This is a genomic window from Oculatella sp. LEGE 06141 (assembly GCF_015207605.1).
In the GTDB taxonomy this organism is placed as follows: Bacteria; Cyanobacteriota; Cyanobacteriia; order Elainellales; family Elainellaceae; genus Oculatella.
This window is the reverse complement of the sequence record NZ_JADEWO010000034.1, coordinates 1-57671: the sequence shown is the minus strand read 5'-3', so window position 1 is coordinate 57671 and position 57671 is coordinate 1. Positions and strand designations below refer to the sequence as shown.

At 50.2% G+C, this 57671-nt stretch carries 48 protein-coding genes and 2 tRNA genes (1 of these 50 running past the window's edge); 23 read left to right on the top strand and 27 right to left on the bottom strand.

Going from position 1 to position 57671, the window contains the following annotated elements; translation table 11 throughout:
• Positions 1-775, top strand: partial view of a NarK family nitrate/nitrite MFS transporter gene (locus tag IQ268_RS20695; RefSeq protein WP_193883260.1) — the 3' portion only. 737 nt of this gene lie to the left of the window's left edge; only the last 775 of its 1512 coding nucleotides appear in the window; the start codon falls outside the window, past its left edge; the stop codon is at positions 773-775.
• A 928-nt stretch (positions 776-1703) separates the two neighbouring features.
• Here IQ268_RS20695 and IQ268_RS20690 read toward each other — a convergent pair.
• From IQ268_RS20690 to IQ268_RS20680, 3 genes are all read right to left on the bottom strand, one after another.
• Complete coding sequence (locus IQ268_RS20690; protein WP_228035577.1) at positions 1704-2453, bottom strand: hypothetical protein; 750 nt, start codon at positions 2451-2453, stop codon at positions 1704-1706.
• On the bottom strand, positions 2348-2914 hold the full coding sequence (coaD, locus tag IQ268_RS20685) for a pantetheine-phosphate adenylyltransferase (RefSeq protein ID WP_193883257.1): 567 nt from the start codon (positions 2912-2914) through the stop codon (positions 2348-2350). Before coaD ends, IQ268_RS20690 begins: the two co-directional genes overlap by 106 nt.
• 177 nt (positions 2915-3091) lie before the next feature.
• Positions 3092-5200 carry a recombinase family protein gene (locus IQ268_RS20680; RefSeq protein WP_193883255.1) on the bottom strand — a complete coding sequence of 703 codons (2109 nt, stop codon included), beginning with the start codon at positions 5198-5200 and terminating at the stop codon, positions 3092-3094.
• A 264-nt stretch (positions 5201-5464) separates the two neighbouring features.
• Between IQ268_RS20680 and IQ268_RS20675 the strand changes: the two genes are divergently transcribed.
• Complete coding sequence (locus IQ268_RS20675; protein ID WP_193883254.1) at positions 5465-6838, top strand: proton extrusion protein PcxA; 1374 nt, start codon at positions 5465-5467, stop codon at positions 6836-6838.
• 68 nt (positions 6839-6906) lie between these two features.
• On the opposite strand, the gene IQ268_RS20670 is transcribed toward IQ268_RS20675, so the two are convergent.
• Positions 6907-8271 (bottom strand): sensor histidine kinase, encoded by a 1365-nt coding sequence (locus IQ268_RS20670; protein WP_228035576.1) that lies wholly within the window; start codon positions 8269-8271, stop codon positions 6907-6909.
• Between the two features lie 103 nt (positions 8272-8374).
• On the opposite strand from IQ268_RS20670, the gene IQ268_RS20665 reads away from it, so the two are divergent.
• Positions 8375-9700, top strand: coding sequence for an APC family permease (locus tag IQ268_RS20665; RefSeq protein ID WP_193883251.1), 1326 nt, complete (start codon positions 8375-8377; stop codon positions 9698-9700).
• Positions 9701-9868: 168 nt separating this feature from the next.
• Positions 9869-9940 (top strand) — tRNA-Gly (locus IQ268_RS20660).
• 357 nt (positions 9941-10297) lie between these two features.
• Here the strand turns inward: IQ268_RS20660 and IQ268_RS20655 are convergent.
• A complete protein-coding gene (locus IQ268_RS20655; RefSeq protein ID WP_193883249.1) occupies positions 10298-10954 on the bottom strand; it encodes a hypothetical protein in 657 nt (218 codons plus the stop codon).
• A gap of 514 nt (positions 10955-11468) precedes the next feature.
• On the opposite strand from IQ268_RS20655, the gene IQ268_RS20650 reads away from it, so the two are divergent.
• The 4 genes from IQ268_RS20650 to IQ268_RS20635 all read left to right on the top strand — a co-directional run bounded on the left by IQ268_RS20650 (position 11469) and on the right by IQ268_RS20635 (position 13753).
• Positions 11469-11540 (top strand) — tRNA-Gly (locus tag IQ268_RS20650).
• Positions 11541-11810: 270 nt separating this feature from the next.
• A complete protein-coding gene (locus IQ268_RS20645; protein WP_193883247.1) occupies positions 11811-12218 on the top strand; it encodes a hypothetical protein in 408 nt (135 codons plus the stop codon).
• 3 nt (positions 12219-12221) lie between these two features.
• A complete protein-coding gene (locus tag IQ268_RS20640) occupies positions 12222-13481 on the top strand; it encodes a glutamate-5-semialdehyde dehydrogenase (protein ID WP_193883245.1) in 1260 nt (419 codons plus the stop codon).
• 83 nt (positions 13482-13564) lie between these two features.
• Positions 13565-13753 carry a DUF2188 domain-containing protein gene (locus IQ268_RS20635; protein WP_193883300.1) on the top strand — a complete coding sequence of 63 codons (189 nt, stop codon included), beginning with the start codon at positions 13565-13567 and terminating at the stop codon, positions 13751-13753.
• Between the two features lie 146 nt (positions 13754-13899).
• On the opposite strand, the gene IQ268_RS20630 is transcribed toward IQ268_RS20635, so the two are convergent.
• The gene (locus IQ268_RS20630; RefSeq protein WP_193883243.1) at positions 13900-14715 is read right to left on the bottom strand and encodes a fatty acid desaturase; all 816 of its coding nucleotides are present in this window, start codon (positions 14713-14715) and stop codon (positions 13900-13902) included.
• Between the two features lie 152 nt (positions 14716-14867).
• Here IQ268_RS20630 and IQ268_RS20625 point away from each other — a divergent pair, with 152 nt between their 5' ends.
• On the top strand, positions 14868-16097 hold the full coding sequence (locus tag IQ268_RS20625; protein ID WP_193883241.1) for a methionine gamma-lyase family protein: 1230 nt from the start codon (positions 14868-14870) through the stop codon (positions 16095-16097).
• A gap of 69 nt (positions 16098-16166) precedes the next feature.
• Here IQ268_RS20625 and IQ268_RS20620 read toward each other — a convergent pair whose 3' ends face one another.
• Both IQ268_RS20620 and IQ268_RS20615 read right to left on the bottom strand, forming a co-directional pair.
• Positions 16167-17168, bottom strand: coding sequence for an alpha/beta hydrolase (locus IQ268_RS20620; RefSeq protein ID WP_193883239.1), 1002 nt, complete (start codon positions 17166-17168; stop codon positions 16167-16169).
• 464 nt (positions 17169-17632) lie between these two features.
• Complete coding sequence (locus tag IQ268_RS20615) at positions 17633-18610, bottom strand: YegS/Rv2252/BmrU family lipid kinase (RefSeq protein ID WP_193883237.1); 978 nt, start codon at positions 18608-18610, stop codon at positions 17633-17635.
• Between the two features lie 294 nt (positions 18611-18904).
• Between IQ268_RS20615 and IQ268_RS20610 the strand changes: the two genes are divergently transcribed.
• Positions 18905-20137 (top strand): acetate/propionate family kinase, encoded by a 1233-nt coding sequence (locus IQ268_RS20610; RefSeq protein WP_193883235.1) that lies wholly within the window; start codon positions 18905-18907, stop codon positions 20135-20137.
• Positions 20138-20158: 21 nt separating this feature from the next.
• Here the strand turns inward: IQ268_RS20610 and IQ268_RS20605 are convergent, their stop codons facing one another.
• The 4 genes from IQ268_RS20605 to IQ268_RS20590 all read right to left on the bottom strand — a co-directional run bounded on the left by IQ268_RS20605 (position 20159) and on the right by IQ268_RS20590 (position 23610).
• The gene (locus tag IQ268_RS20605; RefSeq protein WP_193883233.1) at positions 20159-20464 is read right to left on the bottom strand and encodes a (2Fe-2S) ferredoxin domain-containing protein; all 306 of its coding nucleotides are present in this window, start codon (positions 20462-20464) and stop codon (positions 20159-20161) included.
• 30 nt (positions 20465-20494) lie between these two features.
• Positions 20495-21478 (bottom strand): cysteine synthase A, encoded by a 984-nt coding sequence (locus tag IQ268_RS20600; RefSeq protein ID WP_193883230.1) that lies wholly within the window; start codon positions 21476-21478, stop codon positions 20495-20497.
• Between the two features lie 374 nt (positions 21479-21852).
• Positions 21853-22488 (bottom strand): peroxiredoxin, encoded by a 636-nt coding sequence (locus IQ268_RS20595; RefSeq protein ID WP_193883228.1) that lies wholly within the window; start codon positions 22486-22488, stop codon positions 21853-21855.
• A gap of 171 nt (positions 22489-22659) precedes the next feature.
• Positions 22660-23610 (bottom strand): DMT family transporter, encoded by a 951-nt coding sequence (locus IQ268_RS20590; RefSeq protein ID WP_193883226.1) that lies wholly within the window; start codon positions 23608-23610, stop codon positions 22660-22662.
• Positions 23611-24276: 666 nt separating this feature from the next.
• Here IQ268_RS20590 and IQ268_RS20585 point away from each other — a divergent pair.
• The 9 genes from IQ268_RS20585 to IQ268_RS20545 all read left to right on the top strand — a co-directional run bounded on the left by IQ268_RS20585 (position 24277) and on the right by IQ268_RS20545 (position 35199).
• Positions 24277-24597 carry a hypothetical protein gene (locus IQ268_RS20585; protein WP_370584689.1) on the top strand — a complete coding sequence of 107 codons (321 nt, stop codon included), beginning with the start codon at positions 24277-24279 and terminating at the stop codon, positions 24595-24597.
• 376 nt (positions 24598-24973) lie between these two features.
• Positions 24974-25339: a cupin domain-containing protein gene (locus tag IQ268_RS20580; RefSeq protein ID WP_193883224.1), complete on the top strand. Its 366-nt coding sequence runs from the start codon at positions 24974-24976 to the stop codon at positions 25337-25339.
• 866 nt (positions 25340-26205) lie between these two features.
• Positions 26206-27735, top strand: a complete 1530-nt coding sequence (locus IQ268_RS20575) for an ammonium transporter (RefSeq protein WP_193883222.1) — start codon at positions 26206-26208, stop codon at positions 27733-27735.
• Positions 27736-28102: 367 nt separating this feature from the next.
• Positions 28103-28861, top strand: a complete 759-nt coding sequence (locus IQ268_RS20570) for an SGNH/GDSL hydrolase family protein (RefSeq protein WP_193883296.1) — start codon at positions 28103-28105, stop codon at positions 28859-28861.
• Between the two features lie 91 nt (positions 28862-28952).
• Positions 28953-30176 (top strand): 4-hydroxy-3-methylbut-2-enyl diphosphate reductase, encoded by a 1224-nt coding sequence (locus tag IQ268_RS20565; protein ID WP_193883220.1) that lies wholly within the window; start codon positions 28953-28955, stop codon positions 30174-30176.
• Positions 30177-30269: 93 nt separating this feature from the next.
• Positions 30270-31013 (top strand): TVP38/TMEM64 family protein, encoded by a 744-nt coding sequence (locus IQ268_RS20560; protein ID WP_228035574.1) that lies wholly within the window; start codon positions 30270-30272, stop codon positions 31011-31013.
• Between the two features lie 83 nt (positions 31014-31096).
• Positions 31097-32641 (top strand): mercuric reductase, encoded by a 1545-nt coding sequence (locus IQ268_RS20555; protein WP_228035573.1) that lies wholly within the window; start codon positions 31097-31099, stop codon positions 32639-32641.
• A gap of 304 nt (positions 32642-32945) precedes the next feature.
• The gene (locus IQ268_RS20550) at positions 32946-34211 is read left to right on the top strand and encodes an FtsX-like permease family protein (protein ID WP_193883294.1); all 1266 of its coding nucleotides are present in this window, start codon (positions 32946-32948) and stop codon (positions 34209-34211) included.
• A gap of 211 nt (positions 34212-34422) precedes the next feature.
• On the top strand, positions 34423-35199 hold the full coding sequence (locus IQ268_RS20545; protein ID WP_228035571.1) for an ABC transporter ATP-binding protein: 777 nt from the start codon (positions 34423-34425) through the stop codon (positions 35197-35199).
• 52 nt (positions 35200-35251) lie between these two features.
• On the opposite strand, the gene IQ268_RS20540 is transcribed toward IQ268_RS20545, so the two are convergent.
• The 5 genes from IQ268_RS20540 to IQ268_RS20520 form a co-directional block, all read right to left on the bottom strand.
• Positions 35252-36205 carry an NAD-dependent epimerase/dehydratase family protein gene (locus IQ268_RS20540; RefSeq protein WP_193883216.1) on the bottom strand — a complete coding sequence of 318 codons (954 nt, stop codon included), beginning with the start codon at positions 36203-36205 and terminating at the stop codon, positions 35252-35254.
• Between the two features lie 57 nt (positions 36206-36262).
• Entirely contained in the window at positions 36263-37369 is a 1107-nt protein-coding gene (locus IQ268_RS20535) for an RRXRR domain-containing protein (RefSeq protein WP_193883214.1), read from the bottom strand.
• Positions 37370-37562: 193 nt separating this feature from the next.
• On the bottom strand, positions 37563-38735 hold the full coding sequence (locus tag IQ268_RS20530; RefSeq protein WP_193883211.1) for a GNAT family protein: 1173 nt from the start codon (positions 38733-38735) through the stop codon (positions 37563-37565).
• Positions 38736-38948: 213 nt separating this feature from the next.
• A complete protein-coding gene (locus IQ268_RS20525) occupies positions 38949-40502 on the bottom strand; it encodes a serine/threonine-protein kinase (RefSeq protein ID WP_193883209.1) in 1554 nt (517 codons plus the stop codon).
• Between the two features lie 14 nt (positions 40503-40516).
• Positions 40517-41842: a serine/threonine-protein kinase gene (locus IQ268_RS20520; protein WP_193883206.1), complete on the bottom strand. Its 1326-nt coding sequence runs from the start codon at positions 41840-41842 to the stop codon at positions 40517-40519.
• A 312-nt stretch (positions 41843-42154) separates the two neighbouring features.
• Here IQ268_RS20520 and IQ268_RS20515 point away from each other — a divergent pair, with 312 nt between their 5' ends.
• Complete coding sequence (locus IQ268_RS20515; RefSeq protein ID WP_193883204.1) at positions 42155-42889, top strand: phycocyanobilin:ferredoxin oxidoreductase; 735 nt, start codon at positions 42155-42157, stop codon at positions 42887-42889.
• A gap of 83 nt (positions 42890-42972) precedes the next feature.
• Here IQ268_RS20515 and IQ268_RS20510 read toward each other — a convergent pair whose 3' ends face one another.
• Together IQ268_RS20510 and IQ268_RS20505 are read right to left on the bottom strand one after the other, a co-directional pair.
• Positions 42973-43506, bottom strand: a complete 534-nt coding sequence (locus tag IQ268_RS20510; protein ID WP_193883202.1) for a tetratricopeptide repeat protein — start codon at positions 43504-43506, stop codon at positions 42973-42975.
• A 334-nt stretch (positions 43507-43840) separates the two neighbouring features.
• Positions 43841-44566 carry a Bax inhibitor-1 family protein gene (locus IQ268_RS20505; protein WP_193883200.1) on the bottom strand — a complete coding sequence of 242 codons (726 nt, stop codon included), beginning with the start codon at positions 44564-44566 and terminating at the stop codon, positions 43841-43843.
• 32 nt (positions 44567-44598) lie between these two features.
• Here IQ268_RS20505 and IQ268_RS20500 point away from each other — a divergent pair, with 32 nt between their 5' ends.
• Together IQ268_RS20500 and IQ268_RS20495 are read left to right on the top strand one after the other, a co-directional pair.
• Positions 44599-44778 (top strand): hypothetical protein, encoded by a 180-nt coding sequence (locus tag IQ268_RS20500; protein WP_193883198.1) that lies wholly within the window; start codon positions 44599-44601, stop codon positions 44776-44778.
• 53 nt (positions 44779-44831) lie between these two features.
• Positions 44832-45617, top strand: a complete 786-nt coding sequence (locus tag IQ268_RS20495; protein ID WP_193883197.1) for an RNA polymerase sigma factor SigF — start codon at positions 44832-44834, stop codon at positions 45615-45617.
• Between the two features lie 30 nt (positions 45618-45647).
• Here IQ268_RS20495 and IQ268_RS20490 read toward each other — a convergent pair whose 3' ends face one another.
• Together IQ268_RS20490 and IQ268_RS20485 are read right to left on the bottom strand one after the other, a co-directional pair.
• On the bottom strand, positions 45648-45878 hold the full coding sequence (locus tag IQ268_RS20490; protein ID WP_193883195.1) for a hypothetical protein: 231 nt from the start codon (positions 45876-45878) through the stop codon (positions 45648-45650).
• A 95-nt stretch (positions 45879-45973) separates the two neighbouring features.
• Complete coding sequence (locus tag IQ268_RS20485) at positions 45974-46210, bottom strand: NfeD family protein (RefSeq protein WP_193883193.1); 237 nt, start codon at positions 46208-46210, stop codon at positions 45974-45976.
• 633 nt (positions 46211-46843) lie between these two features.
• On the opposite strand from IQ268_RS20485, the gene IQ268_RS20480 reads away from it, so the two are divergent.
• The gene (locus IQ268_RS20480; RefSeq protein WP_228035570.1) at positions 46844-50434 is read left to right on the top strand and encodes an NB-ARC domain-containing protein; all 3591 of its coding nucleotides are present in this window, start codon (positions 46844-46846) and stop codon (positions 50432-50434) included.
• Here the strand turns inward: IQ268_RS20480 and bchD are convergent.
• The 6 genes from bchD to IQ268_RS20450 form a co-directional block, all read right to left on the bottom strand.
• The gene (gene bchD / locus IQ268_RS20475; protein WP_193883191.1) at positions 50431-52464 is read right to left on the bottom strand and encodes a magnesium chelatase ATPase subunit D; all 2034 of its coding nucleotides are present in this window, start codon (positions 52462-52464) and stop codon (positions 50431-50433) included. The genes IQ268_RS20480 and bchD overlap by 4 nt on opposite strands.
• A gap of 156 nt (positions 52465-52620) precedes the next feature.
• The gene (locus tag IQ268_RS20470; RefSeq protein ID WP_193883189.1) at positions 52621-53574 is read right to left on the bottom strand and encodes an asparaginase; all 954 of its coding nucleotides are present in this window, start codon (positions 53572-53574) and stop codon (positions 52621-52623) included.
• Positions 53575-53787: 213 nt separating this feature from the next.
• Complete coding sequence (locus IQ268_RS20465; RefSeq protein ID WP_193883187.1) at positions 53788-54291, bottom strand: CGLD27 family protein; 504 nt, start codon at positions 54289-54291, stop codon at positions 53788-53790.
• A gap of 162 nt (positions 54292-54453) precedes the next feature.
• On the bottom strand, positions 54454-54882 hold the full coding sequence (rsfS, locus tag IQ268_RS20460; RefSeq protein WP_193883185.1) for a ribosome silencing factor: 429 nt from the start codon (positions 54880-54882) through the stop codon (positions 54454-54456).
• Positions 54883-55423: 541 nt separating this feature from the next.
• Positions 55424-56755, bottom strand: a complete 1332-nt coding sequence (locus tag IQ268_RS20455; RefSeq protein WP_193883183.1) for a glycosyltransferase family 4 protein — start codon at positions 56753-56755, stop codon at positions 55424-55426.
• 455 nt (positions 56756-57210) lie between these two features.
• Entirely contained in the window at positions 57211-57507 is a 297-nt protein-coding gene (locus tag IQ268_RS20450) for an acylphosphatase (RefSeq protein WP_193883181.1), read from the bottom strand.
• Positions 57508-57671 lie beyond the last annotated feature (164 nt).

Genomic DNA, 57671 nt, shown 5'->3' with positions numbered 1-57671 from the left:
TCTCAGCCCGACCAGATTCACCCTGACGCTGCTGTTCCTGGTGGGACTGTATTTGTTTCAGTCCTACAACATTTGGCGGGCAAACCGTGAGCTGATGGCAGGCCGCAAGCGGTATCCGCCTGGCGATCGCTACAACTTTTCGCAAGTGGCAACGCTGGAATTGGGCTATCTCGCCTGTTTTGGTTCAGAGTTAGCGGTTGTGTCAATGCTGCCTGCTTTCTTTGAAAACACGTTTGCGCTATCCGCCGCCATGGCGGGTGGTATTGCGGCCAGCTATGCCTTCATGAATCTGATTGCCCGACCGGGAGGAGGCTGGATTTCAGACAAAATTGGCAGCCGTAAGTGGACAATGACGGTGGTAACGGCCTTGATGGGAATGGGCTATCTGGTGCTGAGCGGTGTCGGTTCGAGCTGGGCTTTACCGATCGCCATTCTCATTTCAATGGCAGTTGGCTTTTTCGTCATGGCGGCAGAAGGGGCAACCTATGCGATCGTGCCTCTGGTAAAGCGGCGGGTCACGGGGCAAATTGCGGGTAATGTGGGTGCCTATGGCAATGTGGGCGCGGTTGGTTTTTTGACCATTTATAGCTTGCTGCCTGAAGGTGCCGTGGGTAACCGCATCTTTTTTCAAATGTTGGGGGTGGTGGGCTTGATCGTAGCGAGCATTTGTCTGTTCTTTTTAAAGGAACCAACTGGGTCGCATGAAGAAGAACTGCGATCGCCAATGGTCGAAGAAGAGATACCCGTTTCGTCCTATGAGGAGCGAGTCAATTAATCTTGGTTTAGAGGATGTTTTAAAAGTCTGATTTGTAGCCCGATACCCGTAGGGGCGTAGCATTCGGGCAATACTTCTGGGTCTATTTCAAGGGCTATCTGCCGAATGCTACGCCCTTACAGGAGACATTTGATACTTTTCAAACAACCTCTTAACTTGCCTATCTTTGGCACCTCGATCAATTGCCTTATTGCGAAAATTGATCCAGCTATAGCAAGCTTTTCTCAATAAGCGACCCTGTTTTTCGAGGTACCCCTTTCTTTGTCAATTTACTAATACATTGCTAACGTCTATTACAACTGTCTAATCTGACCAAAGGGCTTAGCTAGTCCTTCTCATGATCGATAGCAGTAACCAAACGAAAAGGAGCGCTTCAACACCAGTAGGAACAAACCTAATTAAGAACAGAAAGTTAGAAATCCGTTCACCGGACGTTGCGCCGAGCCATAGCATATCTCCATTGTTTTGAATGCTATTCACCACTCTTGGTATACACCATGTATAAAGAAAGCCATTGATGATGAGGTAGGTCGAGTATGCAATTGCAGCTGTTTTTCTAGTCTGGTAGAAGACCCAAAATAACGTAGTTAGTTTAACAAGACCTAGAACGAGTGAAATAATCACGCCGAGTACAGATACCATTGAGGCACTCCGTGGTGGTTGTCTGGCGAGTTGTACTAAATCATTACGCTCTAACTCGCAGATCCTTAGATTGCCCTGCCTGTATCCTCGCAATCACACTCGAAGTCTTGCCGGCTAATGGTAACGCTCAGTAGCGGCAAATACCTTCAAAGCTACCCTGCTGTTTGTTGGCTGCTCGCCTAACTTTGCATTGCAAGCAATGTGGAGCAGTTCGCCGCAACAGCGTTGTTGTGCTTCATGCTGTGTCCCTATTTTGTTCTCTCTCCTGAAACCGCTGCCCTGGCTGCTAGTTCTTCGATCGCTCCGACGATTTTGGTGCCGGAGCCGCTCGATTAGCCGCCGAGCCTGCATTTGTTTCGCGAGGCTTCGCTGGTGCCGGAGTGGGTTCTGGCTGAAGCTGCTGCCGACCGTTGCGGATAACGCGAACCATATCCAATAGCTGCTGCTCCATATCCTTGAGGACACTATCCGCGTAGTCATCGGCTCCAGATTGAATGTCTTCGGCTTCCGCGATCGCCATCTGCCGAATCTCCTCTAGCTCCTGCTGTGCCCGACGGCGCATCTGCTCAATGTCGGCCATTGTTTGTTCGCGGGCAGCCTCACACTCTTGCTGCACCCGCTGTTGAATTTGCTGTACTTCTAGCTCTGCCTGCCGCAATAAACCCATTTCATCCAAAATTTGAGCCGCTCGCTGCTCTGCCGCTTCAATGATTTCTTGGGCATACTGCTCCGCCTCTAGCAGCAGTTCTTCCTTCTCGCGAACAACTTCGCTTGCTTCTTGAAAAGCAGTGGGCAAGCTTAACCGAATCAAATCAAGCTGATCCAGCAGATGCTCTTCATCGACGATCGTGCGCCGACTGAGCGGAATTCGAGGGCTGTCTAAAATCATTTCCTCTAGCTTATTCAGCTCTCGCTGAATATCGACTCCGCCTATTCGTGCGGCATCCCCATAGGTGACTCCGCTATTGGAAGATCCCCCGGCGTGGGTGCTGGGTCCGTTTCGTTCTGTGGTGAGAGATGGGTCTTGGCGTAACATCGGCGGATATCCAGGGCAACGGGTGGAGGAACAAGATGATCAATCGGACCGCCAAATTTAGCAATTTCCTTAACTAAGCTACTACTCAGAAAACTATATTCGTTGGAGGTTGCTAAAAAAACGGTTTCGATATCGTCGGAGAGTGTTTTGTTAGTATGAGCCATCTGGAGTTCCATTTCAAAGTCTGAAACCGCTCGTAAACCCCGTAAAAGCACACCAGCGTTGCGAATACGGGCATAAGTTACGGTTAAGCCATCAAAACTATCAACTTCCAGATTGGATAAGTGACGAGTTGCCTGACGAATCTGGCTGAGCCTCTGCTGCACGCTAAACAGCGGCGACTTATTAGGATTGCGAAACACCACCACCACCACCTGATCAAAGAGCTGACAGCCACGCTCAATGATGTCCAGATGACCGAGGGTAATCGGATCGAAACTACCAGGATAGATTGCAATCACAGCTCAGGTTGCCAAAGCGTTTGTGCAGATTATACCGAATGCAACTCGTGACAGAGCATTGTTCAGTTTTTGCGATGAGTTCCCCATCACAAACTGTTCAGCCCTATCGAGTTAATTCTTATTTCATACGCTAAAAAAGATGGTTTGTCTGTATCTAATCCTGTATCAAAAATGGCATTAACGCGCTACACTTACGGGCGCTTGCAAGGGCACAGCCGCATTGACTAACCCTAGCAAAGACCCGGCCTGTTCTTGTCCGCTGGTCGCTAAATCGCTGTGGCAAAGATAAACCCGATCGCTCACACGGCAGAGCAGGTCTAACACCTGACGTTGCAACCGTTCCTGGTCAGCCAGCAACGAATCCTGTGCTGTCCAGGGTCGTCCCGGCCAGTCGCGTAAAAACAGGGGTGCGCCAAACAACGGGCCGCCACCAGAAAGCCAGAAGGGTGATCCTGCATCTAACCAGAACTGCCAGCGGTGGTGCCGCCGATTTGCCCGATATTGAAAGATGGTGGATACGGTCACCGCTTGATTAGATTTTCCAATGGGACGAACTGGATAGGGGTCAGCGGTAATGGTGCCGTTTTGCAGCAGTTGAATAAACTGCCCCACCGAGGTGGACGCAGGCGCATCGATGCGATCGCTCTGTTGCAGCCGTTTGTCAATATCCCAATAGTGTTGTGCTGTTTCCACCAGTTCTCGCAATGCCGCTAACTGGTCGTAGGGCAATTGGCTGCCGCCATAGAGAAACCGCTGAATAGCGCGATCGATCAACACTACAGGACTGGGGATCAAGCGCTGGACTTGCTCCTGCTGTTGAGTTTCAATCCATTGCCGCATCGCCTCGTATGCCTGAGTCGCCTGATAACCAAGCCGATCCCAGCGGGGAAACGTTGTGGAGGGCAACAACTGGGGCTGAGCCGGGTCGGGAACAAAGCAGTAATCTACCAGCAAACCAGCTCGTACCGGATCGATGCTGGCCGTTGCCAGTCCTGCGGCCTCAGGACTTGTCCCTGGAGTCTGGCTCAGCACCACCAGCATCTCCGCAACCGCATCACGACTGAGCATCCGTCCTAAACCGGGGTACACCAGTGCCAATAGAGACAGGACGGCACGAATCATGGGTGAGCTAATCAGCGGTCGCTGATCGTTCAGCGATTCGACCGCAATTCCCCGACTGTTGAGGATGGTTTTTAGCGTGTAGCGGGCGATCGCGTCTACGCCCGGGCCAATTACCGCCACGTCCTCAGGCTGCACCTGTCCCGACTCTACCGCCGCAACAATGGTTTCAGCCGTTTGCCGCAACAACTCGGCTCTAGACACGGTTTGAATCGTTTGAATTGATGCTGGCAGGTCTGGCAGCATGGGTGCATCGATCCAGGTAGGAATCGCTTTCCCCCACTCTGCTCCCAAACAGGGTTCTACAGGGTGGGGCAACTGTTCCACGTGGCAGCGATCGGCCAGCATTGCCAAATCGGTGGGATCGGCTCCTACCCCCATCCGAATGCCGCCGTTGGGGTTGTAGCTAAACGCACCGGGCATACCCTGATCCAGCAGGATCTCAAATAGCTGACGAGCGATCGCCGGATACTCATCCACGTCGTCGGCGACAACAGCCCGATAACGCCGACGCAAATGCTGCTGATAGGTCGGATGGGGCAGCAGATGCCGCCAGTACAGCTCTGTAATTAGCCCATAGGTCAGTAGCCCTCGTCCCAGGCACCAGCTCCGCCAGCGCCTCAGCGCCTCGCCGATCGCCTCCCAGACAGCCGCTGAGCCAATCGTTTCAGAAAACCCGTCTTTTAGGATGGTGGGAATGTCTTCAATCGGGGTGCCGCTGTTGGCGCACAGTTGCAGTAAATCGAGCGATCGCCGCACCATAAAGTAGTCTGAAACCCCCTCTAATTTGAGGATTCCTGCCTCTAATTCTGGTTGCCAGAGACGGGTGGCCAGTTCTTGCTCCGTTTCAGGCCGAAGTCGCAACGGAAAATGAGCCTTTAGGTTAAGCTGTTGAATCAAAAGGGGATAAAACAGAATAACCTCGTCTTGCAAAAAGCCGAGGGGAGTGGTGGAGTCGAAGCGATACCGCCCCTGGGTTGCTTCTGCAAGGCGATCGGCTAGCTCAATCCGGTTGTCGCCCGTTGCTGCAAAGACCAAAATTGTAGGCATCACCTGCCAGCGCTGCCCAGGAGATGCATTAGACCAAGCCAAAAATTGCTCAATTAAGCGGGTGGTTTTACCGCTGCGGGTTGAGCCAGTAATCCAAACAGAATCGAGAGTAACCAATTATGTTTTACTGAACTATACTACGTACTCTAAGCCTGTATTTCCAGGATACCTAACTTTGGTGTGAGCTATTGCTGAAGCAGTTTCTCTAATGAGCGTCTCTCATCTAACCCTCTTCATGAAGCGCTGATTAGAATTGGTTATGTTAACGACCGAATTTATGTACTGACGCGGCTGATCTTAGCTGAATAGTTGAGGGCAAAGACTTGCGGCATCCTCTGGCTCAACAATTAGAAAAACTTGTCAGGTGCCCCTTATAAACCTATGAGAAATTCTGTGTTTGGCACGCTCAAAACGTACGTACGCGCTGCTAATCAATGGCTGCTTAGAACACCAGAACGAGCGCTCAACGAATCATACGAAGCCGCTTTAACCATCAAAGGAATTGAGGATGTTCACTTTGGCGGGGGAAAGATATCGCCCGACTATGGAACCTACAGCAAAAGTGCTCAGGACTATTTTCAGGCAGAGCTGAAAAAGTATCTGAATATCGCCAAAGTAAGGCTGACTGAGTTTAAAACCAGTAGCTCGGTTTTGCGAATCTCGAATCAGCAAATTACAGAAATTCAGGTAGCAGAAGACTCAACCGATTTACAGAATATCAATGTCATCGATAGACAGGCGTTAATTCTTAAAAAGCTACGATTTATCGATGAAGTGGTGGCCAGATATAGCGCTGAAGTACCTCGTTCGTCGGTTATTGTTCTGCCAAAAAACACGCAACCCGCTCAAATGAGTCAGGTAGATACCGATGGTTCTCGCGCTCGGAATGTCGCGCGCAGCCAGGAACAAGTAGAGCAAACGGGCAAGCAAGCACCAACGAACGTGGAGTCTATTAGCGATAAAACAGGTGTGTTGCCGCGATCGATTCTAAAAACGGTCGATCGCATCAAACGAGAACTTGATCCCAAGGCCGAGGAAGTGGTTGTTGAGAACTTCCGCACCTCCAAATCGCGAACTATTATCTCTTTGCGGTTTATTCTGCTGTTAGTAATTATTCCGCTGCTCACGCAGCAAGTGTCTAAAAACTTTGTTGTTGGGCCAATTGTCGATCACTTCAGGCAAGAAGGTGAGCAGGTAGGCGTATTTCTAAACTATGAAATGGAAGAAGAAGCGCTCGATGAACTGCGGCGCTTTGAAGAAAGAATTCGCTTTGAAATTTTAATTGGCAAGCTACCCCCCGTTGCGGAAGAAGAAATTGCGGCTGAAATTAGAAGCAAAGCCGCAGAAGTAGAAGAAGAATATCGGCAGCGAAGTTCGGATGCCATTAAGAACGTGTTTGCCGATATTTTTGCCCTGGGTGCCTTCGCGGGTGTAATAGCTACCAGCAAGCGTGAAATCGCAATTCTAAAGTCTTTCCTGGACGAATTAATTTACGGCTTAAGCGATAGTGCCAAAGCCTTCATCATCATTTTGTTTACCGACACCTTTGTTGGATTTCACTCACCGCACGGATGGGAAGTATTGCTCGAAGGGGTATCAAGGCATTTAGGTTTGCCGGCCAATCGAGACTTTATATTCCTGTTTATTGCTACGTTTCCGGTGATTCTAGATACTATATTTAAGTACTGGATCTTCCGCTATTTGAATCGAATTTCTCCGTCTGCGGTTGCGACTTACAAAAACATGAACGAGTAGGAAACTGCACCCAGTTGAGGCGATCGGTCTGCTGAATCCCTGACGCAGCAATCTTAAAAAAGCGGCACCTAACAGACGGCTTGCCGTACTAAAACCGGATGGCTTTGTCGAATTGGGATCGTAATTTGAAACGTTGTTCCTTGCTCGGTAGAGATGCAGTTAAGAGTGCCGCCATGCTTCTGCACCACAATTTGATAGCTGATGGCTAACCCTAATCCGGTTCCTTTTCCGGTCGGCTTGGTGGTAAAGAAAGGATCAAAGATCTTGGTTTGAGTCGCTAGCGGAATTCCAGAGCCGTTGTCTGTAATCTGAATTTGCACCTGCTGCTGCTCAACCATGTTCGTTTGAATAGTGATCTGTCCTGAATACGGTTGAGATTGGCTAGACAGAGATTCTAGATTGGTTTGTTCTAGAGCATCGATCGCATTACTCAAAATGTTCATGAACACTTGATTAAGCTGTCCGGCATAGCATTCAATTTGGGGAACTGCTCCATAGTCTTTCACCACTTTGATGGACGGGCAATTTGATTTTGCCTTCAGCCGATTTTGTAGAATCAACAGCGTTCCCTCGATCCCGTCGTGAATGTTGACCGGTTTCATATCAGATTCGTCAACCCGGGAAAAATTGCGGAGCGACAGCACAATTTGCCGAATACGATCGGCACCAATTTTCATGGAATCGATAGTCTTGGGCAGATCTTCTTCAATAAAATCAAGCTCGATCGCCCCAATCGACTTTTGAATCTCAGCCGAAGGGGACGGATAGGTTGCGTGATAAAGCCGCAGTAAGCTCAACAGGTCGTCTGCATATTGGTGAATGTACGTCAAATTTCCATGAATAAAATTCACAGGATTGTTGATTTCGTGGGCAATCCCGGCGACAAGCTGCCCCAAACTCGACATTTTTTCGGTTTGGATCAGTTGAGACTGCGTTTGTTGCAGTTGACTTAAAGCGTCTTCTAGCTCTCGGTTTGCGGCTTCTAGTTGAGCAGGACTAGGCAGCGATAGCGCTAATGGAATGAGTGACACTAGTTCTAGCGCGGTATATACAGAGATAATGGCAGTAATGGCCTTCAAACCTCCTGCCAGCCAATAGGTTGGATGCCAAAGTGTCCAGATTTCCATCAAATGACCCGTGCCACAGGCCACAATGAAGGCACCAAACAAACCAAATACCCAATTAAACGGAACGTCGTCACGTTTGGAGACAAAATAAAGCAGCGTGATCGGAATTGAGTAGTAGGCCAGGGCGATCGCCCCATCCGACACAATATGTAGCCAAACTAAATCTGGTTTCCAAAGGTAGCAGTGCCCGTGTGGAATAAAACCCTGCGAGCTGAGAAGCGTATTCCAAAAGTTCAACATGTTCAGGATAGTGGGATAGGTGGAGGTAAGCACAAACAGCAGCAACTTGGTAGAGCGTTTTATCAAGCTCCTTGAATGCTATTTTTCCCAGCTTTTGCCCCATTGCATAGCCCGCTAACGGTTTGAACTCAGATATTTTTATAAAGGCTCAACTATAGGGATGTCAGGTATGCCAGAGCAACTACAGTCAACGTCATCCCCCCCATTACTCAAACGTGAACTTAATGTTTGGGATGCTGTTTGGCTGGGGCTGGGGTCGATGCTAGGAACGGGAGTTTTCGTCAGCATTGGCATTGCTGCTGGCCTCGCTGGCCCTGCGGTGATTTTAGCGGTGGCGATCGCGGCTGTTGTTGCCACCTGTAATGGACTGAGCAGCGCCCAGCTTGCCGCCAATCATCCGGTGAGCGGTGGCACCTACGAATATGGCTACCGCTACTTAACACCCTGGCTTGGTTTTATTGCTGGCTGGACGTTTTTGCTAGCGAAGTCGGCATCGGCAGCCACCGCGGCGCTGGGGTTTGCCGGATATGTTTTGAGTACGATCGCCCCCGATCGACCGACTTTGTTGATTCCAACTGCACTGATGCTCGTGCTGGTACTGACTGTGCTGGTGCTGGGTGGCGTTCGGCGTTCTAGTATGGCCAACACCCTCATGGTTGCAATCACTCTACTGGCGCTGGTGTTCTTTGTGGTGGCTGGGCTGCCGCAAGTAATCGCTTCAGAGGGTCGTAATCTAATTCCGGTGGGTGATGTAACCGAAGGTCAGTATTCCGTGGGTGCCTTTCTGCAAGCGACTGCTTTGATATTTGTGGCCTATACCGGATATGGGCGAATTGCAACCCTGGGGGAAGAAGTGCGCCACCCCAGACGAACCATTCCCAAGGCGATCCTCATTGCCATGCTGATCACGATGTTGCTCTATATCAGCGTTGCCATCGTCAGCGTTGGCGCTGTTGGGGCACCCCTACTGGGCAGCGCCGCAGAAGTGCAAGCCGCTCCGCTGGAAATGGCAGCCCGCAGCTTTGGTATTCCGGGAAGCGCCAGTGTTTTAGCCGTGGGTGCTGTTACGGCGATGGTAGGAGTTGTGCTGAATTTGATTCTGGGGTTGTCGCGTGTGCTGTTGGCAATGGCTCGACGGCACGATGTGCCATTTTCGCTCGCTCGCTTAAATGTCGCCAAAACGACACCTGCGGCGGCTGTCTGGCTGGTGGGTGGAGCGATCGCCGTTTTGGTTCTGGTGGGCAACGTTAAAACCACCTGGTCTTTCAGCGCTTTCACCGTGCTAATTTACTACGCCATCACGAACGTTGCCGCCCTCAAGTTATCAGCTCAAGAGCGACTTTACCCACGCTGGACGGCGTGGTTGGGTTTGGCTGCCTGCCTGTTTTTGGCCTTCTGGGTGGAATGGGAGATTTGGCTGATGGGTTTAGTGCTGATTGCGATCGGTGCGGTTTGGCATGGCATGATGCAATGGTCACGGAACCAGTCAAATTAACGATCAAACGGGTTGGGCTGAGGGTTCACCAGTCTGGCTGAAAGCTCGTCTCTTCCTGGAGGGTCGCTCAACCCTTAGCCCGACCAACATTCATTGAAAATAGGTTGACAAATAGCGAAATTTTTGAGACATTTATAAATGCGCCAAATACACAAACGCGCCAGATATGCGGGTATAGCTCAGTGGTAGAGCGTCACCTTGCCAAGGTGAATGTCGCGCGTTCGAATCGCGTTACCCGCTTAGACAAAATAAAAAAATCATCGTAAAAACGCGGAATCAGCAGAGAGAAGCGAACTGACAGCTCTTGGCTAGCAACGGAACATAAATCAATGTTACAGGGCTGCTTTGAAGGTGTTAATTCTTCAACCTGTGCAAGTTTCGGCGTTGCTGACTTTAACCTTGTCGTTTCCGTTATGGCACGGTTCATAAGCCCGATAGGTCTACCCAACCGCTGAGGGTTAGGGCGATCGCGACGTCCCTTTCGGCTTCTCTTTCTGTTAGAGCAAGGTTTCTGCTGCTAACGGTCGCTATCCCTCACTGTGGAGATTTTGCAGCAGGTGAAACCCGTCCAAAATTTCTCGTTTGATGCCTGAACTTCTAATGATGCACCCGATTTTCTGGTTGGACGTATATCTGTACGCCATTGACATTTTCTAAAGCTAGGTATTTGAGGAGGGCATAAATTAGGAGGATTACCCCTGTCATTTCGAGTAATTCTTCAACCGTTGTAATTGCAGCATAGGTTAGAGTTCCTGCTCCTCGATTGCTGTGAACGTACGAAGCGGCCATCTCCATGCCGATCGCGCCAAGAACATAAATCGCACCAGAAGCTACAACTAAATGTCGAATCTTTTTGGGCAGATGAGCGAGGAACTTCAGGTAAACAAACCCAACAAGAAGCACAAATGGAATCCCTACAATCACCCAGTTGTAGTAAAAAATTCCAGTAGTCGCAACGGTCGTTCGTACCGCCCTTCCAATTGTTTCTCGAACCGTAGCGACCTCATCAACAGAGATATACAAAAACAAAAAGGATAAAAACGTCCAATGTGCTACGTAGGGAGCACGTTTCGTCTTTTTGATAAATGCAATCAAGCCTGACAGCAAGGTGCAGATAAAGAGGATAAAAGACGAAAACCAGGTAGGAATGCTGGAATCAACGCCCACATTCAACCGTTCGGCCAATCCTCCGAATGATGTGCCGAAAATGCGCTGAGATAGAATGCTGGTAAAACTTGCAATTGCTAGTCCCAAAGCAACACATAACAACCACCGAGCAATCCTTGTCGGAGAGGCATAAAAGGTTTGCATAGGGAATACTGCGCTAGTTCTATTAGAGACAAAGTTGGGGTATAGCTTAACCTGGGGTTAATCATTTGATGATTTTCGCTTAACTAAAACATCATAAGAATACTTAGCTTTAAAGATTTCACTAAAGTTTGTGTTACTAGGAACAACGAGTTAGAAGCCTTCCAAGGAACAAAGGCGAAAATGTGAGTGTTAGACGTTTCAGTGCTTTACGTCTGGGTTGGTAAACCAGGGCGATCGCTCATCTAGGCTTCGGCTACGCTCAGCCGAACGGCGACTTTGAACGGGAAACGGTTCGGAAGTCCCCAACTTGGGAAATTAGGGGGCTAATGCAGACCGTTTGATACTTTTCAGACATCCTCTTAAAATGTCTGTTAAGTTCAGTTATTTTCCGAGGTTTCAGAGAGGTTTTAGGATCAACCGCCATCCATATATGCGGGTATAGCTCAGTGGTAGATATGCGGGTATAGCTCAGTGGTAGAGCGTCACCTTGCCAAGGTGAATGTCGCGCGTTCGAATCGCGTTACCCGCTTGAAAACTAAAACATTGGCATTAGGATGGTTCTAGAGATAGTTTGTTCAGTGCCTTCGCTCTCAAATCGAGTGTCAGCCTTCGCTGATTTGGTTGAAATCTGAGCTAGATTGGGAGTGTTAGAATCAGACTGAACTGAACGAAATGACTGCGCCAGCCAGCGTACGTCAGCGTGAGTCCCTCACGGGTGTCTGCCTGGAGAAAAAGGGTCGCCAAATTTGGGCGATCGCAATGTCCCTTTAGCTTAAAGTTCACCTGCACTAAGCTGCCTGTGCAACCTCAGAAAGTTCAAAAAATCGATCTCAACAACAGCTATCCCTGTCCTTGTCGCCGTCGGGGGCACCTTGTTCCAATTGCCTTAACTGAGGCATTTGGCTGCGATCGCTGCCAGCAAATCTTTGTAGTACAAGAGAGCGGTTGTGTGATTGAACAACTCTCGACTAACTATCCCTACAAGCGGGCGTGGCGCTGGACAGGGCACCAGTGGAATTTGGCTCATTCCAGTCTTGGAAGAGGATACTTGCCGCTGACGTTGGTCATTATTTTTGGGCTGGTCTTCTTGCTGCTGCTGACCACTCTACAATCTCCCTTAAGCGCCAATGTTACGTTCCGCGTTGTTGCTGCTTTAGTCCTGTCGATGATGCTCGTTTTAATGCTTTGGCTAGCTTGTAGGCGTTAGTCAATGATAAATCCCCTGGTTTCGTCTGATCTTGTTTCAATTGCCCATCGTGCCCACCAGGCATCGTTGGAGTTATCAGCGTTGCGAGGATCTGACCGTAGCAAGGCGCTGCAAGTGATGGCTGAGGTGTTGCAACGCCAGCAAGATGACATCCTGGAAGCCAATACGCTTGATCTGGAAGCCAGTCGCGAAATGGCAGTACCCGAACTGATTTTGGATTGGCTGAAGTTAACACCAGAACGGCTGATGACCGCAGTGCGGTTGCTTCAGCGGTTGGGAGAGTTGTCTGACCCAATTCAGCCGGTTACAAGCACGCCCTATCTGGTCGATCAGTGCCAGACCTACAGCCAACTGATGCCGCTTGGCGTAATTGCTTTGATTTACGAAGCGTTTCCTGAGTTGGGTGCGATCGCCGCCGGGCTGTGTATCCGAACCGGAAATAGCTTGATTCTTCGAGGCGGCAGTGAAGGCAGCCATTCTAACCTGGCGATTACAGAAACGTTGCAGAATGCGATCGAAGATGCCGGGTTGCCCAGGCACTGTCTCCAACTGGTGCCCACGGATCAGGGCGATCCAATTCGAGAACTGGTGACGCAGGATCAGTACGTCAATTTAGTCATCCCCTATGGGCGTGCTAGTTTGGTGCAACAGGTGATTCGGCAGGCAACGGCTCCCGTGCTCAAAACGGCGATCGGCAACTGCTACTTATATTGGTCGTCGTCTGGCAGTTTGGACGTGGCACGCTGGGTGATTTTAGACAGCCATCAAAGTGAACCAGACCCAGTGAATGCGATCGAGAAAGTGCTTATTGACCGCAATAAGCATAGTGCGGCGACCCTAACGATGCTCTGGAAAAGCCTGAAAGAAAAAGGCTATGAATTGCGAGGCGATGAAACATTGGTGACTGAGTTTCCAGAACTGTTGCTGGCTGCGGCTACGGAATGGGATCAGGCTTATCTCAACAAAACAATTGCCTTTAAGGCTGTGGATGGGCTGGATGAAGCGATCGCCTGGATCAATCAATACAGCAACGGTCATGCTGATTGTTTAGTGACCGAATCTTATCAAGAGAGCCGCCAGTTTGCGCTTGGGATCAACAGCGCCATGACCTATATTAATGCGTCACCCCGGTTTTACCGTAATCCTAAACGGGGCAGCCCGATCGCGCTAGGGATGTCGAACCAGAAGGGGCATCGGCGCGGGCTAATTAGCCTGGAAACCTTAACCACGCTCAAGCACATTGTTCAGGGAAATGGGCTGTAGGCCGAACTCCTGGTCGCTCTTTGGGTAGATGATGACGGAATCCGGTCTTGACTACAACCGAAGAGCAGATTTCGGTGAAGGTGATGCCCTGGAATGAGAAAGATTATCCAGCGTCGATGAAGAACTTGACCGCAGAGGTGAGGCACAAGGCGATCGACATTGCAAATGCGCTGTTAGAAGACGGCTATGAGGAGGGGCGGGCGATCGCGATCGCTACTGCTCAAGCAGAAAAGTGGGCAGAGCGGCGCGATAAACCCGTCAAAGACCGATAAAGACCGCTAAAGAATAGTAAGCTCGTGGTTCCATTGCAACGAAAATGCTGGGTGATGCCATAAAAAAAGCCTGTCAAAGACAGGCTTTAAGCTGTTAATCGGTCTTGAATTGAACTGTAATCACGGTACTAAGAAGGATGATGTGGCTATGCTTCTTCCGGCAATTTTACTTTCCAGGCCAGACCGATCGCTTGTAGAAACCGGATCGTCATCCAGGTCATATCAATTTCCCACCATTTCAACCCGTGGCGGGCTGAGTACTGAAACGCATGATGGTTGTTGTGCCAACCTTCGCCATAGGTTAGTAAGGCAACCCACCAGCAGTTAGTTGAGTTATCACCCGATTCGTGGCTGCGGTAGCCAAATTTGTGGGTTGCGCTATTGACCAGCCAGGTAGTGTGGTAAACCACAATGAGCCGGACAAACACCCCCCAAACAATAAACGGCCAACCGCCTAGTGCATAAAGAAATAAGGCCAATACGAGTTGAATTGGCAGGAAATATTTTTCGAGAAAGAGGTAGAAGCGATCGTCAGCAATATCTTTAGTGAATCGAGCCACGTCCTCTTCGGCAGGAACTTCGCGTAACATCCACTCCATGTGGCTCCACCAGAAGCCTTTGCTGGAGTCGTGATGATCGACGGCTTGATCGGAATAACGATGATGATGGCGGTGCAACCCGGCCCACCAGATTGGCCCCCCCTGCACCGATAGAGTTCCACAAAAGACAAAGAAGTACTCTAGCCACTTTGGCGTTTGAAAACTGCGGTGGGCTAATAGTCGATGCCAACCTAACGTAATGCCCAGGCCACCTGTTATCCAATGCAGAAATAAGCACCAGCCAACGGCGGCCCAGCTAAAGTTGCTTGGCAAGAAGGCAAAACAGGCTCCGAGATGTATTGCCACCATAAAGACAACGGTGGCCCAGTCAATAGGAGGTTTTGTTGAAGTTGCGACAGTCATGCAGTAATCTCAATATGAACTTTGCAGCCCGATCTGCGCGACAATAGACTCCGCACTTGCGTCCGGTCTGGCTGAATGTCGGTCAGCCAGGATTGCTTCTGGATAAAGCGCGGCAAGCCTGTCCGGGAAAGATAAGAACGAACAAGGAACTGATGAACAGCTTAGAGCCAATTCAGCAAGCAGAACGGGCACTATCTCAGATTTTTTCCGGAATTGACTCTCAGGTCAAGAAAAACCTGAAACGAGTCCTGGCAGCGCTGCGCCATCACCAGGTGGGAACACACCATTTTGCCAGCGTTACTGGTTATGGACACGACGATCTGGGTCGGCAAACGCTCGATCGAGTCTTTGCCGATGTCATGGGGGCTGAAGCGGCGGCTGTGCGAGTTCAGTTCGTTTCAGGTACCCATGCGATCGCCTGTGCTTTGTACGGCACTCTTCGTCCGGGAGACGAAATGCTAGCCGTAGCAGGTGCGCCCTACGATACGCTCGAAGAAGTCATTGGACTTCGCGGTCAGCATCAAGGTTCCCTCAAAGAGTTTGGCATTCGTTACCGAGAACTTGCTCTAACCGAGGAGGGAAAAATAGACTGGGCTGCTTTGGCAGAGGCCGTTCATCCTTACACCCGGTTAGTTCACATTCAGCGATCGTGCGGGTATTCCTGGCGAGCCAGCCTTTCTATTCAAGAAATTGAGAAAATTGTTGATCTAGTCAAGCAGCAAAACCCAAATACCGTCTGCTTTGTGGATAATTGCTATGGCGAGTTTGTAGACGATCGGGAACCGCCAATGGTTGGGGCTGATCTGGTTGCAGGGTCGCTGATCAAAAATCCGGGGGGAACGATTGTCCAGGCAGGTGGGTATGTGGCGGGACGAGCCGACCTGGTAGAAGCGGCAGCCTGTCGTCTAACGGCTCCAGGGATCGGTAGTGCGGGCGGCGCAACGTTCGACCAAAATCGCCTGCTGTTTCAAGGATTGTTTTTAGCGCCGCAAATGGTGGGGGAGGCCATGAAAGGAAATCACCTCACGGCACATGTTTTTCAGCAGTTGGGGTATCCGGTTAATCCACTGCCAGATGCGCCCCGGCGTGACATTATTCAGGCTGTGAAGTTGGGATCGCCCGACAAAGTCATTGCGTTTTGTCGAGCGATCCAGCAGTATTCGCCAGTTGGTGCGTATCTCAGTCCGGTTCCGGCAACTATGCCGGGGTACGAAAGTGAACTGGTGATGGCAGGTGGGACATTTATCGATGGCAGCACGTCCGAGTTTTCGGCAGATGGGCCATTGCGCGAACCGTATGTGGTCTTTTGTCAGGGAGGAACCCATTGGACGCATGTGGCGATCGCCCTGGAAGCCGCGATCGCCGCAGTTGGGCGTGCTTAATAAACAGGTTGTAAGGGCAACATGGTTCAATGAATGCTCGATTTATTCAATTGAGCGGTCTTCCACTATTCACCGATTCCAAAACCGCTCGTCAAGAACCTGGGTGCGATCGCCCCTGATTTCAACTGGAACTCGCCCGGTGCGGATGCATTCCCACATGTGTTCAAACATTAAGCCCGGTGCGCCACTTCTATCTTTGTCAAAGTAATTGTGGCCCAAGGGTGGATCGTATTCGTTATTGAAATCGGCACAGTCGATCGCCACCACGTTGCGCGGCACTCTATCCATATTTTCAGGGCCAGTATGACCAAGGCGAGGCGAGGTTCCTGACGTTCCTACGTTCGCTACTTTACTAGACCGTAACGCAAAATCATCAGCGGCATGATAAACCACGACATTGCGTGAAGCAGGGGGAATAAACTGTGCTTCTTGACTCGGTTCCAACGCTTCATTGACCAGATCCGCAGAGGCCAGAAAGGTATTACGGAAGAGTAATGATACACCTTGCGGTTGGTAGTATTGCACCGTTCGATTCAGCGCTCCTCTGAGCACTCGGTTGCCCATAGAATGGGCTAACACGTTAATTCGCTTAATGCATGGGTTCTCTAGCGTGCTGTTGTCGTCTCGCCATGCTAAAAACTTCTCGAACAGCCGCATAAACGCAATATCACTGGCATCGGCTGCTTTTTGGTCATCAAAATAATCTTTCACTACACCAAAATCGTTGTCGCAAGGCCAGATCAAAGGAACGACCAGCACTTCATTAGGTGCCTTCTGATCAAAAAAGGTCTGAAGCTCCTGTACTTTTGGAAAGATATCAGGTTCAGGAATGCTGTTAAACCCGTGTAGAAATAATAGAAGCTGTTGATAGTTTGCCGCTTTTAATTCACTGAAAAAAGCCTGGTTGCCAATTTCAATATAGTCTCCTCGTCCGTTGCGCTGACAAAAGTAAACGGCTTGTTCTGCCTGATTATTTGAAAGGGCAAAACTAATCGATCGCGGCAATAAATACGTGTTTCCAGAACGAGGAGTTGGCCCTTCATTTAGTACGCGATTGGTTGCAAATAACATTTAATCAATAGCTCCTGACCCGGAATAAAATGACTGCAATACTCAACAGCTATAGCTTGACAGCACAACAAATCGCCCTGGTTTCTCCAGGTCGATTCACCATGCTGAGCAGTTACTTGAGCTAAGCAGTGCCCATCTTAACGTTGTTTCTCAATCAATTTCGAATTCTTTAAAGTAAGCTGTATCGCCATTTGAAGAGACACTTTAGTATTGATAAGAAAGGCGGTTCTAGGGCGTGTTTTAAAACTCTTGATTGCTCGGTTACATTGTGCTTTTTGCCCCCCAAATCCCCCAAAATTGGGGGACTTTGAGTCGTTCAAAAGTCTATAGAGTTGGGACTTCCGGGATCTAAAACACGCCCTAGCTTAACAAAACCGCCTGCAATTACCTATGCTTGATGAAGTTGAATCTGGGACTGCTTAGAGTATTAATCAGTAGAGTTCTTAGCTTGTTTTGCTACGGTTCTATGGTTCAGCCAGGAAGGAGTCTTTCAGTTCCACGACCAAATCGGGAAGCCCGTTCAGCTTTTCGTCTAGAGCCTCGTCGGCATTGGCAGGAACCAGGATATTAAGGCTACCAGGAACGCACTCAATCTCTATCGGCGTGTTGCCAATCAGCTCACCATCCAGGACAACTTTTTGGGGTGGTTCGGTCACGATCTTGAAGCGTTGAGCGCGCATGTAGCCAATGTCCCTCCGTTTGGCGGCATTGCCGCTCAGCGCTGTTTTCAACAGGTGATAACCGGCAGCGATCGCCCCTGCCTTATTCATTGGAGCCACAATGGTGAGATCGAGCAGGCCATCGTCTGCAACCAGCCCCGCAGGCCCTTGCGCCAAAACTGATGTGGGCGGAGCGGCATTGGCAACCGTGACAGCGATCGCCGTCACCGTAGTGGTTTTGTCCTCCGTTTCAATTTCAGCCAAAAAACGCTTCATTTCTCGCAGTTGTCGAAACCCAGCGATGATATAAGCCAATACACCAAAGCGGTTTTTGGCTTCTCGATTGGCTTTGTTCACTGTTTCTGCTTCAAACCCAATCCCGGCGAGCAAAACCATCGGCTTGCCATTGCACAGAGCGGCATCAACCGTTTTGATCTGTCCTGTCACGATCGTTTCACAGGCCGCTTCAATCGTGTCTGGAATTCCCAAGGCTCCTGCAAAGGCGTTTGCAGTTCCCCGAGAAATGATGCCAAGGGGAATATCGCGGCCAATCAGCGCATTTGCAGCGGCAGATAAAGTACCATCTCCCCCCGAAGCAATAATCAGAGGGGCACCTCGCTCAATCGCTTCTTGTGCCAGTTGCTCTGCGCCGATCTCTTTTGAGGTGAACCGGATATCTAGCTCAAGTTCAGGCTCTAAAATACGTCGAATTAGGGTTAAATCCTGATCAGGATTGCCCTGTCCCGCAACGGGGTTGAAGATAAGACAGGCAGAGCGTTGCATAAGCCGAATGAGTTGTAACCGATGGTTTTCTGTTCTACAAAGGTAGCGTGCCAACCCCGTCACCATGTACAACGTTGGATAGGGAATGGAGATAGGAAATTCAGTTGATGCTGGTTATTAAGAAAGGGAGGTGTGCAGCAAGAGCGAAAGAAACAGAGCGAGGCCAGGAGAACAATGGACTGTCATTTCAGTGATAACGTTCGTACAGATGGTTGCTCCCCCACAGTTAGGGCGCAACGCTGGGTATGACAGATTTCAGTCTGGGGTATGGCAATGGTAAGGGGAGATCTGTCCATGAAGATTTTGGTACTTAACGCTGGGTCGAGCAGCCAGAAAAGCTGCCTCTATGAATTGGAGAATACATTACCCGATTCGCCTCCTGAACCGCTTTGGGAGGGCAAGATTGACTGGACGCACCAGAACGACGTGGCAGAACTCAAGGTGCAGCATGGAGATATTGTCGTAGAGGAAGAATTGCGGCAGCGATCGCGCAAACAAGTGATTGCCCATTTGCTCGATACGATCGCTCAAGGCAAAACGCAGGCGATCGCCCATCTCTCTGAAATTGACATTGTTGGGCACCGGGTCGTCCACGGTGGGCAAGACTACCAGGCACCCGTGTGGATTACCCCAGACGTTAGAGCAACCATCACGCGACTGGTCGAGCTAGCACCTGCACATAACCCTGCCAACCTGGAAGGTATTGAAGCGATCGAGCAAACGTTAGGAGCCGTGCCGCAAGTGGCTGTATTTGATACCGCCTTTCACAGCCACCTCTCGAATGCTGCCGCTGCTTACCCCTTGCCCTATGAATGGTTTAATCAAGGGATTCGGCGCTATGGCTTTCATGGTATCAACCATCAATACTGCGCCGAACGGGCAGCTCAATTGCTGGGGCGCGACCTGGCCTCCCTGCGCCTCATTACCTGCCATATTGGCAACGGCTGTTCTCTAGCAGCAATCCGCAACGGTCATAGTGTAGATACCACTATGGGTTTTACACCTTTAGAAGGGTTAATGATGGGGAGCCGTTCTGGATCAGTCGATCCGGGGATTCTGGTTTATTTGATGCGCCACAACCACTACACGGCTGATGACCTCGATCGCATCCTCAACAAGGAATCAGGACTCAAGGGATTATCGGGAGTATCCGCCGATCTGCGCCAGATCATGCAGGCGATCGCACAACATAACGAGCAAGCCCAACTGGCGTTTGATGTATACGTTCATCGGCTCCGTTCGCACATCGGAGCAATGCTGGCAGCACTGGGTGGTTTGGATGCGATCGTATTTTCTGGCGGTGTTGGAGAAAATTCTGCGCCTGTCCGGGCAGCGGCTTGTGAGGCATTTGAGTTTTTGGGGCTAACGCTTGATCCAGACAAAAATGCTCAGGTGAAGGGGGATGGGGACATCGCAGCGATCGATTCAACGATTCGAGCATTGGTGATTAAAGCGCAGGAAGATTGGGCGATCGCACGGGCGTGCTGGGAGTTGAGCCAGGAAAACCAGAAACCAGGACGGGGATGAGCCTGTGGGCATTTCTGCTCTTTAGCGACGCATCGGATGAAACTTGCGATAGAGCATTGCCTGAACGGGGCTATCTTTTTGGAGATGCTGTTGCACCACTGTTGGTACTTCGCCAGGTTGAACCCGGCAATACCAGACATCATCTGGCAACACCAGCACCATCGGCCCGTTACCGCACTGCCCTAAACAGCCGCTTGCTTCAATCGCGGCTTCGGCTACAGCACACTTTTCGAATGCCGCAAGCACTCTGGCAGAGCCGCCTTTGCGGCACGTTTTGCTCTGGCAAATTAAGACTTGTTTGGCAGATGCTAACTGCTCATTTTCCACAACCGTTAAGGAGCGATCGCCCTTTGCTTATCACTTCATTTCAGCGGGCAGCAGCCCTTTCTCTGCCAACCAGTCTTGATTGAACAGACGAGACTGGTAGCGGGTGCCACTATCACACAACACTGTAACGATCGTATGCCCTGGCCCCATTTGTTTGGCTAACGCTACAGCCGCACCCACATTGATACCAACCGATCCACCCATAAACAGCCCATCTTTGTAGAGCAGTTTATAAATTAAGCGAATGGCTTCTGGATCTTCAACTTGAATGGCATCATCGATGGGAACGCCCTCCATATTGGCTGTAATGCGGCTATTACCAATGCCTTCTGTAATGGAGTTGCCTGTAATGTTGACTTCCCCCGTCTTGATATAGCTATACAGCCCGCTTCCCATGGGGTCGGCCACCACGCACTTCACCTGAGGATTTTTCTCCTTCAGCAACATGGCAACCCCGGCATACGTTCCGCCAGTACCCGTTGCGGCAACCCAGGCATCTACCTTGCCCCCCGTCTGCTGCCAAATTTCGGGTCCTGTTGTTTCGTAGTGAGCCTGCCGATTGGCCAAATTATCAAACTGATTCGCCCAAATAGCGTTGTCTAATTCTGAAGCAATTCTGCCAGACAGCTTCACATAATTGTTGGGATCACGATAGGGAACTGCCGGAACTGGACGAACTTCGGCACCCAATGTTCGCAGCATGTCCATTTTTTCCTGCGATTGGGTCTCTGGAATGATAATGAGGCACTTGTAGCCTTTGGCGTTGCAAATATGCGCCAGCCCAATCCCCGTGTTACCGGCTGTTCCTTCAACCACAGTGCCACCTGGCTTCAGTAAGCCCTTTTCTTCGGCCTCTTTGATGATGTACAAGGCAGCCCGATCTTTCACCGATCCTCCTGGATTGAGGAACTCAGCTTTTCCCAAGATTTCGCAGCCCGTTTCGTCACAGATGCTGTTTAACCGAATCAGCGGGGTGTTGCCAACCGTTCCCACAAATCCATCTTTAATATCCATGCTGACTTTCCTACATTCTTTCCCTGCCCAAATTCTAGAACCTTCGTATGGTTCTTTTAAGCACTGTTTCTTTATTCTGAGTCCTAATACCTGATGGTGTCTCTGTCAAAAGAATTCAACTGTCAAAGGCTGCTTGAACAGTTGAATTATCGCCTCAGGGCGTAGCATTCGGCAGGTAGCCCTTGAAATAGATCCAGCCGTATTGCCCGTCGCTTGCTTGCCTCCAGGGATGCCACGTACACATATCGGGCTACAAATTAAACGTTTCAAACATCCTGGAACAGCATAAAGAGGGATATTCAACCAAAACTAACCCCTCTTTCGGTTGCGGAAAGAGGGGCTAACTGACTGAAAACGAAGCTGTCACAGCCTGCTTATTTGTTGGGCTGAGGCGTCATCCGCAGATAAGGCTTAACTTCGGTCACTCCCTTCGGAAACTTCTGCTTGGCTTCTTCCGTTGGGATGGACGGAACAACCACAACGTCTTCTCCATCTTGCCAGTTGGCGGGGGTTGCTACGCCATAGTTGTCGGTTAACTGCAACGAGTCGATCACGCGCAAGATCTCGTCAAAGTTACGACCTGTGCTGGGGGGATAGGTGAGTGTTAGGCGCAGTTTTTTGTTGGGGTCGATAACAAACACAGACCGAACGGTCACTTTGGCGTTGGCGTTTGGGTGAATCATGCCGTACAGATCAGACACTTGCTTGTCGTCGTCGGCCAGGATGGGATAGTTCAACGAGGTGCTTTGGGTTTCTTCGATGTCACCAATCCACCCTTTGTGAGAGTCCACGTCATCGACGCTAAGCGCGATCGCCTTTGCATTCCGCTTGTCAAATTCAGGCTTGAGTTTTGCCACTTCACCCAGTTCTGTGGTGCACACAGGGGTATAGTCTGCGGGGTGAGAAAACAAAATGACCCAACTGTCACCAGCCCAATCGTAAAAGTTGATTTCGCCGTCGCTGGACTTTTGAGTAAAGTTAGGTACTGTATCGCCGAGTTGAAGTGCCATAGCTTGCTTCCTGTATTCTTCCTGTATTCTTGAGTACAAAAACTGGGGATTACCTGGGATATCATCCCACAAAACCCCGGTTTTCCGCTCGGACTTTAGATCTTTTTACGATTCTAGCGTGACTTGAAGCATCTGTTCATAAGGCACTCTCGCATTTTAGGGTGAGAGGGGTTATTCGGGAAAGCTGCTTTGTGCGATCGCCTGGTTTTTGCCGAGCGAGATCGCCAATGAGCCGCAAACCACCAGAGCTGCCCCCGCAATGCCAAGGAGGGTGATCTGTTCTGGAGCCAGCAAGGTTGGCAGCACCGACGACACCACGACGATCGATGTCAACGTAACGATAGGCGTGAGAGCCAGTACGGCACTTACCCGCGAGGCTTCCCAGTGATCGAGCGCTTCGGCAAACGCGCCATAGGCTAAGAAGGTGTTAAACCCGCTGAAGATCAGCATCCCCCACTGCAACGGTGTTAAGGTCAGGAGTTGCTGAGGAGAGGCAGAGGGGCTAAACAGCAATGCGCTACCGCCATAAATTACCAGCATGATGGCCGTTGACGAGAGTTGTTGCAGCAATTGTTTTTGTGCCAGTGCATACACTGCCCAAAACAGGGCGGCCAGCACCAAAATTCCAGTCCCTACTAAATATTGAGTGGATGCGTTTACCAGGGCTTGCAGTTGGTCGTTAAAGAACAGGGTCATTCCGGCTGTCATTGCGCCTAACCCGATCCACTGTGGCACGGTGTAGCGCTCTCTAAAAATAGCGAGTCCGCCCAAGCCCATAAATACGGGGGCAAGCTGAATGATGACCTGGGAATTGGTGGGGGAGGTGTTGTCTAACCCTTTGAGGTAAAACAAATAGTTGACTGCCAGACAAAGAGTGGCGATCGCCAGTAAATCTAACCGTGACGATCGCAGCTTTTGCCAGCTTGGAAACTGTCCTCGACCGACCAGATAAATGGCTAACAAGCCAAACGATACCAGGAAGCGGAACCAGGTGACGGTATAAACATCCACCGCTTGAAGCACAACCTTCAAGGCGATCGGTAGCACTCCCCATAAGGATGCTGTTGCCAAGGCCAGGGTTAACCCCAAGCGCCAATGACCAGAACTTTGATGAAGTGGCATTAGATCCTCGAAATCGAACGGTGTAACAACGGTTGGTTTGAAGCATTGGAGCGATCGCTAACTCAACCAACCCCGAAGCAGCAGAAGGTATAATGTTGCACCACTTTGCTAACTCCTCAAAAGGCAACGTTTAGAGCGGTGCGGTTGAATGTATAGTCGAAAATTCTGTTTGAGGGGACGCTTTAAATGGGCTGAGTGTCACCCAAATTGTGCCCTTTGCTGGCTTGCCGCAAGCACCATGCTCCCGATTTTGGGCTTTCGACCTGCGCCCCCAGCCGAACGGGGATCTTAACCAGAACGGGGTCGGAAGTCCTCCAGAATTGAGGGAGTGAAGGGGCGAATGCAGCAGGTTTGCTACATTGCAGTCACCCTCTTGGATGTAATGCAGAATGCCCACCTGCACCATGTCACTGTTGCCATTAATTCAGTGTTGACTGTTTTGCTTTACATTACGATCAACACGCCAACAAAACCTCCCCCAACTGATTCACCTCACCAGGGGAAGACAGATTGAGTTCAAAACGGTTGAGCAGAGAAATAAACACTGGCGATCGAGTATTTCGTTTGGTTGATTTTTGCAATGACCTTTAAAGAAACGAAATTAGTCTGGATAAATTCTACTATCGTGGTTGGTTTAGATCGCTAACGCCAACGAGAATTATTATTGTGATATCAGCTTTTTTTCGTGCGCTCTACTGGTGTATCCAGTTGATTCAGCCTGTCTTAGTGCCCCTCTGTTTTCTCGTAGCATGGACACTGGTGCTAACAGCATTGTGGAGTGTTTGGTCTGCGGTTCGAGATGGTTTGGCGAAGGCGAAACAAATGCACTCAATTCCCTGCGCTGGCTGTCAATATTTCACGCGAGACTATCATCTAAAATGCCCTGTCCATCCGATGAAAGCGTTATCTGAAGAGGCGATCGGCTGTTTAGATTATCAATCCGCACCGGGGTATAGCGTGTCTAGACAGATGGATTCATTTACCTGATCTAAACCGCTTGTTTGATGCTGAAACGCTGCTTTTGATGGCGATCGCAGTGTCCCCAAACAAGGGTTAACCTTCATGCTGTTGCTGTTAATTGGCGGAGCCGTGCTAGTAGCCCCTGGCGGATGCTTTAAAAGTACCGATTGCCACTCAAACCCCCCTCTTTCCTGGCTTTCCGCAGGTGCTAAACCCCACCTACGCAATTCTGAAGGACTCTGAAACAGAATCGGTTCGGACGTTCCCCAATGTTGGAGAATTTAGGGGGAAATACAGCACATTTGATACTCTGCAAACATCCGCTTAAATGGGTAAGAGTTGTATTCTCATAACTGCGGATATACCGTAAAATCGTCTCATTGAATTTGTGCGCTTCACGCTCATGCTGATTCGTAAGCTAAACGACTGTGAAGAATTTGTTGCCGGCGACGGAACCCTACTGCGCGAACTGCTTCATCCAGAAAAACAGCCGCTAGCGCTACGCTATAGCCTTGCCCATGCCATTGTTCCGGTTGGACAAACCTCGATCGTTCATTCTCTGAAAACATCCGAAGTTTATTACATCTTGAGCGGCATGGGCGATATGCATATTGATGATGAAATGCAGCGAGTTGAAGCAGGAGACGCTATTTATATACCGCCAGAGGCAAAGCAGTTTATTCATAACTGTGGTTCAGAACCGCTGATATTTATTTGTATGGTTGATCCAGCCTGGCGCAAGGAAGATGAAACGGTTTACAGCTCGTAAGTAGCGACAAAGCTGTCTCTAAAACTGATAGTTAGAAACTGAGAACTCCGTTTGAGAGCTGATTTCTAAATAACAGGTTGTTCCCTCTGAATTTCCCTTTTCAACGGTCACTTAAGCTTCAGAACTCAATTCCATTTCCTTGCAAGAAGACAAAGGGAATCCAGGTCTAAGAGGATGCGTTAAAGGTCTAATTTGTAGCTCGATACCCATAGAAGCGTAGCAGCTCCTGCGGGTGTTGGGCTATGGGCAATCTCTTGGGGCTATTTGCCAACTATTACGCCCTTACAGGAGACATTTGATAACTTTTCAAACATCCCCTTAACTTCAAATATTCTCTCAAATGGTTGCAATCTTTTCCATCATGATGAGCTTTTGACAGGTGCTCTGGTTGAAGAAATAACTCAGTGCTACTCAACCACTGATTTCCGACAGACGCGACAGCCTTGAAATCCTGGGGTCGTTCCTTTTTGGTTAATTCTTTAAAGTTTAGTAACGGAAGGATGTCCCGATTTGAGGGGATGTAAAAGCTCTCAGGAGCTAGGAATTTTGCCTCTTCTAGGGTATGGGAATGCCTGATTGTATTCTAAGATACAGAATTACCAACCTCAGAATTGGTGCAATCTTCATGTTCCCTTTCTTACTCACACTATTCGGCATCTACTTCCCGATTGCTTAACTAAGCCTTCTAAGGTATGAGTAAAATTGCTGGAAATACAGATAGGCGCTTATCATCAACTTCCCTAAGTGAGGTTGACTCCATCGTCTTGATTGCTCCTCCTAAATATCCACATAACCGTACAGCTCTATGCGACGTTTGATCGCTGAGCTGTTGTGATTAGCTTCATTCGTTCAAGGAACGTCCAGTGATGATGTCCAAACTAGTGCTCAAGAAAAAGAGAAGTAAGCGTAGGCGATCGCCTTCGATGGGTTCAGCCTACTTACCCAATATCACAGCAGCCTTTCGACGGGTAAAGACTGTTTTTCCAAGCTTTTCTGGTGGCTGGTTAGCGTGTGTTCCCCTGGCAGTCATGATTGTCGGAGCTTGGAGTTTAGCTGCTTCGGCACAAGAAGCAGCTCCAGAGCTTGATACCCAAGCTGTTCTAGACAACATTTGGATTTTAGTTGCCACTATTCTCGTCATCTTCATGAATGCGGGCTTCGCCATGTTAGAAGCTGGCTTCTGTCGTCAGAAGAATGCGGTCAACATCCTTGCCAAGAACTTAATTGTGTTCGCCCTAGCTACGCTCGCTTTTTGGGCGATCGGATTCTCGCTCATGTTTGGTCAGGGCAATGGTTTTGTCGGTGGCGGTGGCTGGTTCCTCAGCAGCACTGATCCTGCAACCTATGGTTTAGGCGAAAGCACGCTGACCATTCCTGTATTCTTCCTGTTCCAGGCTGCTTTTGCAGGTACCGCCGCAACCATCGTTTCTGGTGCCGTTGCAGAGCGAATCAAATTCATCGACTTCCTTATTTTCAGTCTCCTGCTCACAGGAATTGCTTATCCTATTTCTGCACATTGGGTTTGGGGCGGCGGGATGCTGTCCGAAATCGGATTCCTCGGCGGTGCTGCTTTTAGCGACTTTGCTGGTTCTACTGTGGTTCACTCCGTTGGTGGGTGGTCAGCGCTGATGGGTGCCGCCATCCTTGGCCCTCGGATCGGCAAATATCAGGATGGTCAAACGAACGCGATTCCAGGACACAACATGAGCATTGCCACCCTGGGGTGTCTCATTCTCTGGATCGGCTGGTTTGGCTTCAACCCTGGCTCGGAGTTGGCGGCAGATGCAGCTGTTCCTTATATTGCTGTGACAACCAACCTCGCAGCAGCAGCAGGTGGAATTGCTGCAACGATTACAGCCTGGATTATTTCTGGCAAGCCCGACCTGTCCATGATTATCAACGGAATTTTGGCTGGTCTGGTAGGAATTACGGCTGGTTGTGCTGGGGTCTCTTACCTGGGTGCCGTCATCATCGGCCTGATTGCTGGTGTCATCGTTGTCTTTTCTGTTCTGTTCTTTGACAGCATCCGCATTGATGACCCGGTTGGTGCAACGTCGGTTCACCTGGTCTGCGGGATTTGGGGAACGCTGGCGGTTGGTTTGTTCAACCAAGAATCTGGCCTATTCTATGGCGGTGGCGTTACTCAGCTCATTGCCCAAATCCTCGGAATTCTCACGGTTGGCTTATTCACCGTCGTTCTAAGCACCATCTTCTGGTATGGTCTCAAGGCCGCCTTTGGCCTCCGAGTGACTGAAGAAGAAGAGCTGATTGGTCTAGACATTGGTGAGCACGGCATGGAAGCCTACAGCGGTTTCTTGAAAGACACGAGCGGTGTTGCTGGTAGCCCCACTGGTGTTCCAGGCAGCAGCTCTACTGGTGTAGCAGGTAACCTCTAGTTGGAGTGGCCTACTGCTTTGTCTCCGGGAGAACTAGTTGAGGCGGTGTGATATTGACTACATCGCTTTTGAGAATCTCTGGGTCTAGCCTATAAGGATCTGTTATGGAAGCCAGTGAAGTTCACTGGCTTCTTGTATTTTTTGATTCAATCTACGAAAAGGTTTGGTCACAGCCTCCCCTTTGCTAGACTATGTTTCTGACAGATGGAAACACAAGTGTTCGGTAACTGAAATGGGCGATCGCCGTCTCAGAGTTACGCCTAACTTCCTTAAAATCAACATCCCGACCACCTATCTGTGGTCTCTACCTACCTGGATCTTAGTTTCCTTAACAGCTAACTGTTTTTTGCTATCTTTGCTGCTGGTGATGTTACGGCACGACAATCTGGCCGTTACCCCGCCCGATTCGGCACTGGCAACGCAGGCGGCTGTCTCTGATGTTGCTGCCTCATCGGTAGCCATCTCAGCGATCGGGCCTCGTCATCAACTCAGTTATGACCAGTGGGTGGATTTGCTCAAGCAAGAGGCGAAAGCGATCGCCGAGCAGCAGCCCGAGCATCTGACGGTGTTAGCAGGAGACTCGATCAGCCTTTGGTTTCCCTATGACATGTTGCCCAAAGGTTATACCTGGCTGAATCAAGGCATCTCAGGTGAAACGTCGGCAGGTCTGTTGCATCGGCTCGAGCTGTTTGATGACACCAGACCCGATGCCATCTTTGTGATGATTGGTATTAATGATTTGATTCGGGGTGTACCCGATGAAGACATTCTAGAGAACCAGCGGCAAATTATTCGCCATCTCAAAGCCTTCCACCGCCGATCGCACATTGTGGTGCAGTCTATTTTGCCCCATGCGGCAGAACAGGCTACCTGGGAAGGGCGAGAGCGGCTGTTGGCGATTCCTAACCGTAAAATTCGCGCTCTTAACCAAGATTTAGAAGCGATGGCGGCGGAAGAGTCGGTCTACTATCTCGATCTTTATGGCTTGTTTGCAGACGATAACGGCAATATGCAGATGGACTTTAGCACCGATGGGTTACATCTAAGTCCACAAGGCTATGTCGTCTGGCGGACTGCGCTGCAAATGTACAGCCAGATGGCGCTAGACGCAGAAGCCGAGGAATAGACATTGATTTCAATCCGCATGCTGGCTCGGCATGTTTTGCGGGTCTGATTTTGATAGTCTGAAGGTAAGATTCACCAGATTAGGATGAGGCATGGATACGAAAGCCTTTAAGCGATCGCTCAACAGCTCTCAAAATTATCATCGTAAGGGGTTTGGGCACGAAGCCGTTGTCTCTGGACTGATGGATTCTGAGTATAAAAGCAGCCTGATTCAGCAAATTCGTGACAACAACTATGTGCTTCAGCGTGGTGACGTTACAATTCGCTTAGCAGAAGCCTTTGGGTTTTGTTGGGGCGTAGAACGAGCGGTGGCGATGGCCTACGAAACCCGTCAGCACTTCCCGACTGAACGGATCTGGATCACAAACGAAATTATTCATAATCCTTCGGTTAACCAGCAGCTACGCGAGATGCAGGTTGGGTTTATTCCGGTGGATGCAGAGCAAAAAGACTTCTCTGTGGTGGACTCTGGCGACGTGGTTATTTTGCCTGCCTTTGGTGCCAGCGTGCAAGAAATGCAGCTCCTGAACGACAAAGACTGCACGATTGTTGACACGACCTGCCCCTGGGTGTCTAAAGTTTGGAACACGGTTGAGAAGCACAAAAAAGGCAGCTATACCTCAATCATTCACGGTAAATATAAGCACGAAGAGACGATCGCCACCAGTTCGTTTGCCGATACTTATCTCATCGTGCTGAACCTGGCCGAGGCGCAGTACGTCTGCGATTACATTTTGCGTGAAGGTGGTTCTGCCGCCGAACAGCGTCAGCGTCGAGATGAGTTCATGGCAAAATTTAGCCTTGCCTGTTCGGCGGGGTTTGATCCCGACCGCGACCTGGAACGGGTAGGAATTGCCAACCAGACCACCATGCTCAAAGGTGAAACAGAACAGATCGGCAAGCTGTTTGAACACACCATGATGAAGAAGTATGGGCCAGCGGCTCTTAATCAGCATTTCCTCAGCTTCAACACCATTTGCGATGCGACGCAAGAGCGCCAGGATGCCATGTTTGACCTGGTGAAACAGCATCTAGACTTGATGGTGGTGATCGGTGGCTATAACTCGTCTAACACCACCCATCTGCAAGAGATTGCGATCGATTACAACATTCCCTCCTACCACATCGATAGCCCTGAACGCATTGGCCCCGGAAATCGGGTAGAGCATAAGCCGTTGCACCAGGCGTTAGAAGTGATGGAACCGTGGTTGCCCGATGGTGCCATTGTGGTGGGTATTACCTCAGGAGCCTCAACTCCCGATCGCGTCGTTGAACGGGTGATCGAGACCATCTTCGAGCTAAAGGGTGCTGTTTAACGTACCCGTGTTGGTGGTTCATCCGATCGCCTCTTTAGCCGAGTAACATCAACCATGACAACCCAAGTCTGTATCTCCTGCGCTGGTAACAGAATGATAAAGCAGGCAGTGAAAGGACTCTGTTTCGCGGTGGCGTTGTGGCTAGTCGCTACGGCTCCAGCCTGGGCACAGGATGGCACACCCATGACCGCGTTCCACCCTCAAGAATGGCTGCGCCATCGGTTGCTATGGGTGCAAGATTTGGGTGCAATTGGGGCGATCGTATTCATTCTGCTCTATATGGTCGCTACCGTGGCTTTCCTGCCTGGTTCGGTGCTAACCCTGGGAGCCGGGGCGGTGTTTGGTGTATTTGTAGGGACGATCTACGTGTTTGTTGGAGCCACTCTAGGAGCCACTCTGGCATTTTTGGTCGGGCGGTATCTGGTGCGGGGATGGGTTGCTGTCAAACTTGCTAACCACAAACGATTTCAGGCGATCGACGAAGCCGTTGGACGAGAAGGGTTCAAAATTGTGCTGCTCACTCGCCTATCTCCTCTGTTTCCCTTCAACTTCTTAAACTATGCCTTTGGCATCACCGCTGTTTCGCTGAAGGATTACTGCTTGGGCTGCATTGGCATGATTCCGGGTACGCTTCTGTTCGTTTATGTTGGGTCGCTGGCGGGCAACCTTGCCATGCTTGGAACGTCTCGACCGCCAGTTAATCCAGTGTTGGAATGGACAATGCGACTGATTGGGTTGGTTGCAACCGTGGCGGTCACGGTTTATGTTACTCGCATCGCGCGCAACGCTCTCGAATCGGTGGTTGGGGATGCAGCATCCGAAGATCCAACCGCTTAATGGGTCACAAGCCAAACGGGTTAACAGAGTATTGTTCAGTGTTCAGCGTTGCTTAATTCAGCGTTTGCTTAAAGGAGCGATCGATGTCTCAGCCCACCGTTTCGCCTGTTGTTGTTCCACCGATGGATGCCTACAACCAACAACTGGTGTCACAGGTTCATCCGTCTGATTGGGTCAATCCCTCACCTCAAACCAGCTACGACCTGGTGGTGATTGGGGCAGGAACGGCAGGGCTGGTAGTAGCAGCGGGAGCCGCAGGGCTGGGGTTGGGGCTAAAGGTGGCTCTGGTAGAACGCTACCTCATGGGTGGCGATTGCTTAAACGTGGGATGTGTGCCGTCAAAGTGCATCATTCGCTCATCGCGACTCGTTGCTGATATCCGTCATGCCAGACCGTTTGGCGTTGAACCACCTGACACGGTCGCCGTTGATTTTGCGGCAGTGATGGCTCGAATGCGCCGGATTCGGGCTGGGATCAGCCATCACGACTCGGCAGAGCGCTTCCGGTCGCTTGGCATAGATGTCTTTTTGGGCAATGCGCGGTTTGCTGGCGGCAACACAATCGATGTTGATGGTACGACGTTGCGGTTTAAGAAAGCGGTGATTGCCACAGGAGCAAGAGCCGTTCAACCGGCGATCGCTGGTCTTGAAGCCGCAGGCTACCTCACCAATGAAACGGTGTTTAACTTAACCGAGCGCCCTAACCGCTTTGCTGTGATCGGCGGCGGCCCTATTGGTTGCGAAATGGCGCAAGCCTTTCGTCGTTTAGGCTGTGAGGTAACATTATGCCACCGAGAGCAGCGCTTGCTCACTAAAGAAGATGCGGATGCGGCAGGCATCGTGCAACAGTCCTTACTCAAGGACGGCATTCGCCTCCTGTTGGGCTGCGAGCTACAGCGAGTTGAAACGACCACAGAGGGCAAAACAATTCATGTGGTTTGTGAGGGCAAAGAAGAGGCGATCACTGTTGACGAAATTCTGGTAGGAGCAGGCCGCACTCCCAATGTGAACGGCTTGAATCTGGAAGCGGTTGGAGTGGCTTACGACCAACACGGCATACAGGTGAATGATTATCTGCAAACGACCCATCCTAAAATTTTTGCCGCAGGCGATGTTTGTCTGGATTGGAAGTTTACCCATGCGGCGGATGCTGCCGCTCGGATCGTGATCAAGAACGCCTTATTCGCTCCCTTTGGCATTGGGCGCTCCAAACTCAGCGATTTGGTGATGCCGTGGACTACCTACACCGATCCCGAAGTGGCACATGTTGGGCTGTATGAGCATGAAGCACAGCAGCAAGGCATTGAGATCGGCACGATCAACATTCCCTTCAGCCAGGTTGATCGGGCGATCGCAGACGGGGAAGAAGACGGTTTCGTTAAAATCCACCACAAAAAAGGAACCGACACTATCGTAGGAGCTACCATTGTGGCTCGCCATGCTGGGGAGATGATTAGCGAGATCACAACAGCGATCGTAGCGGGTGTGGGTCTTGGCAAACTTGCTAGCGTGATTCATCCCTACCCCACTCAGGCTGAGGCCATCAAAAAAGCAGCCGATGCGTATCGGCGGACGCTGTTAACGCCGACCAGTAAAACGATCTTAGGCGTGCTGACCAAATTATCGTAAGCGACGGCTACTAGCAAAGGACAGCCGTAAACCGCTTCATGTCTCCACCCAGTTGTGTCACTGGCACAATAATTCGGTTATTCATCAGGCTGGACACGTAGATTGAAATGACTATTTATGATTTGCAGGGTGTCCGCCATGATGAGAGCTTTAACGTCTGAAACTCAATGCTAAAACTCAATGCTATGGGTCGAAGGACTCACCCAACTGGGTAGTCCCCACAGAGGAAGCGTGCCTACCTCTCTCGCGGTAGGTTAAAAGAAGATTCCATTCATCATTCCGAGTACCATTGAGTTGGTTTGCTATGGTTTCGATCGCCCGTAAGAACCTGTTTGAAGATATTCCGCGATTTCTGGTGGCTCAGGCTGGGATCATGTTCGCAGTCAGTCTGGTCACCATTCAGACTGGCATCCTCAACGGGTTCACTCGCTCAACGGTGCTGCTGATTGAAAACTCAACGGCTGACCTGTGGATGGCAGCTAGAGAAATGGAAAACCTGGAGTTGACACAACCCATCCCGGCAGAGCGTGTCACCCAGGCGCAACAGGTCGAAGGGGTAGCACGGGCGGAAGCGTTAGCCATTCAGAGCGGTCGGTGGATTAGCCCATCTGGAGATATTGCCAGCGTCCGTATCATTGGCTACGACCCGGCGGGGCAGCTATTTCGGTTGTGGAACGTGACGCAGGGAAGCCAGGCTGATATTCGTCAGCCGTACAGCCTCATCGTTGACGAGGCCAACCTGAAGTCGCTCGGATTCGACCAGGTGGGAGAACAGGCGAATATTGGTGCGGCTCCGGCTCGGTTAGTTGGCTTAACGAAGGGCACACAGTCGATCGCCTCTAGTGCCTTTGTTTTCACCTCATTAGAGAACACAAAAGCGTACGCCACCGCAGGGCTTACTTCTACCGTTCGTTGCCGGACGCAGGCACAGGGTGGAGTAGATTGCACCACCGTATATGAGCGATTGCAGGCTTCACCGAATCAGGCAGCACCAAACGCACCTGCGATTTCTGAGCCACAGCCGCTTAATGCCAACGATCCGATCGCCTATGTTTTGGTAAAAGCAGAGGCAGGTCAAGATGTAACAAACCTTCAGCGACGGCTCAACGACCAATTTCCAAACAATCACACGTACACTCGCGCAGAGATGGCCAACATCACACGCGATTACTGGCAAAGACGCACCGGAATTGGATTCGTTTTAGGATTGGGCGCAACCGTCGGTATCATTGTCGGCGTGGTCATTGTGGGTCAAATCCTGTACTCGTCTGTTTCTGACAACATCAAAGAATTTGGCACGCTCAAGGCGATGGGTGCTTCCGACTGGATCATCTATCGCGTCATTATCGAGCAGGCTCTCTGGATGGCGATCTTGGGCTATATCCCCAGTATTGGGCTGTGTTTAGGACTAGGAACATGGACATTTGCAACGCAGGGCATCATGATTCTCATCACGCCCATTTCTGCTGCTGGAATCTTCGCTATCACCGTCGGCATGTGTGTGGGTTCTGCCATCTTTGCTATTCAAAAGGTGACTCATGTTGATCCAGCCATTGTATTCAAGGCATAGCTCTTTGATAGTGCTGCATGGAGAATCGGTGTCGTGAGTGACCGAGGGGCATTCGTAGCTCTGCCTACACTAGAGATATATGGAAGTAGTGTATTTATGATGAAGCCGCTCTTCCAGTCCGAATCTCACCCACTGGATTGCGTAGCTACCTAAATCTTGTTTTTATTGTTTTCTTCTCGCCAAATCTGCTGTACTTAAGTTCTTAAACCGCATGACTGCTTCTCAAATTAAAGTTAATATGCTCGCAAAGGCAGCACATCACCCGACCTCCGCTAGTTCAGGCGCATTTGAGTCCTCTGATCTCAAATCACCCAAGACGAAGGCGATCGTGACTAAAGGCGTGGAGATGGTATTTCAGTCTGGAAGCCAGCGCTTTCACGCGTTGAGTTCAGTAGATTTGGACATCTATAGCGGCGACGTCCAACTTTTGATGGGGCCGTCGGGATCTGGTAAGACCACCCTATTATCGATCTTGGGTGGCATTCTAACACCGACTAAAGGAAGTGTGCAGATCTTGGACAGGGAAATTACCGACCTGTCTCGCTCTGAACTATCGCGCTTTCGCTTGCACAACATTGGTTTTATCTTTCAAGAATTTAATCTGTTCTCAGCCCTAACCGCCGCTGAAAATGTTGAATTGGTGCTTAAACTAAAGGGTTTCAAGCAGCGAGCGGCTCGCAAAGAAGCAAGAGAACTGCTGGAACAGGTGGGCTTAGGCCAGAAGATTAACAACAAACCCCATGACTTGTCGGGTGGGCAAAAGCAACGGGTGGCGATCGCCCGTGCGTTAGCCGGAAGCCCACAGCTAATCATGGCAGATGAGCCAACGGCGGCACTGGACTCTCAAAGCGGGCATGAGGTGATTGCCCTGCTGCGACAGTTGGCGAAGGAAGGTGGTCGGACGGTGCTCATGGTGACCCACGACCCGCGCATTATTGATGTGGCCGATCGCGTTGCCTATCTGGAAGATGGCAAATTGAAGCGATAGCAAACCCGATGCTTTGAGGGCGCAGGTTCAACCTGTGCCCCGGTTGGTAGCGCTATCGCTTGAGCAGGTCGCGCAGGGTTTCTTGAACCGATCGCGGTTGCCAGCCGAGTTCCTGTCGTGCTTTGGTGGCATCAACGCGAACGCAGCGATCGTACAAATAATGCACCCGCTCCCGGCTCAGCGGCGGTTGCCAGGAAAACAGCCGACCTATGGGGTCGAGTACCGTACCGACAAAGCGGACGATTCCCTCGGGCACTTCAGCCGGAACGGGGATTCCTGCTTCTTGTCCTAAAAACTGAAACATCTCGCGTGTGGTCATTTCTCCGGTTGAGATGATGTAATAGCTTCCCGGTTTTCCCTGGTCGGCCGCTAGCAGCATAGCGTCTACTAAATCATCGACATGGACAATTCCGGTGATGCGATCGCCCCCAGCCCACACTTTTAGCTTGCCGTTGAAGAAGGTATCGAGCACTGGGCCAAAATGTGGATCGTCTGCACCAAAGATGCCGGAGGGCATTAAACTAACGGCGGGCAGCCCGTCTGCGGCGTAGCGATCGACCAACTGTTGTGCCTGATATTTGGTGCGATCGTAGGCGGACGAAAAATCGGTCTGTGTGCGCTGAAAGGTTTCGTCGATGACGCGGCCTTGAGTATCGCCAAACACCCCAATTGTGCTGCAATAGACCAGTTTACAGCCCGATGCCCTGGCCGCATCCAGCACAGCACGAGTGCCTTCTACATTGACCCGTTCCATCTTGGCTGCATCGACGACCCCCAGTTCGACATAGGCCGCTGTATGAAAAACGGTATCAATGCCCTGCATTGCTGTTTCCAGAGCAGCGCGATCGCTAATATCGCCGTATACCAGTGGAACAGTACAACCCGCCAGCCGCGACAAGTTGCTCGACTGGCGCACAAATCCTATAACGGTATCTCCACGGTGTTCCAACGCTTTTACCAAATGCGATCCGGTAAATCCGTTGGCTCCGGTTACGAGTGCTCTCATAAAATCTTCTTGGTAAGTTTGGAAACCCTGTCTCTTTAGAGCAGGGAGGAAAACGATTCAGGCAGTTTTAACTGCCGTGACAAGCAAACCATTAGAACGTCGGATCAACGTAACTTTGCTAGCTGTTATCTGAGCTAACCGTTTCCAATGGGGATCAGATACAGAAACTTGCTTGTCCGTGTCGCCTGAGACATAACCGACACCTTTAGGCGAGTTGACCAAATCACCTTTGCGGAAGCCGTGACGAGTTGTCAAACCGCCATATTTTCGTCGTACTCCACCTTTTGCAGGCACCATTAGATGAAGCTGTCTGCGCGAATAAGGAGGTCTGCGAATTACAAAGAACGTTGATGCCGTAACGTTGATGCAGCCAAACCAGCCAGCACCATACCCAGTCTTGATGTAATATTTGCGATATTCAATAAAGTGGCTTGCTGCAATCGCTACGCCATCAATTGCATGGCTATAGGGTGTTCGCTCTGCCTTGTCTTTTGACTTGATCAACCCTAAATGCTTACGAGTTGAAGCAGTTTGATAACCTTCAATCTTGGCAACAGGTGCAAACTGTTCTAACTGTGTTAGCATCCAGACCTGACCTACCATTACGGCACTGAAGCCTTTTCCGGAACGTGCTTTTTTGCGCCCACTGGTTAAGTCAACATCGGCTCTGAGGTATTCGTATCGAATCTCAGAGACAGGGTAAACCTGGCACAGTTCAGAAACAATCCGCAGTTCAAGTTGACGATTCGCTCGTATTGATGGAGCAAGCTTGCCTTGCCGTCGATTAGAAAATCGTTTTTGACGGTGGGCACGTTGGGGAAACGGCACTTTGCGCTCAATCCTGCGTCCTCTTCGACCTCGGCGCATCAAGCGGCGATTGTCCATCCTATCGCGCACTGTTTTGAATGGCAAAACAAGATGAGCCATGTATAGGGTGAAGTTAGCAGATTGCACCGCAATGCCAGAGTAGAGCTTACCTGGATCGATGCCAATTACGACATCTTGTGTGTCATAACCTGATGGTTGAACCGTCAGTTGAACATAGAACTGACCACTATCAGACCATCGTTTGACAGCTTTGCCAGATGCAATCCACTTCCTAGCTCTTGCTGGTGTAGTGGGCATCCGTGGTTTATGGTCTGGATCAACTACAGGAATTCGCATTTTGGTATAACCCAATTTCTGTTTACGTCTCTTCCCACAACTCAGCAAAGATGTCTTGCCATGATGCAACGCTTTGAGTAAGAAGGCTTAGAGAGAATCCGAATTAGAGAAGCGTTCGGAAGTCTGTGCCATGCTGAGTCTCGATGTGGTAGTCACTACTACGCAAGTCTTACTTCTTGCAAGCCCCGTCAATTCATTGCGGGGTCAGTGACAGCGCTTTTTCGTAGATGCGATAGGTTTTATAAATAGTGGCTCCCGTGGCTTCAATCACCTTACGAGATGGCTCGTTATCTTCGTAGACGTATCCTAGTTCTGCCTGTTTGTACGCTTTTCCAGTCTGCGTGCCGCCGCTCATGCCCAGGTGAATCAAGGCCAGGGGCACCATTTGGCGACGGAACTCTGGCAAGGCACAAATCACAATGACACGCGCCTGGTTCACCTGACGGCGGTACCACAGAAACTTGAGAATGCCTAACCAGTTTAGTTTGCCGTTGACATGCTTGAGGGCAATGTTGTAGTCCGGTAGCGCCATAAAGAAACCAATCATTTCGCCGTTGTGTTCGGCAATCCAGAAAATGTCGGGATCGACCAGGCTTTGCAAGGACTTTCCCTCCTCCATAAATTCTTCTAGCGTCCGAGGGCTGGAACTGTAGTTGTTGACAAAGGCTTTGTTGAACAGAAAATAGAGATTTTGTGCATCTTGAGTAAAGGCTTCTCCTTTGAGATGCAGGGGACGGAAGTGGATGCCTGATTTGGAAGCGATGCGGTATCCCTTCTCGTATCGAGGCGGTAAAGGGCGCTCAAGATTCAAGAGATACGCATAGGCATCCCTCCCCTTCTGCCAGCCGTCTTGCTCCATAAATGCCGGATAGTAGGGCGGGTTGTATGGCATCATGATCATCGGCGGTGAGTCGAAGCCATCGACCAGGAACAAGCAATTGTTGTGGGTGGAAAGATCAATAGGGCCACGGATTTTTGTCATGCCTTGCTCTCGTAGCCACTGGCAGGCTGCGTGTAATAGAGCCTGGGCGATCGCACCATCGTTAATGCATTCAAAAAAACCGAACACCCCAACCGATTGCCCTTCCCGCTCAATCAAGCGCTGGTTAACGGCTGCCACAATTCGTCCAACGGCCTCTGACCCTTTAGCGGTTTGAGTGACGGCAATAAACGGTTGCAGTTTGCCGTACTCCAAAAAAGGATTCTCTGGGCTAAGTTGCTTGGCGATGCTGCTTCGTAAGGGGGGTACCCAGTTTGGATCGGTAGCGTAAACCCGATTGGGGACATTCAGGAACATCTCCTGTTCGGCGGGGGTAGAAACGACCTGAATTTGGAATGCGGTGGCTGGAGTGGGGGCTGTGACCATAACAAGGCGTGTTGATGCAATGTCAGTAATGGAACGTGCGTAATCCAACGGGTTGATGGGGTACCGGGTAGGTGTAACCCATAGACGTTGCCTAGAAGCACATCGTGACCGGGCACTCCTTATGTGGATGACTCACCCGTTCTGGAGTCACGTTCATTATCCAGTGTTTCTAGTTGTTTGCGATGGTACACCAGTGGCCACCAAGCTTCAATATCATCGACGAGGCTCCTGAAGGGCGATCGCCCGTAACCATTCAGGTTCATCAGCGATAGGAACATGCAGCCAGTGGCTTAGCTCTTGAGCCAGCCAGTACACATCCGATGGGTCAAGAATGCTGATATCAAGCTTGCAACGCCGTTTTCGGCCATGTAGCACCAGGGCGATCGCCTGCCACTGCCCAGGCTTGTCTTGCACGTCGGTGTTCAACCCTCGCCAATGAAAGCGATTGATTAACTCTAGCTGACAAAGGTTAGACCGCAGTCCTGTATAGCGGCGATGCCGCAGCCCAAATAGCTCAAAATCGAGAGTAATGTGCTGTTGATTGATGCGGAGCCGAATTTGCCCAAACAAGGCAAACAGAATGTTGAGAAGTACCCCTGCTACTGCAACGCTCAATATCCCTGCAAACAGCACCTGGCTGATGGCTAAAACAAGGTTGAATTCAAAATTAGGTGTGAATCCTTGGGTAAATCGAGTGAATAGGAGGACTGGATTAGATTGGCTGGCCGTTGCCGAGTTGACCATCCAAAAGAAGAGATAGCCAACGATGGGAATGAAAAAGGAGAGCAATGCCGTGAAGTCAAATCTTAGCCCTTGCGATGGCAGGCAAATGTCTAATGCCTCGTCTGTTTTAGTGAACCTGACCTGACTATCAACTGGCTGGTTTAGTTGGGCAAACCGTTGCCGTTGCCGTTGGGGATGGTCGAGCATTTGTAATGCCTCTTGAGCCGATCGCGCCCGTTTGTCCAGGCTGGGTTCAACCATCCACTGCAACCAAGCGGTGAAGTCCGGGCTAAGGCGGGCAAATCGCTCAAACTGAATGCGAAAGTTTGTTTGGGGCAGCTCTGCCGGATGCATTCCGGTGACCAGGTAAATCAACGTTGCTCCAAGGCTATATAAATCAGAAGCAGGCACGGCTCGTCCGCCAAATTGTTCGGGTGGCATGTATCCATAGGTGCCCACTACCGTAATTGTGCCTCCCTCCTGGCCTAGCAAATGCTGAACTGCCCCAAAATCGACCAGGTAAATGGTGCCAATGCCATTGCCAGTGCGATCGCCCAACAGCACATTGCTGGGTTTAATATCGCGGTGAATTACCGCAGGAGTGCGGCTGTGCAAATACAGCAAGATCTCCAGCACGGCTTTGGCGAGCTGCTTCACCTCTGCTTCACTGAAGGTTCGGCCTGCTGTTAAGTAGGCTTCGAGCGATCGCCCTTCTGCATAACTTTGAACCAGCGCAAACGCTTTGCGCCTGGGGTTATCCAGCTCTAAATAGTCTAAATACTGCGGTATGGCTGGATGTGAAAGCATTTTCAGCGTTTCGGCTTCCCGCTCAAACAGCTTCAGATCGGCCCACTCGAAGTCGTTGCCAAGCGAGAGCAATTTAATGACCACAGGTTTTTGAGTGCGGCGATCGCAGGCTAACAGAGTTCGTCGCCCTGGCTTCTTGCCGAGCATCTGGATCGTCTGATAGCGATCGCCTAACTGATTTGGGGTAAAGTCATCTGCCTGGGGTAGGCCAAGATCAGAAGAATCCCAATGGGTCATAGGGGTGCCTTTAGCTAACGTTTCCGCGTAGTTCGCTCATACCAGTTGGCAATATGTTGACTGGTCAACCCGCCCGATAAACCTGTAATGAGGGCGATCGCCAATAGCGTTAAATTTGCTGGCGAGAACCAGCGTTCGGGCGGCAACATCAAAACCTCCCTCAGCAGAAAAATGCTGCCGATCCCAAACAGAGTGCTGATGAGACGAACGGTTTGGCGATAGCGGTGCGGATAAACCAGCGGTGTGTAAAACGCATCAGTCACGACTCCAATGATGATCCCGTTGATGAAACCCAGTAACAAACCCGCTGCTGCACCCGCAACGCTTCCGGCGATCGTGCCAATTAAGGGAACCACAGAAGTGCCAAAAATTCCGCCAAAGGTGCCACCTGTGATAAGCCCCATGCTGGTGCTGCGCCAGACGGTGTTCCACAACAGATAGGGCAGTGATATAACCACTCGATTGCCCGATGCAGAGGGTTGGGCTAGCGATCGCTGCTTCAATCCGGTTAGAGCCTCTTCTGCTGAGCTGGGGCGATCGTCTGGATTGGGCGCGGTGAGCCACTTGAGCCATGCGGTAAAGGCAGCACTCAGATTTACTGCCTGTTCAAACTGAATGTGCAACTCCTTTTGGGGTAAATCAGCCGGATGGTGGCCAGTCAACAGCGCAATTAGGGTTGCACCTAAGCTGTAAAGATCGGACTTTGGGGTGGCATAGCCGCCAAACTGCTCTGGTGGCATATACCCATAGGTGCCAACAATAGTAATTGTGCTGCCTGCTCTGGAAGCCAGCGTTTGAACCGAGCCGAAATCCACCAGATAAACGGTGCCAATGCTATGACCCGTGCGATCGCCCAACAGCACATTGCTCGGCTTGATGTCTCGATGAACCACGGGCGGCTGCCGTCCATGTAGATAAATCAAAACGTTGAGCAGCGCTGCGGCTAACTGTTTTGCTTCTGCTTCGCTAAAGGTTCGCCCCATCTGGCGGTAAGCGTCCAGCGATCGCCCGTTGGCATAGCTTTGCACCAGAGCAAACTGGCGATCGTCTGTGGCATCCCGTTCAAAAAAATCAAGATAGCGCGGAATAGCGTTATGGGATAGTGCTTTTAGGGTTTCTGCCTCCCGCTGAAACAGCTTCAGGTCGTCCCAAACAACGTCAGAATCAAAGGTCAGTAGTTTAATCACAACAGGCTGTTGTGTGTGGCGATCGATCGCCAATAGAGTGCGTCGTCCTGCCGTTTTGCCGAGCTGCTGCTGAACCTCGTAGCGTCCTTGCAGCAACCCATTTGAGGACTGACTGGCCTGGTCAGATCTTGCGTCAGTGGTTTTACCTGCCATAGGCTCTCCTGATGAATTGCAGGCTCAGCAATGAAGCCAATCACCCGATGCAGACGCACCTGTTCAATCTACTGGTCTACCAACCGAAAATCCGTACTTTTAACAAATCAAGCGGTTGAGTCCCATTCCTTAAAACATACCTGTGGTGTCACACGCTTCCCATGACCAAGAGGCTTTACTGAAGCGTTGTTTTAGCAGTTGTGCCCCCCTAACCTGCGGTATTCTTAACCTAAACGGCTCTGCACCTACCAAGCGGTTAGAGTTCAATATTTCAGGTTTTAACCCGTTTAACCCATTCAACCCAATCAAACGATGGTGTCTTCTGCAACCACTTCAATTCGTTCTCAGCAACACCCGTTAATTCATCGCTTGGCCGATTGCATTGAGTCGGTCTGGCAACAGCATCTCGATTTATCTCCCTATCACCTGCCAGAGGATTTGGGGTACGTCGAAGGACGATTAGAGGGCGAAAAGCTGATCATTGAAAATCGCTGTTATCAAACTCCGCAATTTCGCAAGCTGCATATGGAACTGGCAAAGGTCGGCAATGTCCTGGACATTCTCCATTGCGTGATGTTTCCTCGTGCAGAATATGTCTTGCCTATGTTTGGAACCGATCTGGTGGGTGGACGTGGACAGATCAGCATGGCGATCGCCGATTTGTCGCCCATCAGCCACGATCGCACTCTTCCCACGGGTTACCAATCTGACCTGGAAGCATTACCTGCGTTTCAATTTGCTCAGTCTCGCGATTTACCCGACTGGGGCAATATTTTTTCAACGTTTTGTGTGTTTGGGCGACCCGGCACCCCAGACGAAGAAGACCAGTTTCTAGCGCGAGTGAAAGCCTTTCTAGAAGTGCATTGCCAGCAGGCGATCGCCACATCTCCCACACCCGAGCATCAGGCGGAAATGTCGGCAGGGCAGGCGCATTATTGCGCCAAGCAACAGCAGAATGACAAGACTCGTCGCGTTCTGGAGAAAGCCTTTGGGCAAGAATGGGCAGAGCGATATATGACAACTGTGTTGTTTGATCGGCCTGATTAGGCGGTATTAAAAGGCCAAGGGGCGCAGCTAATGCGCCCCTCGTTTCAATTGATCAAACTATCCTGCCCCATCCTTGAAGCTATTCAAGCAGAAGGAGCAAACCGTTTCCGCAACGAGTCCGACCGTCGTTTAGCGGTTGAGTTCTTCGGCTCATGTTTCAGTGCTTCTTCATAGGTCTCAAGGGCTTGAGCCACTAACTGCTTTTTCTCATAGGCAAACGCTAGATTGTTGAGAGCGGTTACATAACCAGGGGTTTGCTCCAGGGCTTCTTTGTATTGCCGGATCGCCAGGTCATACTGCTCTTGCGCGGCGTAAGAAAAGCCCAGGGCATTGTAAATAATGGCAATATTTTCGGCTCCCTTTAGGTCTTTGGACTTCAGGGCTTTTTGAAACTGGGCGATCGCTTGCGTATACAGCTTTTTGTCGAGCAAAATTCCGCCAAGCTCATAATATTCCTGTGCGGTTCCCTTCTCTCGGGTCAGCTTGCTTTGCAAGCGGGAGAGGGTGTTTTCAAGCCGTCGTGTTTTGATAATTTGCCGCACCAACACAACGCTTGCGCCAAGCAGCAACGCTACTAGGATGCCGAGGTAAACTACTGGAAGCGTGCTTTCGTCCATAGCTCGTTAAACAAATATCAAAAGAAAACGCATACTACTTTTTCACACTACACCACAACCTGTAGAGTCAGGGCTTCTGCCGCTAGATGATCTGATTAGGATGCTTGAAATGAATTGGCAGGCAATCTCGTGATGCGGCATCCGTAATACTGCGCTAAACAAACTGCCTCGAAAGCGCATGATTGCAAAGATAAATCTAGAGCTGAATCCGGAAAAACACCCACAAAAAACAACGGCTCTTCAGTGGAAAAGCCGCTGTCAAGCAAACTTTGAGTTCTTTACAAACGTTTTAAGCGAACAAGTTGTTGCAAACCCAACGGATCATGAACCAGGTCTAGTCGCGGTTAAGAGCAATTAACAGCCGCAGAATAAAGATGAACAGGTTGATGTAGGTCAAATACATCGACAGCGCGGCTGGCAAGTATTGCTCATCCTTGTAGGTGCGGGGCAGAATGTAAAAATCTACCACAGCAGCACCTGCAAAGAGAAAAACACCGATTCCAGAAATGCCAATTTCTAACCAGCTAGGGGTATAACCGCCAAACAACGAAAAGAGCAGTTGGCCGATCAGCACTACAAATAGGGCAATAATCCCTAGTCGAACTGTTTGCGTTAGCGCTAATCCATCCTGGTCGGAGAGGTTGGAACCGATTTGGCGAGCGGCAATAAATGTGACTCCACAGCCCAAGGCCGCAATTCCCACGCCCGCAATGCCAACGCCTCCAGTCCCCAGAGCAACATACACCAACCCGCTCAGTGTGTAGCCTGAAAGTAAGCTATAGGTGGCCAGCAGCGGCAAAGCAACGCCGTTATTTCCTCGCTCTGCCACACCACGGGCGACGAAGAAAAGAGCGAGTTCTACAACCATTGCGACCCAGAAGGTGGGCATGAACAATCCAGGATTACTCTGGATTACCCCTAATCCTCCGTAGGTACCGAGCGCTGTAAGGACGAGACCACCGCCAAGAAACGGTAGGGCGTTCGCAATAACATTAGGCCCAATAAGCTGTTGCGTTTGGGCGCGACGCATGGCATCTCGAAAATTGCTGGTATTGCTCATAAGCTTCTGTTAACAGACAGTAATGTTTGGATTTGAATCAAGTCTCTGCTTTGATCTTAGGCGATTTTATAAGGGCGATCGCCCGGATGTTGTTGACTCTTAACCTGAAAATGAACCCGGCTCGACCCATGAACTACTGCGGTCAAGTCAGTGATTCTGCTGATACCACCCTGGGAAACTTTTTCCATTCCCGTGGAATAACGATGGTTTAAACTCGGTCGGAAATCGACAATAAGCCTAAATCTGATACAAGGTGGTTCTTCAGATGACGGCTTCCCAATCCTCTCTCCGTTCTCGCAGTATGGAATTGCTGATGGCTTATCAGCAAAATCCTTCCGTTTCGCTTCGCAATCAGCTCGTTCGAATGAATGCAGGTCTTGTCCGTAAGATTGCTCATCGGGTCAGCCATCAGTGTGCTGAACCCTACGAAGATCTAGAGCAAATTGGCTATCTGGGTTTGATTCGCGCCATTGAACGCTTTAACCCCAGTCAAGGATGTGCATTCAGTTCGTTTGCCGTCCCTTATATCCGTGGTGAGATGCTGCACTTCTTGCGCGATCGCGGTAGTGCTGTTAAAGTACCCCGTCGTTGGCAAGACTTGCAAAAGGATGGGCAACGCGTACGGATGGAGCTAGCCCGAGACTTAGGACGACAGCCCAGTGATACCGAAATTGCTGATGAACTGGGTGTCTCTTCTCAAGAATGGCGAGAAATTAAAATGGCGGTTAAAAATCGCCTGCCGTTAAGCCTGGATGCAACGGTTTGTCAGCAGGTTGATTCGCCGATTACGCTGGGTGAAACGCTGCCAGATGCACATTATCAAGCCCTTCAGCGTCTTGAAGAAGATCGTCAACAGCTTCAGCGGGCGCTCGGTCAACTTGAAGACAAAACACGGGCGGCGATCGAATTTGTGTTCTTTAGCGATCTATCCCGTAAAGAAGTTGCTGAAAAAATTGGTGTCAGCCCTATGACGGTAACCCGTCGTATTCAGCGGGGTCTAGAGCAGATGATGACCTTTCTGCAACCCCAAACATTACAAACCGATCCTTAAGGATTACAGTCTGCTTGGCTCGCATCATTCCTACTGGCGTAGGGACTCAACCATTGCAGCAACGCCAACCAGGCAACCGTTGAAGAGTGCTAAGCGCAAAACCCATTCTCCCCCGACTACCAGCAAAAAATTGGCAAGCTGAGTGGCTCCGAAACTGGCCGTTAAAATGCAGGCAATCGCAAAACCGAACAGGGCTAACAGGTAATATCGAAGCAGTCTACCAACCCATTTGAGCAGCGGGCTATAATCCTTCGCTTTCATGGCTATTTCCTCTCTCCTAAATGTTCAGGTATAGATGCTGGATTAGTGTTTGAACGGTCAATAGTTGTTTTGCTGTAATTGACCGTTGTCAGCGGTTACTCTAATCCAGATGGAATAACAAGCAGGGTGATAACATCTTGAACTGCAACGATGGTGACGGGGGCACCTGGAAGCAGAATCACTGAGCGAGGAGGCTGATACAGTCTGGCGCTCCAATACGTTCCGGCGTACTTGACCCGTCCACAATGACCATAAGTGATTTCGCGACTAATCGTTCCTTTAACCGGATCAAGCAGCATTTCGGGTTCTGATGGCACAAAGAAATTACTCAATGCTATTACCTCCGTTGCTCTACAAATTAGCGGGTTAGACAATTTCAACCAGTTGCTTCTATAAATAAGTGACTCACTTGAGTGAGATGTGACCATGAACGAAACGTTTCTTGAAAGTTGATAGCAGAATGATGAGTGCGATCGCTCCTAGCTTCATCAACCGTCTGCTAATCTCGGCAACAGGATATAGTTCCGTCTCTGTTGCAGGTGAATTGAGCCTCACCAGTTAAGGCATCGGTATTCCAGATGCATTGATGAATTTCAGCCACTCCTCAAATTGCCTTTATTGGCTAAGATTCCCCATCGAGGAAACGATGTTTCTACGTTACCTCACAATGTGAGGTAGATCAAGTCCGTCCTCACATAGCTGCTGAACTTCTCACTTGAGATCGTGTCAATCATCTGATTCTGGGTGCCCTACTAATTGGTTGAGCCGTTGCAGCTACCAAATAAGCTGTATGCCACTGGTGTTTAGCAATACACGATTCCGTTGTCCTGCTTCGGTTGGATGGGTTGGTTCAGGGAACGTGCTTGGCCTGTCTCGCATAGCGGACTTCTCACACGAAGAGAACAAGTTTTAGAAAAGCAGTCACATATGTGAAATTGTGCTAAAAGTGAGTAGCAGTTTAGCTATTGCATCACGATGAGGGCACCGTTGTGATTCCCAAGGACGCTCTAAACGCGTTAGCGGCTCAGCACAGAGTCTCTAACCCGGAGCTAGAAGTTTTGTCGCTGGCGATGGATGGCATATCAACGGCTGAAATTGCCAAACTGTTGGGAATTAATGCAACCGCTGTACGCAAGAGGTTAGGTGAGGTTTATAAAAAGTTTGATATCGCTGGGAATGGGCCTGGAAAATTAGCAAAGCTGCAACAGATCCTGATGGCTCGCTATCAGTCTGATCGGGCGAGACCTGAGTTCGAATGGCCGCTGACGGAACCGAACCCTAATGACGCGATCGCACCGTCGCCTGAGGTGCTGCGAGACTGGGGTGAAGCGGGTGATGTGGACTCGTTGTATGGCCGGGAGGAAGAGCTTGAGCAACTAAAGCGCTGGATTGTGGACGATCAGTGCCGCCTGATTGCGCTGTTAGGGTTGGGCGGAATGGGCAAAACGGCTCTGGCGCTGAAGCTGGCAGAACGGATTCAATCTCAGTTTGAACGGGTTGTATGGCGATCGCTCAATCATTCGCCGTTCGCTAAGGATTTGCTGGCTGACTTGCTCAACGTGCTGTCTAACGGTCAAGAACCTGATGGCATTGGCGATTCAATTTCACAGTTGCTGAACTATTTGAAAAAGTATCGGTGTCTGCTGATTTTAGACAACACCGAAACAATCTTGCGTAGTGATGATCTGGCCGGACACTACAAAGCTGGGTATGAGGATTATGAAGAGTTGCTGAGGCGCGTTGGAGAAACACCGCATCGCAGTTGCCTGATCATCACAAGCAGCGAGAAGCCCAAAGAGTTTGTCATCCTGGAAAGTAAAAAGGTTCGCGCTTTTCAAGTGAACGGCTTGAAGGGGTTGCAGGGACGTGAAATCTTCAAAGATAAAGGCCGCTTTTCGGGTTCTGAAGATGAGTGGCAAGATTTGATTGAGCGCTACGCTGGCAACCCGTTAGCCTTAAAAATTGTCGCTGCGACTATTCAAGAATTGTTTGGCGGCAGCATTTCCGAATTTTTGCAACAGAAGACTACCGTTTTTGGCACTATTTATAGCCTTTTGGAGCAGCAGTTTGGCCGCCTGTCGTTGCTGGAAAAGGAAATGATGTACTGGTTAGCGATTAACCGTGAGCCAGTATCGCTTTCCGATCTGCGTCAGGATCTGGTTCCTCCGGTTCCGCAATACAGGCTGTTAGAAGCGCTGGAGTCGTTAGGCCGGCGATCGCTGATCGAGCGGGATCGAACCCTACTATCGTTACAGCCAGTGGTGACGGAATATGTGATCGATCGCTTTATTAACCGCATTTGTGAAGAAATAAAGACCCAAAAAATCGTACTGTTTAATAGCCATGCTGTGATCAAGGCGCAGGCTAAAGATTATTTGAGAGAGCGGCAAATTGCGTTTGTTTTGCAACCGCTGACGGAAAAATTAATTGTCGATTTGGGCAGTGAGAAGGCGAGCGAAGTTAAGCTCACACAAATTCTGCTGGACTTGCAGCACCAGGCTCCTTTGAAGCCGGGGTACGCGGCTGGAAATGCGCTGAACTTGCTATGTCAACTTCATGCCGATATCAGCGATCGCGATTTTTCATCATTGGCCGTTTGGCAAGCGTATTTGCAGGATGTGGACTTGCATCGCGTTAACTTCGCCAGAGCCGACTTATCCCAATCGGTGTTTTCCGAAAGTCTTGGCAGCATTTTGTCGGTTGCCTTTAGTCCAGATGGAACACGGCTGGCGACTGGAGATGTGGACTACAAAATACGGGTTTGGCATGTGACTGAAGGCGGCCAGCAATTTACCTGTGACGGCCACACCGATTGGGTCAGAGCTGTTCAATTTAGCCCAAACGGTCACATATTGGCGAGCGGCAGCCACGACAAAACAGTGAGGTTGTGGGATGTCAGTACTGGACAGTGTCTTCAAACCTTGGAAGGTCACACCAGTTGGGTGCGATCGGTGGTGTTTAGTCCAGACGGTCGATGGCTAGCGACCTGTGGTGCCGACCACACGGTCAGGCTTTGGGACGTGCAGACGGGAAGGTGCCTCAATGTTCTTGCAGGGCATACCAAGGTGGTGCGTTCAGTTTGCTTTGATGGAAGCAGCCAAATTCTGGCTAGCGGCAGCAGCGATCGCACGATAAAGCTCTGGGATATTAGGACAGGACACTGTATTCGGACATTACACGATCATGCCAGGGGTGTGCGCTCGGTTGCCTTTTGCCCAACGGACGATCGCCTGTTGGCGAGTGGAAGCAGCGACCGGACGGTAAAGCTTTGGGATGTGGCAACCGGAACCTGCTTGCAAACCTTAAAAGGACACATTGGTTGGGTCTGGTCGGTTGTCTTTAGTTCCGATGGGCAGATGCTAGCCAGCGGCAGCGAGGATCAGACTGTGGGGCTATGGGATATTCGAACGGGAGAGTGTCTCAAAGTTCTGTCTGGACATACGGGTTGGGTGCGCTCGGTGGCCTTCAGCCCAGACGATCAAATTCTGGCTAGCGGTAGCGAAGATCAGACGATAAAACTGTGGGATGTTAAGACAGAGCGGCTGCTTAAAACCTTTCAGGGATATGGCAGAGGAGTGCGCTCGGTTGCCTTTAGTTGGGATGGCAAAACTCTGGCTAGCGGTGGAGAAGATCGAACGATTAGGCTTTGGAATGTGCGTACAGGGCAATGTCTGATCAGCCTCCAAAAGCATACAGGGCGAGTATGGTCTGTAGCCTTTAGCCCGGATGGTCGTACCCTGGCTAGTGGGAGTGAAGATAAAACCGTTCGATTCTGGGATATTGGCACCGGACAATGCCTCAAAACGCTGAAAGGGCACGAAGATGGCGTTCTCTCTGTCGCATTCAGTTCTGATCAAGAGGGTCGAATTTTTGCCAGCGGCAGCAGTGATGGCAAGGTAAGGCTATGGGATGCGGCAACGGGGCAATGTCTCAAAACATTAGCAGGACACACGGATTGGGTCTGGTCGATCGCGTTTAGTCCTGATGGCAAGATCCTGGCTAGTGGTAGTAGCGACCTGACGGTGAGGTTGTGGGATGTTGAGTCTGGAGCTTGTCGGAATGTGTTGAAAGGACATACCCACTGGATTCGCTCGGTTGCCTTTAGTCCAGATGGCAAGACCCTGGCAAGCAGCAGCGTAGGACGCACCGTCAGATTGTGGAATGTGGAAACGGGGGAGTCGCTAAAATTGCTCAAAGGATACAGTAGCGGAGTGCGATCGGTGGCTTTTAGTCCAAATGGGGAGATTCTAGCCAGTGGTGGAAACGACCACGTGGTGCGCTTGTGGGATATCGCTTCAGGGAAATGCTTACAGGTGTTGGAAGGGCATTTGAGCCGGGTGCGATCGGTGGCTTTTAGTATGGATGGTCAGCTTCTGGCCAGTGGTAGTAATGATGAACGGATTCGACTGTGGAACCTGACAACCGGCGAAGAGCTAAACCCGTTGCTGATCGAAAAGCCCTATCAGGGAATGAACATTACGGGGGCAACCGGTCTGACGGCAGCGCAAAAGGCCACCCTAATGAAACTGGGTGCCTTTGATGCATCCCTTCCCTAACGGGCTTTCAGGTCGGCGATCGCCCCCTTGGTCATGTTGGCAATAGCTTGATCGGTTGCTTTGGGTAAGTGGTAGTAGGTGCCGCCTGCATGTTTAGCCAGTTCTTTGGCAAATCCGGTTGAGACGAATTTGTTTTCGGTGTCAATTACCAGCAGTTTCATTCCGGTGGCTCGTACTTTTCCCGCAATGTCGAGCAGTTCCGCTTTGATGTCCGGTTTTTCTCCTTCAGGAATGGTTTCACCCAGCGATCGCGCCAACGGAATATTACCGCGCCCGTCCGTAATGGCAACAATCACCACCTGACCAATATCACCCGACTGCTGGGCATTGGTTCCCACTCGCACAGCCTGGGTTAACCCGTGTGCCAGAGGTGAACCGCCACCACAGGGCATTCGTTCCAAACGACGACGAGCCGCCGCGATCGATCGGGTTGGAGGCAACAACACTTCGGCTTGTTCGCCTCGAAAGGGAATGAGAGAAACCTGATCCCGATTTTGGTAGGCTTCGGTCAACAGGCGCAAAACGGCACCTTTCGCAGACTGCATTCGATTCAACGCCATCGAACCAGATGCGTCTACCACAAACACCACCAGCGCTCCAGCCTTTCGCGCTAAGCGCTTGGCTCGAATGTCGCCTTGCTCAACCACAACCCGTTTATTGGGCTGGCGTTGGCGACGAATTTTCTGATAGGGAGATGCTGCACGCAAGGTGGCATCCACAGCGATGCGTCTCACTTCTCCCTTGGGCAACATCGGTTTAACGTAGCGTCCTCGATCTTGGGAGAAAATTAGACTCCGCGAACCAGATTTGCCTTGGCGGTTGGCGAGTTGAGTAAAGTAAAGGACCGAGGGGTCTAAAATAACGCCTTCTGGATCAAAGATAAACTCCTCTGGCAGCGTGGGCGGGTCTTGCTGTTCCTCGTCTTCTGGATTGTCTTCCTCTTGTTCGTCTTGCTCTTGCTCCGTCTCGTCCTGGTTTTGAGGCGGTGGTGGCGGTGGCGGTGGCGGTTCGTCGGGTGGATTTTGCTGAACCACGGTCGCTCTTGGCACAATTACCAATTCCACAGCTCGACGCAGGTCGTCTGCAATCACCTCTGTTCGCCCATCCAGAGCGGCATGGGCTTTAGCAACGCGAACGGCAAATAGCTCAGCCCGATGTCCCTGGACTTTTCCTCGAATGGCTTCATTGACTAAGTAGGCAATTTGCTCTGATGTGATCTGCACGTCCTTGAGCCACTCGCGCGCCAGAACGATCTGGGTTTTGAGGGAGTCCATGTCCTCGGCATACTGTTGCAGAAATGCCTGCGTCGATTCGGCATATTGCATGGCCTGGTCTACCGCTTGAACTCGCTCGTCCAGCCCCAGTACGGCATCAGCCGACAGCACGATCGCCATTCTATCCAGCAAGTGCTGTCGTAATTCGCCTTCTTCTGGGTTGTAGGTCGCAATCAACAATGGCTTGCAGGGATGCTGAAAACTAATTCCTTCCCGTTCAATCTGGTTGCGGCCTTCTGTCAACGTGGTAAGCAGCAGATTGGCAATTTGATCATCTAGCAGGTTGATTTCGTCAATGTACAACACGCCACGATGAGCTTCTGCTAACAATCCTGCCTGAAAGACCGTTTCACCTTGTTTAATCGATTGCGCTACGTCAACCGAACCCAGCAATCGATCTTCCGTTACCCCCAGCGGAATTTGAACAAACGGGGCAGGAATAACTTGAACCTGGAGGCACTCCCGGTTGCAGTGGCCTTGCTGATCTAGCTGTTGATTCAGCGTTTCGTCATCCCAGTCCTCTGGATGCATTGGATCGCAATTGCTGCATGATCCTTGAACCACTTCAATTGGCGGCAGCAAGGCATGAATGGCACGAGCCATGACTGACTTCGCGGTGCCACGGCGACCCGCTATGACAACGCCACCCAGTTGCGGATCGATCGCCGCTAACAGCAACGCTAATTTGATTGCTTCTTGACCGACTACGGCAGTCAATGGAAAAGCGGTAAAAACCGGAGTGCTTGTGGCAGACATGGCTTCAATAGTGGCAGATCCAACTTTTCAGCATAACAGGAAACCTTGCCCTGCTCGCAGCATCGGTGAGGCGATCGCTCCAACTTATCCCCCTGGATCAGCCTTCAATCTGACTTAGCTTTCAGCTCTCAAGTCAGCCTGGAAGCCATGCCTTGCTTAGGAAATTGAAAGTTCGCCTACTACTTCCAAACGTTTGAAGTTGCCCAAGGTCATAAACGTTTCAGAAAGGGTTTCGGCGATCGTCGGACTGAGCCAGCCCATCTGCTTCAATAGATGAATTGCAACGGCATATTTCGCCCGTTTTGCCCCATCCATCACTTTAATTGCTAACCCCAGGCCTTCACCCACACGAGCAACGCATTGGATACCTTCTGCTCCGGCTTTGCTAACCAATTCACCCTCAGTCAGCCGCATCAGTTCGGTGTCAAACTCGCCATCTCCTGCGATCATCGCTGGGTGATGGGTCATTGCCCGAATGATCCGCTCCATGTCCAGGTTGTCGCCGGAAGCAAGCTGAGCATATAAAGTCGCCATTTGCCCCAGTTGCATGAAGTAAGTAGGTGCGCCGCAATCATCATGGGCCCCAATGAACTCTTCGGCTGGCATTCGCAACAGCTCTGAGATCTTGCTTAGAATGAGACGTTGAACCGGATGGTTCCGTTGCAGGTAATTATTAAGTGACCAATTGCGCTGTTGGCAAACGGCTAGCATACCCGCGTGCTTGCCAGAGCAGTTATATTGCAATGGACTATGTTTACCAGCCGGAATGGGGCATTGCAGAGCAGAAGGGTCGATATCGCAACGCCATAAAATATTAAATGCTTGCCGAGCTTGCTCAATGTTTCCCTGGTGCGAACTGCAAATAATGGCCAGGTCGCGATCGGTTAGCCCATAACGTTCAAGTGTTCCTGTTGTGGTCACTGCCAATGCTTGAAACGGCTTCAAGGCAGACCGAACAAACGTGGCCGTCTCTGGATTGCCTGCGATAGATAGCATCCGCCCCCGCTCATCTGCAACCACAGCTTGAACGGAGTGCTTCGACTCAACCAGTCCTTCCCGCAACAATCGGACTTCTATCTCTGCTGTTTGCGTACGTTTTCCCCTAGTCATGGTTGAAACTGTGACATACTCCTTCCTCCCTTGCAATCAGTTTGAGCCTAAACAGCGACACGAATGACGGAAAGCGTAGCAAAGATGCAGCCATTTTCATTTGCATTCACCACACCTTAAACCCTACACCCCACACCCATCTTGGCGATACTGTGGCTGACTCAATTGAGAACTGCTGTAAGATTCTTCTTTGACCGCTTGTTCCTGCTTAAATTATTCTGCAAGAAAGCTCCACATCAGGCTGCCGCTGAGCAACAGTAGGGCTATCATCCCAAACGTTGACTTTAGCCGTTTTAGAATAGGCTGAATTTCGTAAGTGACAATCAGCCGATCGCGATGGAGAACATCTTCCGGCTTGCTCCAAGTCTGACCATCATACCAGCCTGACTCTTCATAGAAGATGGTTTCTTTCAGCAGGCGATCGCGCACATAGTTCCAGCCTAGATACAACCGTATCAGCGCCAGCGCTGGCACGATAAAGGCACCTGCTGCACCGCTCAACAAAAATTGCACTGGATGTTTGGAAATAGGAAAGCTGACGGCTGCTACAGGGCCAGCGATTAACCAGCTCAAACTCCAAAGCATTATAGTTGGCTGAAGATAGGCAGGCCAGTCAAGCGTTGCCCAACGAAAGTACCAGGATTCTCGCAAACCCTGGTATTCATTGAGAGGTTGCTGGTCAGCAGGGACAGGGCAAACAGGTACAGAGGACTTCATGAGAATGACAACAGTCACAACTGAAGCAGATAGGGCAATGACTCGTTGTTGGAAGCTTCAGGCGGTTCAGCAGGACACAGACTTGCACAACGCTGATGGCTGAAATCACCTCAACATTTCCTACGAAATACTGCTCGTGATTTTACTGTAGCGAATCTCTATTCAACTGGACACGGGAAATCTAATGCGGTCTGCATGTCCCCAGAAAGCTTCCAGGTTATAAAATTCTCGCTCTTGGGGCATAAAAATGTGAGCAATGACATCGCCATAATCCAGCACAATCCAGCTACCGTCTGCCTGTCCCTCAATTCTGAGTGGAGTGCGTTGCCATTCTGTCTCTACTTTGTCCTGAATCGACTGGGAAATCGCCCTCACCTGAGGATTAGAAAGGCCGGTGACAATAACAAAGTAATCAGCCAGATAAGAAACTTCTGAAACCCCCAGGAGCGCAATATCAACCCCCTTGCGATCGTCAGCGGCCTGAGCGACGGTTACTGCTAACGCATAACTGGTGTCTTCCTGCATAGAAGGAGAAATGGCAGATGTACCTGAGCTGGGAGAAATCGCCTCAACCTTAGAATAATTTGACATTAAGCGTAATTTCCTCAGTACGCGGTTGTGAACTGGAACCAACAAACATAAGTAGTTATGGCTAGAGTAGTGATGGTTAAACTAGCCTGGAATCTATCGGATGAATTAAGTAGGCTGTTTCGGGGCATTTAGAATTGATTGGACAACATTTAGTCATTCCCCAATCAAACAAAGGCTCTTTAGTAGCTCTTCAAACCATTGGAATTGTAAAATTGCGATATGTTGCAATAGAGCCTCAGAAACGTTAGAAAGCTTGACCCCTGGCTGATTCCTAACGTCGTACTTGTTTCAAGAACCAGTTATAAAGTAGTAAAGCACGAAGAAGCAGGTGCTGGTTTTGTTCAAGCTTTTCAAGAGTGGCGATACAAGCGCTAAACCTCTATTTTAGATCAGCTCTAAAGTTCAAAATCTGTAGCATCTATACGTAGTGTGTACGGATATTACACACGCCACGGCCAATCGATTTCACTTTAGCAAAAAGGACGCGTTTACCTGGTAAACACGTCCTTTTCGTTGATTGGTGGCAATTTGAACGAGAAGATTAGCTTAAATGTTCAATTTCAGGTCTAGGTGCAAGAGGACGTTTGCCAAATTCGTCTGCCTGAAACCGAGAGCCCGTTTCTGCTGCGCTCGCAACCATACATGCATTCTGGACGACTCTCTGAAATAGAGCCTCATAGCGACCAAGAGCTTGCTCGAAGGTATAGTGCTCGGTCGCATAGCATCTGCCCTGCCGGCCCAAGGCCGTCGCCTTATCTGGATTCTCATACAGCTCAAGAATTGCGTCTGCTAACGCTTCGGGTTTCTGAGGCGGCACGACAATGCCACCTCCACTCTCTTGTACGGCTCTTGCAGCGGTTCCACAGAGGGGAACAGAGGCAACAATCGGTCGTCCGCTTGCTAAAAGCAGTTGAGTCTTGGAAGGCATATTAAAAGACACAACGTTGCGCTTCTGAATGATCAAACCCACATCGGCTGCCGCGAGCATTTCTGGTAACTGCTCGCGTGGTTGCAGGGGCAGCAACAAAACGTTTTGCACGTTGCGCTTGTAACAATATTTACGTAATCTTCGCAGTGCTTTGTCTTCTCCTACAATGACGAATGCAATCTCGGAAATATGCTGAAGGCATTGGGCTGCTTCTATTGCAGTTTCTAAGCCTTGAGTTAACGCGATATTTCCTGAATACAAAACAACAAATTTGTTTTCAAGCTGGTGCGTTATCCGAAACGAATTGTCTTGCCTAGGCAAAGGACGGATGAACTTGATGTCAACCCAGTTAGGAATACAGGTGATTTTGTCTGCCTGTACCCCTTTGCCAACAAGGTTCTCAGTGAATCCATCAGCAATAACGCTAATTGCCGTAGCATAACGATAAGCAAATTTCTCGAGCGCTTCAAAGAAACGAATCGCAGCCTTGTTGCTGATCAAACCCACATGAACCGCAGCTTCCGGCAGAATATCCTGCAAATTCAAGACGACCGGACAGGAATAAATCCATCCCAGTAAGGTTGAGGGAACACAGACCGGCAGGGGGGGCACAGTTGAGAGAATGACATCTGGCCGCCAGCCATTCAGCGCCTGTAGAAAACTGGTTACAACATAACTACCGTCTAGCAAAACCCGTGCAACTAAGCCCGGCTTCGGACGAATCCAAACGTAGCTACGCTGGATGGTAACGCCGTTGCGTTCTTCAGTGTGATAAAGTTTGCCGCGATACCCACTATAAATGCATCGCTCTGGATAGTTGGGCATCCCTGTAATAACTCTAACCTCATGCCCCCGTGCTACGAGACCCTCAGCCAATTCTGTCATCAGAGGTGCAATACCAATTGGCTCAGGGTAATAGTTGTATGAGTAAATCAGGATTCGCATGTAAGACTCAAGGTGAATTTAGGCAAGTGAGGGGGCCGATTCAGCAGTTTCAAAACATCAGTACAATGAAAATGCTCTGGGGCTACTGATGCCATTGATAACATGTCTGCGCGGGTGCTATCACCGAGCTTTTACTGAATCATACGACTTGCACATTAATCATCTGCCTGCAATTTAACACTTCACTTGAATAGCTCGTGAATGGCTTGTGGCTAGCGATCCACAATAGCCAACTACGACCATATCGGGATTCCGAGTCTTAAGGTGGGCAACCTGCTGTTTGCTTCAGCGAATCTTTAGGAAGCCACTCAGCTCCTTAAAGATTTAGCTAAGCTTTGAGCCTATGCCAGGGATCAACAAAGGCGATTCTCACAAGCCTACTCGTTTGATCCGTAGACGCCAGTGAATTGATTAAGTTTCGTTTGGCTCCAGCTCTGCCAGGAAGCGTTCTCACCTTAATCGACGATCTGAAATCCTTGCAATCCTTCGGCAGACTCGTATTCAACCGTGACAGTTTGAATTTGTGCGGATGGTGGCCCCTGATGGCACCACTGAATCATGCGTTCGATGCTGTCTTTAGCTCCTTCAAAAACCGCTTCTACTCGACGATCTGCCAAATTGCGAACCCAACCATTTAGTTCCAAGCGATTGGCTGTGTCCCACGTTGCTGCACGGTACCCTACGCCTTGTACCTGTCCAGAGATCAAGAGGTGAACTCGGATTGGTTGGGAAGAAGAATGGGATTTGAACATGCTTCCAGTGGCACCCCATGATGAAATTAATATCGAAATAGCTGCCTATTCAGATTCTCGATACCTGATAGTGCCGTGTCAAGACTTGTTGTTGGTGCTGTTCGTCGATCGCAAATTGATTATCTGCCAGCATGGGCAAGGCTCAATGATGCTTGGGTTGGGGG

Excerpts from the sequence above, each read along its gene's own strand:
- IQ268_RS20530 (WP_193883211.1), bottom strand. The coding sequence starts at position 38,735 with ATGGTCACAGCCCCCACTCCAGCCACCGCATTCCAAATTCAGGTCGTT.
- IQ268_RS20665 (WP_193883251.1), top strand. The coding sequence starts at position 8,375 with ATGCCAGAGCAACTACAGTCAACGTCATCCCCCCCATTACTCAAACGT.
- IQ268_RS20620 (WP_193883239.1), bottom strand. The coding sequence starts at position 17,168 with ATGTTATTTGCAACCAATCGCGTACTAAATGAAGGGCCAACTCCTCGT.
- IQ268_RS20450 (WP_193883181.1), bottom strand. The coding sequence starts at position 57,507 with ATGTTCAAATCCCATTCTTCTTCCCAACCAATCCGAGTTCACCTCTTG.
- IQ268_RS20490 (WP_193883195.1), bottom strand. The coding sequence starts at position 45,878 with ATGAAAGCGAAGGATTATAGCCCGCTGCTCAAATGGGTTGGTAGACTG.
- IQ268_RS20690 (WP_228035577.1), bottom strand. The coding sequence starts at position 2,453 with ATGTTACGCCAAGACCCATCTCTCACCACAGAACGAAACGGACCCAGC.
- IQ268_RS20505 (WP_193883200.1), bottom strand. The coding sequence starts at position 44,566 with ATGAGCAATACCAGCAATTTTCGAGATGCCATGCGTCGCGCCCAAACG.
- IQ268_RS20510 (WP_193883202.1), bottom strand. The coding sequence starts at position 43,506 with ATGGACGAAAGCACGCTTCCAGTAGTTTACCTCGGCATCCTAGTAGCG.
- bchD (WP_193883191.1), bottom strand. The coding sequence starts at position 52,464 with ATGTCTGCCACAAGCACTCCGGTTTTTACCGCTTTTCCATTGACTGCC.
- IQ268_RS20610 (WP_193883235.1), top strand. The coding sequence starts at position 18,905 with ATGAAGATTTTGGTACTTAACGCTGGGTCGAGCAGCCAGAAAAGCTGC.
- IQ268_RS20595 (WP_193883228.1), bottom strand. The coding sequence starts at position 22,488 with ATGGCACTTCAACTCGGCGATACAGTACCTAACTTTACTCAAAAGTCC.
- rsfS (WP_193883185.1), bottom strand. The coding sequence starts at position 54,882 with ATGTCAAATTATTCTAAGGTTGAGGCGATTTCTCCCAGCTCAGGTACA.
- IQ268_RS20455 (WP_193883183.1), bottom strand. The coding sequence starts at position 56,755 with ATGCGAATCCTGATTTACTCATACAACTATTACCCTGAGCCAATTGGT.
- IQ268_RS20570 (WP_193883296.1), top strand. The coding sequence starts at position 28,103 with ATGTTACGGCACGACAATCTGGCCGTTACCCCGCCCGATTCGGCACTG.
- IQ268_RS20540 (WP_193883216.1), bottom strand. The coding sequence starts at position 36,205 with ATGAGAGCACTCGTAACCGGAGCCAACGGATTTACCGGATCGCATTTG.
- IQ268_RS20615 (WP_193883237.1), bottom strand. The coding sequence starts at position 18,610 with ATGCAACGCTCTGCCTGTCTTATCTTCAACCCCGTTGCGGGACAGGGC.
- IQ268_RS20590 (WP_193883226.1), bottom strand. The coding sequence starts at position 23,610 with ATGCCACTTCATCAAAGTTCTGGTCATTGGCGCTTGGGGTTAACCCTG.
- IQ268_RS20555 (WP_228035573.1), top strand. The coding sequence starts at position 31,097 with ATGTCTCAGCCCACCGTTTCGCCTGTTGTTGTTCCACCGATGGATGCC.
- IQ268_RS20535 (WP_193883214.1), bottom strand. The coding sequence starts at position 37,369 with ATGCGAATTCCTGTAGTTGATCCAGACCATAAACCACGGATGCCCACT.
- IQ268_RS20525 (WP_193883209.1), bottom strand. The coding sequence starts at position 40,502 with ATGACCCATTGGGATTCTTCTGATCTTGGCCTACCCCAGGCAGATGAC.
- IQ268_RS20600 (WP_193883230.1), bottom strand. The coding sequence starts at position 21,478 with ATGGATATTAAAGATGGATTTGTGGGAACGGTTGGCAACACCCCGCTG.
- IQ268_RS20550 (WP_193883294.1), top strand. The coding sequence starts at position 32,946 with ATGGTTTCGATCGCCCGTAAGAACCTGTTTGAAGATATTCCGCGATTT.
- IQ268_RS20575 (WP_193883222.1), top strand. The coding sequence starts at position 26,206 with ATGATGTCCAAACTAGTGCTCAAGAAAAAGAGAAGTAAGCGTAGGCGA.
- IQ268_RS20545 (WP_228035571.1), top strand. The coding sequence starts at position 34,423 with ATGACTGCTTCTCAAATTAAAGTTAATATGCTCGCAAAGGCAGCACAT.
- IQ268_RS20515 (WP_193883204.1), top strand. The coding sequence starts at position 42,155 with ATGGTGTCTTCTGCAACCACTTCAATTCGTTCTCAGCAACACCCGTTA.
- IQ268_RS20675 (WP_193883254.1), top strand. The coding sequence starts at position 5,465 with ATGAGAAATTCTGTGTTTGGCACGCTCAAAACGTACGTACGCGCTGCT.
- IQ268_RS20520 (WP_193883206.1), bottom strand. The coding sequence starts at position 41,842 with ATGGCAGGTAAAACCACTGACGCAAGATCTGACCAGGCCAGTCAGTCC.
- IQ268_RS20635 (WP_193883300.1), top strand. The coding sequence starts at position 13,565 with ATGCCCTGGAATGAGAAAGATTATCCAGCGTCGATGAAGAACTTGACC.
- IQ268_RS20560 (WP_228035574.1), top strand. The coding sequence starts at position 30,270 with ATGATAAAGCAGGCAGTGAAAGGACTCTGTTTCGCGGTGGCGTTGTGG.
- IQ268_RS20580 (WP_193883224.1), top strand. The coding sequence starts at position 24,974 with ATGCTGATTCGTAAGCTAAACGACTGTGAAGAATTTGTTGCCGGCGAC.
- IQ268_RS20625 (WP_193883241.1), top strand. The coding sequence starts at position 14,868 with ATGAACAGCTTAGAGCCAATTCAGCAAGCAGAACGGGCACTATCTCAG.
- IQ268_RS20640 (WP_193883245.1), top strand. The coding sequence starts at position 12,222 with ATGATAAATCCCCTGGTTTCGTCTGATCTTGTTTCAATTGCCCATCGT.
- IQ268_RS20465 (WP_193883187.1), bottom strand. The coding sequence starts at position 54,291 with ATGAAGTCCTCTGTACCTGTTTGCCCTGTCCCTGCTGACCAGCAACCT.
- IQ268_RS20565 (WP_193883220.1), top strand. The coding sequence starts at position 28,953 with ATGGATACGAAAGCCTTTAAGCGATCGCTCAACAGCTCTCAAAATTAT.
- IQ268_RS20470 (WP_193883189.1), bottom strand. The coding sequence starts at position 53,574 with ATGACTAGGGGAAAACGTACGCAAACAGCAGAGATAGAAGTCCGATTG.
- IQ268_RS20495 (WP_193883197.1), top strand. The coding sequence starts at position 44,832 with ATGACGGCTTCCCAATCCTCTCTCCGTTCTCGCAGTATGGAATTGCTG.
- IQ268_RS20630 (WP_193883243.1), bottom strand. The coding sequence starts at position 14,715 with ATGACTGTCGCAACTTCAACAAAACCTCCTATTGACTGGGCCACCGTT.